Consider the following 57,671-nt stretch of genomic DNA (forward strand, 5'->3'; position numbering starts at 1 on the left):
TGCCGCTGGTGGTGAACACGGCCTCGCAATCATTTTCCGGCACGGAGGTGAGCGTCAGCATCTTGAAGCCGTCGACCGGCATGGGCGGAATCCGCATCCAGCTGGAGAGCGTCTGCGGAGTCACGCGTTTGGACATGCAGTAGGCGCGGTAGGGGAGATTATGCTCGAACTGGAAGGAGAAGATGCGTCTGGCCAGCCTGTCGAACGCATCATCCGGCGCTTTGTCGCAACCGTATCGTGATATGAAGTCAAGCACCTCCCGCTTGATGTCCGCCTTCTGCTCGTCGAGTGTTGCAGATTTCTGCGATTGCTGTGTCTCCATGTGGTGTCCCTTTCGTATGTCCTTATATGCAATTCCGATGCCGTGGCTGTGCCGATTATTCCGTTTGATTCGTGCGTTCCGCCGTCCTTGCACGTCGTGCGATCATATCCGGCAGATCGATGATGAGCGCCTTGAGAATCACCACGCTGAAGGCTCCGACCAGGATCGAGTTCGAGAAGAACACATGCGCTCCGCCCTCGAGTCCGCTGAGCGCGTTCGGCAGGGCGATGCCGAGCAGCAGGGAAAGCCCTATCACCACTTGGTTGCGATCGTTGCCTTCCACTTTGCGCAGCGTGTTGAAGCCGGTGCTGATAAGGCTGGCCGCGGCCGGTAGGAAGATGCCGCCGATCACAGGGGACGGGATAAGAGAAAGTACCGCGCCGGCCTTCGGAATGAATCCCAGGACCACGAACACCACGCCTGCGATGATCACCGGCACACGGGTGCGTGTCCTGCCTTCGTCGGTGACCTTGAGCAACGCGACGTTTTGCGGATATGCGGTGGTGGTGAAGCCGCCAATCAGCGAGGAGATAGCCGATCCCGCAGCCTCGCCGGCAAGCCCATAGCGCACCTGACGATTCTCAAGCTTCGTTCCCTGAATCTCCGTGGCGGCCTGATATACGCCGAGCGCCTCCATGATGGCCACCAGGTATGCGATGAGGAAAGGCACGAAAACCGCCGCGTTGAAATCGAAACCGCCATATGGCATGAATTTCGGCAGGCCGAACCACGGCTTGGACGACACTTCGGAGAAATCCGCCATGCCGAACGCCAGCGACATCGCCGTTCCCACAACCAGTGCGATCAGATACGACAACGCTTTCGCCATGCCCTTGCCGAATTGGGAGAGCGCCACTACAAGAACGCAGGTGACTATGGAGACGGCCAAGGTCTTCGGGTCGGCGAAACCTTTGTCGCCAGGCGCTCCGCCAAGGAATTCACTCAGCGTGAAGCTCGACAGCGACACGCCAACGAGGAAGATGACCACGCCCGATACGATCGGAGCGAACAGAAACCGTAGCTTCTCTATCACGCGTGTCAGGCACAGCACGAGGAAGATCAGCGAGCTGATGAAGATGGACGTGCCCGCCGCGGCAAGAGAGCCTGCCGTGCCCGCTGCAATCATCAGCGCGTCGAATGCTGCCGAAGGACCCTGCACGATGGGAAGGCGCACCAGCTTGGTGGCCTGGATGAGCGTGACCAAACCGGACACGATGAAAATGGCGTTCACCATATTCGACGACAACGCCAGAGGAAGACCGATCGCTCCGGCCACGAACACCGGGTCGAGCCATACGTTCGACACAAGCACGTGCTGCAGACCAAGCAAGGCGTTTTTAGGCGTGAGCCTGCCGGAGGCACCTCCATCTCCGGCTGCCACGGATACGGCCCCATCCTGCGACCGATTCGTGGATTGTGATTGCTTCGCTGTCGGCGATGGCATTGTGCTGGCCATTGGGCATCCTCCGATTTCCGTGTTGCCACTTTCCGTATGCTGCGATGATTCGTCGAGACACAGAAGACGCACTTGCACGGAGAATGGCCATGCATGTGACCGGTACCATCCCTACGCAGGCATTATCCTGATCAGGTTGAAGGGTTCGGGTCTTGCCCGTCTCAGCCGCATTCGGCGCCCCTGTACTCGAAAACCCAATGGTAGCGTCACCTTCCAACAAGACAAGACGACGGAAAGCCTCCCGCATGGTGCCGATGATGGGGAAGCAGTCCGTCGTCCGTTGCCTGGATGGTTTTATCTTCCTAGAACATGCCCTAGTTGTTTCGCTTTCCGCGTCTTCTGATCGGTGCCAGTTCGAACACCTCGTCCGATGCCTTGGCCACTTCTGGACTGTGCGTCACGATGATGACGCAGCGGTTTCCATCATGTGCGAGCTTCCGGAAGATGCCCATGATGTCGTCCTGGGTGGCGAGGTCGAGATTGCCGGTCGGTTCGTCCGCCACGATGATGGCCGGATCGTAGCTGAGCGCCCGGGCTATCGCAACGCGCTGCTGCTCGCCGCCGGACAGGTGCAGAATGCGTTCGTTGGCGTACTCCTTGGGCAGATGCACTTGTCCAAGGAGCCCGTCGACGATGTCCTTCTTTGGTCTGTCGAAGGATTTGCCGGACGCTTCCATCGACAGGATGATGTTCTCCGCGACGGTGAGGTTGGGCAGCAGATTGAAACTCTGGAATATCACGCCGATATCGTGGCTGCGGAAACGATAACGGTCCCGTTTGGCCAAATCCTCCCCGTCGATCAGCACCTTGCCCTCCGTGGGGACGGCAAGTCCCGAGATGAGTGAAAGCAGCGTGGTCTTGCCCGCTCCCGACGGTCCGGTGATGGCATGCACCTTGCCGGCATGAAAATCATGGCTCATGTTCCTCAGCACGCGTTTGCCGCCTTTGGTATAGGCATAGCTGACGTCGTCAAGGCGGAGCGTCGGCGCGTCCGCCTGGCGTGATTGCCGCTCCGAGTCCTTTTCCGTTCCGCCGTCGATTACGACATTCGTGTTTTTCGTGATCATGGGAAATCCTTTCAAAGAAGTGATGTGCGGTCATGCGGTCAGGAACGGTCGGCGAGAATCTGCAACGGTTCGTAGCGCAGCACGAACACCACCGCGACCAGCGTCGCGACCAGCGTCAGTCCCAGTCCGACGAGCAGCAGCTGACCGACCACCTTGAGGTCGACGGTCGCGTTGACGGAGGAGACATAGTCCACGGCGCGGCCCATCATGCCCGGTCCTCCCTGCGCCCGACGCTGGGACGTTCCGTCATCCCCTTTGTTTTCGCCAGCCGTCGTGGAACCGTCTCCGGAATCGGAACCGTTCTTGGAATCATTGGAATCGCCGGGCTTCGCCATATCCCTGCCGAACTGTTCGCGCTGGCTGCTCTGCTGCGACTGCTGCTGCTCGACTTGGCTGGCAAGCAGCTGGTTGGACACCGGCACGGACACGGCCGCGCCCACCCCCGCTCCTACGGCAAGGCCGATCATGGTGACGATGAGCAGCTCCAATGTGAACTGCGCGGCCACCTTCACCTTGTTCACGCCGATGGCAGTGAGCACTCCAATCTCGTATTTGCGCTCGCGTACGTTGAGCAGGGTTATGACCACCAGCACGACCGCGCCGACGGACAGCACCACAATCAACAGCGTCAGAGCGAACTTCGAGAGATTGTTCAATGGCACCAGACTTGATTCGTAGTTTTCCACATCCGCGGAGGAAACGGTGTAGTCGCTGCTCAAGCCCGCTTTTTTGACGTCTTTGGCGAACGTCTCGTAATCGGATTTGCTGGAGCATACGTAGGTGTAGCTGAGTTGGGCGGCGGAATCGGAATCGGCGTCGGCGTCAAGTCCCAATGATTTCAGCGTGGACACGGATGTGTAGATGGCGTTGGCCGGATCGGAGGCTGTGGAGCGCATCGGTCCCCCCATTTGTTGGGACGAGTCGGTGGAGTTTTTGTAGATGCCGACGATGGTGAGCTTGTAGGTGGTGTCCGAATCGTTGGCGTCGGAGACAGTGATGGTGTCGCCGACGGAAAGATCGTTGAAATCGGCGAGCGATTTGGAGATGATGACGTCGTCATCGCTGCTCGATCCATATCCGAACACCTTGCCATCAACCATGGTGAAACTGCCGTTGGACGCGTTGGACACGGCCTCATCGGACGAGAAACCAACCAATGAGAAGTCGCCGGATACCATGGTTCCTCCATCTCGATCGGACATGCCGCCACTGTCGCTCATCTTGCCGTCGGGTGGAGCATCGGATTGACCGTTCTGCTTGCCAGAGGCGTCGGTGCTGTCGGAGACGTTGCTAGAGCCCTTGGAATTGTCGGTTCCGCTTGATTCGGATGAATTGTCCGAATCACTGACCGGCTGGAAATCGTCGGTGGCGGAAAGTCCGGTGGTCTCCGTGTAATACGTGGATTTCACAGCCGAGGACGACTTCGCGTATTTCTGGTAGTCGGCAAGCGAAAGCTGCTTGTCGGCCAGCGCGGATCGCATTGCGTCGAAGTCGGGTTTGCCGTCGGCTCCGCTTGATTCGGACGAGTCGGAATCCGTCGTGGTCTGTTGCCTCGATTCGCTGATGAGCTTGCTTCTGTCAAGGCTGATCTGAGCGGTGACGGTGGTGTTCTCCAGGCCACTCGTTCTGGCGGTGGCCGCGGCCTGACGGATGGAGAGACCGATCGTGGCCGCGGCCGCGATGATGGTCACAATGACGATGATGAGAATGTTGCGGCCCTTGTTGCGGATGACACTTTTCCACGCGTTCCTGAAGACGAACATGGTGGTTTTCCTTATGCTTTATCGGTTGATGTTTCGCGCCGTTCGCGATCGGCGTTTAAGCCGATGGTAAAAAACGTATCTTGGCGTACGGCAGAAGGATGCTTTGCTGATGCTGGAATGTGACTGGGCGTTTGCTGAATGCCTCGAAACGTGACATGGCCGCGTCTCAAACCGCTTCGAAGGTGTTAGGCTAATGCGCATGCCAATTAAATCCGAAGTCATTGCAAACCCGAAAGCGGAGCGTATCCGCAGGGTCGCCGAACTCGCCGACCGCAAAGGACGCAAACGTTCCGGACGGTTCATGGTGGAAGGACCGCAGTCGGTGCGCGAATTGCTTGCCTGGCATCCCGACATGGTCGAAGACCTGTATGTGGAGGTCGCCTCCGTCGAGCCGGACGCGGCCTTCATCACCCCGAGTGTGGCGCAGATGGCCGGGAAGGCCATGCAGGCCGGCGCCTATGTGCATAAGGTGACGCATGACGTCATGCGTCGCATGAGTTCCGATGCGCAGGGCGTGCTTGCCGTCGCCGATATGCGCGCCTTCCTTGATTCCGCCGTCATCGATGGAGACTTGGACGAACATGCGATGGTCGCGGCGTTCTGGCAGGTGCGCGATCCGGGCAATGCCGGAACCGTCATCCGGTCCGCCGACGCGGCCGGCTGCGCGGGTGTGGTGCTAGTCGACGATTGCGTGGACATCTTCAATCCGAAGGTGATCCGTTCCACGGCCGGATCGCTGTTCCATCTGCCGGTCGTCACCATGGGCACGGACGAATATTTCGATTGGTGCGCCGAACGTGGCCTTGCCGTTTATGCGGCCGACGTGTACGGCACCGACGCGCGTCCTCCGGAACCGCTTACGGATGTGCTCGCCGTGCCTCAATCGCTTTCTCAGGCCAAAACGGTGCTTTTCGGCAATGAGGCTCGCGGATTGGACAAGGAAGTGTTGGAGCGTGCGGACAGAATCGTGTCGATTCCGATTTACGGCAGAGCGGAATCGCTCAATCTCGGTACCAGCGCGGCGGTGATGCTGCTGAGCTTGGCTATGTCGAGTCGTATTGAAAGAATGTAAAGTCGTAAAAAACGTTGGAATTGCGCGTTTTGTGCGCAAAACAAACGGGTAAATAAGAAAGGTATCTCGTGGCAGAAGGTGCGGTATTCGACGCCCAGGCGGTAACTGATGCGGTTGCCGAGGGCATCGCGAAAATCGAAAACGCCTCCACTATGGAGGAATTGAAAGCCATCAAGACGCAGTACGCCGGCGCGGAATCCGCGATGACGCAGGCCAGCAAGGCCATCGGCGCGTTGCCCAAGGATCAGAAGAAGGACGCCGGCAAGCTCATGGGCAAGCTGCGCGCCGATTTCGGTCGTGCGTTCGGCACCAAGGAGAAGAAGGTCAAGGCCGAGGAGGAGGCCAGGGAGCTCGCCGCCGAAACCGTCGACATGACCCTGCCTGTCAACCGCAAGCCCCTAGGTGCGCGCCATCCGCTGCCGAAGCTGATGGAAGATGTGGAGGACTTCTTCATCTCCATGGGATGGCAGATCTCGGACGGTCCTGAGGTTGAGACCGAATGGTACGACTTCGACGCGCTGAATTTCGGTCCCGACCATCCGGCCCGTCAGATGCAGGACACCTTCTACGTCAAGGGCAACCAGGCCAAGGATGCCGCTGGTTTCGTCGGATCCAACATGGTGCTGCGCACCCAGACCTCATCCGATCAGGTACGTGGTCTTATCACCCGTGGTGTGCCGCTGTACATCGCATGCCCTGGCCGCGTGTTCCGTACTGACGAGCTTGACGCTACCCACACTCCGGTGTTCCACCAGGTGGAGGCTCTCGCCGTTGACAAGCATCTGACCATGGCCGATTTGAAGGGTGTGTTGGACAAGCTCGCCGTGGCCATGTTCGGCCCGGAGGCCAAGACCCGTCTGCGCCCGAGCTACTTCCCGTTCACCGAGCCGAGCGCCGAACTCGACCTGTGGTTCCCCGACAAGAAGGGCGGCGCCGGCTGGCTCGAATGGGGCGGTTGCGGCATGGTCAACCCGAATGTGCTGAAGTCCGCCGGGCTCGACCCGGAGGTCTACACGGGCTTCGCGTTCGGCGTCGGCGTGGAGCGCACGTTGCTGCTACGCCACGACATCAACGACATGCACGACCTGGTGGAAGGCGACGTGCGATTCAGCGAACAGTTTGTGATGGGGGAGTGATTGCCCATGCCAATGGTTGACATTGATTGGCTCAAGGACCATGTCGAGGTTCCGGAAGGCCTTACGTACGAACAGCTTGCCAAGGATCTGGTGAAGGTCGGCCTTGAGGAGGAGGAGATCCATGCCTCCCAGGTCACCGGTCCAATCGTCGTCGGCTACGTGGTCGATGCGACGCCGGAACCGCAGAAGAACGGCAAGATCATCAACTGGTGCCATGTGGACGTCGGAGACCAGTACAACGAGATCGACGAGAACGGCAACAAGGTGCCGCGCGGCATCATCTGCGGCGCGCCGAACATGGCTGCCGGAGAGAAGGTCGTCGTGACGCTTCCAGGCGCCGTGTTGCCGGGCGATTTCAAGATCGAGCCGCGCAAGACCTATGGCCATATCTCCAACGGCATGTGTGCCTCCGAGCGTGAGCTCGGTCTGGGCGACAATCATGACGGCATCATTCTGCTGCGCAACTATGGTTTCACGCCGGAGGAATATGAGAAGCTCCAGCCGGGCGATGACGCCATGCATCTGCTGCACTTGGATCAGCCGTTGCTGGAGATCAATATCACCCCGGATCGCGGCTACGCATTCTCCTACCGTGGCGTGGCGCGTGAATACCATCATTCCACCGGTGCCATCTACACCGATCCCGCAATCGACCTCGGCAAAAAGGTGCCCGTCACTCAGGGTCTGCCGGAAGGTGTCAAGAGCGACATCGAAGTGATCGTCGACGACAAGAACCCGATTCACGGTGTGGTCGGCTGCGATCGCTACTACGCGCGCGCCGTGCGTGGTTTCGACCCGGCAAGCCGCACGCCGAACTGGATGCGTCGCCGCCTAATCCGCGCAGGCATGCGCTCCATCTCACTGGCCGTGGACGTCACCAATTACGTGATGCTTGATCTTGGCCAGCCGATGCACGCCTATGATCTCGACAAGATTGAAGGACCCATCGTCGTGCGTCGTGCCAACGAAGGTGAGAAACTCACCACACTTGACGGCAAGGATCATGATCTGAGCGTCGAAGACCTGCTGATCACCGATTCGCCGAACGGGGAACGCGGTTCTCGCGTTCTTGGCATCGCCGGCGTCATGGGTGGTCTGTATGGAGAAGTCACCGCAGAGACCAAGAACATCCTGCTGGAATCCGCGCATTTCGATCCGGTGTCGATCGCGCGTTCCGCACGCCGCCACAAGATTCCGTCCGAAGCGTCCCGCCGTTTCGAACGCGGCGTGGACAACCAGCTCCAACCGGCAGCTGCCCAGATGGCGGCCGAACTCATGGTCAAGTACGGCAATGGTGAGCCGAGCGAGCATCCGACAGACTACGACACCGTCGGCAATCGTCGCCCGATTCTGTTCAAGGCGTCCGAAGTGGCCCGTGTGGCGGGACTCGACACTGATGTGAATACCATCAGCGACATTCTCACCGACATTGGATGCACCGTGGCCGGTGGCGGCAACGGCGAGTTCTCCGTGACTCCGCCGAGCTGGCGTCCGGATCTCAACGAGCCGTGCGACCTGGTCGAGGAAGTGGCTCGTTTGGTCGGCTACGACGAGATTCCTGTTACCGTGCCGCCGGCGCCGGTCGAAGGCAAGGTGGGATTGACTCCCGAGCAGCTGCGTAAACGTCAGGTCGCCGACGAACTCGCCGAATACGGCATGGTGGAGACCCTGAGCTATCCGTTTGTGGGAGATGAGGATTACAAGAATTTCGCGCTTGATGCCGATGAGACCAAGAAGGTCAGCGTCGAAATCGCGAACCCTCTGGCCGGTGACCGTCCGTTCCTGCGTCGTGACATCATCCCGACACTCGCCCAGACCGTGCAGCGTAACCTGCGTCGTGGAGCGGAGAATGTGTCACTGTACGAAATCGGACACGTCTACCTGTGGGATCCGAACGCTCCGGCGATTCCGGCATTGCCGGGTGCCGTCAAGCCGACCGACGAGCAGTTGGCCGCGCTTGACGCAGGTCTGCCGGACCAGCCGATGCACGTCGCCGGCATTCTGACCGGCAACGCCGTCGACTCCGGATGGTTGGGCGAACGTCGTGCCGTGGACTGGTCTGATGCAGTTGAAGCCGTGCAGCGTATTTCCGACCGCATTGGCGCAAAGCTCACGTTGGACCAGCCGAAGGCTGAGGACGTACCCGCGCAGTGGCATCCGGGCCGTGCGGCACGTGTGATGGCAGGTGACACGTTCGTCGGCATGGTCGGCGAGCTTCACCCGCATGTCAACGAAGCGTTGGGCTTCCCGGCCCATTCCGCCGCGTTCGAACTGAACCTGACCGCGCTGTTCGCCACGTTGAGCGGCAAGCCGGTGCAGGCCAAGCCGATTTCCACCTTCCCGCCGGTCAAGCAGGATCTGGCCTTCACCGTGTCTACGGACGTCACCGCCGCCGAACTCGAGAAAACCATCGTCGAAGCCGCCGGCAACAGCCTGGAAAGCATCGACCTGTTCGACGTGTACACCGGTGATCAGCTGGGTGAGGGATTGAATTCCCTCGCATACGCCGTCACGTTCCGCGCTGAGGACAAGACGCTGACCTCCGAGGACAGCGAAGCCATTCGCAAGCGCATCGTGGATGCGGCCGCGAAGCTGGGCGCGCAACTGCGTGCCTGACACGTCAAGTCCATCGAAGTAACCAAAAAGATAAAGAGGACGACATGAACGAACCGGAGCAGAACCAGCCGATCAACCCCGACGAAGGGCAGGAGGCAGCCGGGGCTGCTCCGGTTTCGTCGTCTTCGTCGTCGGACCAGTCGGCACAGCCGGAATTCGGACAGTACAACCAGCCTGAATATGGCGCGATGTCCAACCAGTATCCGGCGAACTACAATCCATACATGTATGGGGCTCCCGAACAGCCCAAGCCGGAGGACGATGCACAACAAACGGAGCAGCGGCCGCAGACGAATCCGTATATGCAGAACGGGTATCCGGCGAATCCATATGATGCATCGGGACGGCAGCAATCAGGCCAGCCCAATGGCTATCAGTATGGACCAAATCAATACGGGCCAAGCCAGTATGGGCCGAATCCATACCAACAGCCCGGCATATATCCCATCAACCCGAATGATCCCAGCCAGAACCCCCTGTACGGCCATTGGGATAGCTATGCGATCATCTCGTTCGTGTTCGCACTATTCCTGCCGGTACCGGTCATCCCTGCGGTGATGGGCGCCATCGCCATGTGGCGTACCAAAAAACTGCATATGAAAGGCTACGCGCTTGGCGTGGCAGCGCTGATTATCAACGTGCTGTACACCATTGCGGTGATTTGGATGACGGTTCACGGCATTTCCACAGCCGATTTGTATAACCAGATGATGCAGTACATGTTCGGTGGCAGTGGCCAAAGTGGTGATTCCAGCTCGATTTCCGCCTGAAACCAATCTTTTTATGTTCGTCTGAACGGTCCCGTTATGGGCGGTGGCCACTATCCGACACGATTGAACTGCATAATTATGCAATGTAGTGCATAAAGTGTATGCTGAATGTGTTTCAACGAGTCAAGGAAAAGAGACGTGACATGGCCAAATACACGGTAGCCGTGGCCGGCGCGACTGGATACGCGGGTGGTGAGGCGTTGCGCATACTCGCGGCACACCCGAATTTCGAAGTGACCTGCGTCGCCGGACATTCTTCGGTGGGAGACAAGCTTGGCAAGCATATGCCGCACATTCCGCAGTTGGCGGACCTCGTGGTCGAGGACACCACGCCGGAAGTGCTCAACGGCCATGACGTGATCATCTTGGCATTGCCTCATGGCGCTTCCGGAGCATTGGCCTCCCAGCTTGACCCGAATGCCGTGGTGGTGGATCTGGGTGCCGATCACCGCCTTGAGGAGAAGAGCGCGTGGGACGCGTTCTACGGCGGTGACTTCTACCAGCATTGGACCTACGGCATGCCGGAACTCATCACCGGCGTCGCGGCTGACGGCTCCTACAGCCGTCAGCGTGAAGCGCTTCCCGGCACCAAGCGCATTGCGGGACCGGGCTGCAACGTCACTGCGACCACGCTGGCTTTGCAACCGGGCATTGCGCAGGGTCTTGTCGAATCGAAAGACATCGTGGCTGATTTGGTGGTCGGTTATTCCGGCGCCGGCAAGAACCTCAAGCGCACCAATCTGCTTGCGGCTGAGGCGTTCGGCTCCGCACTGCCGTATTCGGTAGGCGGTACGCACCGCCACATTCCGGAGATCCTGCAGAACTTCGCGCACGCGGCCGGCAAGAGTGCTGCGGAGGCAGACGATTACACCCTCGCCTTCACGCCGATTCTCGCGCCGATGGCGCGCGGCATTCTCGCCACCGTTTCCGCCAAACTCACCGACAAAGCGCTTGGCATGACGGATGCCGAGATCCGCCAGGTCTGGCTGGACGCATACGAAGGCCAGGATTTCATGGTGGTGCTGCCTGAAGGCGTGATGCCGGCCACCGCCAACATCATCGGTTCTAACGCGGCCCACATTCAAGTGGTCGTCGACCATCATGCCGGCCGCCTGCTGGCATTCGCGGCCATCGACAACCTCAACCGAGGCACCGCCGGGCAGGCCGTGCAATCGTTGAATGTGGCATTGGGACTTCCTGAGGATGCAGGATTGACGAAGATTGGAGTAGCACCGTGAGCGTAACGTTCGCACAAGGTTTTTCCGCGGCTGGAGTTTCGGCCGGTATTTCCGCGGTCGCAGGCAAGAAGGATCTGGCTCTCGTGGTCAACAATGGACCGCTTGACGCCGCCGCAGGCGTGTTCACTTCGAACCGCTTCTGCGCGGCTCCGGTGCAGTGGTCGCGTTCAGTCGTGGCCGACGGCCATGTGAAGGCCGTGATTCTGAACTCCGGCGGCGCCAACGCATGCACCGGCAAGCCAGGATACGAGCAGTCCAAGGCCACCGCTGAAAAGGTCGCCGGCCTCATCGGCGCCAAAGCCGAAGACGTGGCCGTATGTTCCACTGGTCTCATCGGCGAATTGCTGCCGCTCGACAACGTGCTGTCCGGCGCGGACAAGGCATTTGAAACCCTTGCCGATACCGCCGAAGCCGGAGCCGATGCGTCGCACGCCATCATGACCACCGACACCAAGCCGAAAACCGTCGAGCTGGAAGGTTCCAACGGCTTCCGTATCGGTGGCATGGTCAAGGGTTCCGGCATGATCGCCCCGCAGCTGGCCACCATGCTGTGCGTCATCACCACCGATGCCGTCGTGACCGCCGGACAGCTTCAAGCCGCCTTGAACGCCGGAGTCGAAATGTCGTTCAACCGCATCGACGTGGACGGCTGCATGTCCACCAACGACACCGTGCTGCTGCTGGCTTCCGGCGCGTCCGGCATCGAACCGGAACCGGACGAGTTCAACGAGCTCGTGGCCAAGGCCACCGCCTCGCTCGCTCGCCAGATCATCGGCGACGGCGAAGGCGCAAGCCATGGCATCCGTGTCAAAGTTACCGGCGCGACCACCGAAGAAGCCGCTCTGGCATGCGGCCGCGCGGTCGCAGCGTCCAATCTGCTCAAATGCGCCATCTCCGGCAACGATCCGAACTGGGGCCGCATCGTCAGCTCCCTCGGCACCGTGCCGCCCGACGTCGCACCATACGATTCCGAAAAGGTCACGGTGGACGTTAACGGCGTACGCATCTGCGAAAACGGCGGAGCCGGACGCGACCGCTCCGAAGTGGACATGACCCCACGCGAGGTGCACATCGACATCGACCTGAACGCCGGAGACGCCGAAGCGACTGTCTGGACTGACGATCTGACCCACGAATACGTACACATCAACGCTGACTACGAAAGCTGATCGAATAGGAATGGCCAAAGAACTCAAAGGACCCGGATTCCATTTCGACGTGCACACCGACCTGCGCGCCGACCAGAAAGCGGAAGTGCTTATCGAAGCGCTGCCGTGGCTGGAGGAATTCGCCGGACAGCGCATCGTCATCAAATATGGCGGCAACGCGATGATCGACGATCATCTGAAAGCCTGCTTCGCCGAAGACATGGTGTTCCTGCGCCAGGTGGGACTGCACCCGGTCGTGGTGCACGGTGGCGGTCCGCAGATATCCCAAATGCTTAAGGCCCTGGGTATCAAGTCCGAATTCAAGGGCGGCCTGCGTGTCACCACTCCGGAAGCCATGGATGTGGTCCGCATGGTGCTGACCGGCAAGGTGTCCCGTGAACTCGTTGGCCTGATCAACGCGCACGGTCCATTCGCGGTCGGCCTGTCCGGCGAGGACGGCGCCCTGTTCTCGGCCATGCAGCGCAAACCGGTCATTGACGGCAAGCCCACCGATATCGGCTTGGTCGGCGACGTGGTGAGCGTCGACGCGTCCGCCGTGGAGGATCTAATCAACGCCGGACGTATTCCGGTGGTTTCCTCCGTGGCTCCGAATGAAGACGATGCCACTGAAGTGCTCAACGTGAACGCCGACTCCGCCGCGGCCGCCCTTGCCGCGGCCCTTGGAGCCAGCAAGCTGGTCGTGTTGACCGACGTCGACGGTCTGTATGCCGATTGGCCGGACCGTGACTCCCTGATTGGCCGCATCGGCGTGGAGAATCTGCGCGATATGCTCCCCGACCTAGAAAGCGGCATGCGGCCGAAGATGGAAGCCTGCGTGCGCGCCATCGACGGCGGCGTGCCACGTGCCCACATCATCGACGGGCGCAAGCCGCATTCCATCCTGAACGAGATTTTCACCACCGACGGCATCGGCACCATGGTCGTGCCCGAGGACGGTATCGAAATGAGGAGTTCCTATGGCAACTGAACAATTGGAAACGCTTGGTTCCGAAGATTCCAAGTGGTTGGGGGAGTACTCCCAGGTGCATATGAACGTGTTCGGCACGCCCCTGCGTGTGATGGATCACGGCAAGGGTGCCCACATCTGGGACGTCGACGGCAATGAATACCTCGACTTCCTTGCCGGTATCGCAGTCAACGCGCTCGGCTACGCCCACCCGAAGTGGGTGAAGGCCGTCAGTGAGCAGGCCGCCAAAGCGGCCCATGTAAGCAATTACTTCGCTACCGAGCCGCAGATCAAGCTTGCCGCCAAACTCGTCAAATTGGCCGGGGCTCCGGAAGGATCCCGCGTCTACTTCGGCAATTCCGGAGCGGAAGGCAACGAAGCAGCGCTGAAACTTGCCAAACTCTACGGGCGCACCCTTCCGGGCGCGTCACCCGAGATCGGCGGCAAACCGGCACGTATCATCTCCATGACCCACGGATTCCACGGACGTACCATGGGAGCGTTGTCCGCTACCTGGAAACCCGCCATCCGCGAGCGGTTCGAGCCGCTGGTGCCGAATTTCGAATTCGTCGAGGCCGGGGACATTCAGGCTCTACACGATGCTTTCGCCGAAACCGGCCAAGGCAAGTATGGCAAGGGTCCGGTCGCCGCCGTCATCATGGAGCTCATCCAAGGCGAGGCCGGTGTGATGCCGCTCGGCGCGGACTATGTGAAAGCGGCCCGCAAACTGTGCGATGAGAACAAGGCGCTGCTCATCATCGACGAGGTCCAGACCGGCATCGGTCGCACCGGTTCATGGTTCGCGTTCCAGCGTGAGGATCTTTCCGGCGGCGTAACGCCGGACATCATCACCTTCGCCAAGGGCGTCGGTGGTGGTTTCCCGATGGGTGGCATGATCTCCTTCGGCGCCGAACTGTCCGCGCTGTTCACCCCGGGTTCCCACGGCTCCACTTTCGCAGGCAATCCGCTGGGCGCCTCCGCCGCGTTGGCCACATTGGACGTCATCGAGGAGGAAGGCCTTGTGGCCAACGCCGAGGCGCGTGGCGAACAACTGCGCGACGGCATCGCCTCCTGTGGCAATCCGCTGTTCGCCTCCGTCCGTGGTCGCGGACTGCTCGACGCCGTGGAGCTTGCGCACCCGTGTTCACACGCGGCCATGAACTGGGCTTTGGAGCATGGTCTCATCGTCAACGCCGTCGCGCCGAACGCATTGCGTCTCGCAGCACCGCTGATCGTCACTGAGCAGGACGTTGACCAGGCGGTGTCCATCCTTGCCAGTATTCCGGCCGACCTGCCCAACGACTGACATCGGCCACAACCATTTATCGAAAGGAGCCTTTCCATGGCAACACCCGAACTGCGCCACATGCTGCGCGACGATGATCTGAACCATGAGGAGCAGAAGCAGGTACTTGAACTCGCCATCAAGTTCCATAAGGATCGCTTCTACCATCAGCCGTTCGCCGGACCACAGGGCATCGCGGTGATTTTCGACAAGCCGAGCACCCGCACCCGCTCCAGCTTCTCCATCGGCGTGGCCGAACTCGGCGGCTATCCGCTGGTGATCGACAAGTCCGGATCCCAGCTGGGCCGCGGCGAGCCAGTCGCCGACACCGCCCGCGTGCTCGACCGTATGTCGTACGGCGTGGTGTGGCGCACCTTCGGCCAGGACCGTGTGGAGGAGATGGCTAAGTACAGCACTCATCCCGTGGTCAACGCGCTGACCGACGAGTTCCATCCCTGCCAGATCCTCGCCGACTTCCAGACCATCGCCGAACATCGCGGCGGTGTAGACAACCTGAAGAACCAGACCATAGCCTATCTAGGTGATGCCGCCAACAACATGGCGAACTCGTACCTTCTGGGAGGCGCCGTCGCTGGTATGAACGTGCGCGTGGCCGGTCCATACGGCTACCTGCCCGATCCGCAGATCGTGGCTGATGCTGAGGCCATCGCCGCCGAGAACGGTGGATCCATCCTGGTCACCACCGATCCGAAGGAGGCTGTTGCCGACGCCGACTGTGTGTTCACCGACACGTGGGTCTCCATGGGTGAGGAAGCGGAATACGCCATCCGTTCGAAGCCGTTCTGGGATTACCAGGTGAACGCCGATCTTATGGCTCAGGCCAAGGATGACGCCATCTTCCAGCATTGCCTGCCGGCGTACCGCGGCAAGGAAGTCACCGCCGAGGTCATCGATGGACCGCAGTCCGTGGTCTGGGACGAGGCCGGCAACCGTCTACACGCGCAGAAGGCATTGCTCACTTGGCTTGCCGGCAAGGCTCGTGGCGACGAAAGCCTCCTGGTCTGATGAATGATCGTACCCCCGCACTGCAGCGTCCTGCTTCACGGACCGCTCGGCTGAGTGCCATTGAGCAGGCGCTGCTGACGCGTATTGTCACCTCCCAATCGCAGTTGTCGCAGATTCTCGCCGACCAGGGCATCGAGGTGACGCAGGCCACGCTGAGCCGTGACCTCGATGAGATCCACGCCACGAAAACCCGTCTTGCCGACGGAACTGTGGCCTACGCCGTTGGCAAGACGGGAGTCGAGGATCACCCAGCGGCCAATCCTGACGGCAAGGCGGAGCAGCAGATCGGTCGCGTACTGTCCGGATTGGTCACTTCGGTGGCTGCCGCACGCAATCTGGTGGTGGTGCACACGCCATCGGGCGCCGCGCAATACGTGGCGAGCGTCATAGACAAGCAGCCCGTTGAGGGAGTGCTCGGCACCATAGCCGGCGACGACACCGTCATGGTGATTTGCGCCGATGACGATACCGCGGGGCGCCGCGCGCAATGGCTGCTCGATGTGGCTTCCAAATCGTAGATAACCATATACTGGACACGACGCACCAAAGATGCATAAATATACAGTGTTATGCATATACTGATGAATAACATTGGATGTTAGAAAGGGAAACCATGAGCGATCAGAATCGTCTCGTCCTGGCGTACTCCGGTGGTCTTGACACCTCCGTCGCCATTTCATATCTGAAGGAACGCACCGGCAAGGATGTCGTGGCGGTGTCCCTCGATGTCGGCCAGGGTGGCGAAAGCCTTGAAACCATCAAGCAGCGCGCTCTGGATTGCGGCGCCGTCGAGGCGTATGTCGTCGACGCCCGTGATGAGTTCGCCAACGAATACTGCATGAAGGCTCTGAAGGCCAACGCCATGTACGAAGGCGTGTATCCGCTGGTTTCCGCCATTTCCCGTCCGCTGATTTCCAAGCATCTGGTGCGCGCCGCCCACCAGTTCGGCGCGGACACCATCTCCCACGGCTGCACCGGCAAGGGCAACGATCAGGTGCGTTTCGAGGTTTCCATCGCCTCCATCGATCCGACGTTGAAGGCCATCAGCCCGATCCGTGACCTGTCCTTGACCCGTGATGTGGAAATCGCGTTCGCCAAGGAGCACAAGCTGCCGATCGTGCAGACCGAGAAGAGCCCCTTCTCCATCGACCAGAACGTGTGGGGCCGCGCCATTGAGACCGGCTTCCTTGAGGATCCGTGGAACGGTCCGACCAAGGATTGCTATTCCTACACCGACGATCCGGCGTTCCCGCCGGTCGAGGATGAGGTCGTCATCGAATTCAAGCAGGGTGTGCCGGTCAAGATCGACGGTCACGACGTCACCCCATTGCAGGCCATCGAGGAGATGAACCGTCGTGCCGGTGCCCAGGGCATTGGCCGCATCGACCTGATCGAAGACCGTCTGGTCGGCATCAAGTCCCGCGAACTGTACGAAGCGCCAGGCGCGGTGGCCCTGATCACGGCCCACCAGGAGCTTGAGAACTGCTGTCTGGAACGCGAGCAGCACCGCATCAAGCGCGACATCGACAAGCGTTGGGCCGAGCTGGTTTACGACGCGCAGTGGTTCTCTCCGGCCACCCAGTCCCTGAACGCCTTCATCGAGGACACCCAGAAGTACGTGTCCGGCGAGATCCGCATGATTCTGCACGGCGGCCGCGCTGTCGTGACCGGACGTCGTTCCGACAGCTCGCTGTACGATTACAGCCTGGCCACTTATGATTCCGGTGACAGCTTCGACCAGAAGTCCTCCAATGGCTTCATCGACATCTATGGCCTGCCGAGCCGCGTGGCGGCTGCCCGCGATGTCAAGTTCGGCAACGGCATCGAGGTTCCGGAGAATAGCGTCGAGTGACGATACGTCGGCGATTATGCCGTGAATCGTCCTGATAATGGGGGAGAGCGTACCGGTGGGACCATCCTGACTGGTATGCTCTCCCTCAGTCATGTCCGCAAGGAGATTTGGAAGAACAATGACCGAGAGCACTACCAATGGTGAGCACCTCGCCCTGTGGGGCGGCCGTTTCAAGTCCGGCCCGTCACCGGAGCTTGCCCGCCTGAGCAAATCCACCCAGTTCGATTGGCGTCTCGCCGATGACGACATCGCAGGTTCACGCGCCCACGCCCGCGCGCTCGGCCGCGCCGGTCTGCTCACCGCCGATGAACTGCAGCGTATGGAGGATGCCCTTGACGAGCTGCAGCGCCGTGTTGATTCCGGTGCCTTCACCCCGATCGAGGACGATGAGGACGAGGCTACCGCGCTTGAACGTGGCCTGTTGCAGATTGCGGGAGACGAACTCGGAGGCAAGCTGCGCGCAGGCCGTTCCCGCAACGACCAGATTGCCGCGCTTATCCGCATGTGGCTTCGCCGCCATAGCAGAATCATCGCGAAGATGCTGCTTGGTCTTGCGTCCACGTTGATTGAGCAGGCCGAAAAGGCCGGACGCACCGTCATGCCGGGTCGCACGCATATGCAGCATGCGCAGCCGGTGCTGCTCGCCCACCAGCTCATGGCCCATGTTTGGCCGTTGCTGCGCGATGTGGAGCGTCTTTCTGATTGGGACAAGCGCATCGACGCCAGCCCGTATGGTTCCGGCGCTCTCGCTGGCAACACTCTTGGTCTCGAACCGGTGGCCGTGGCTCGCGAATTGGGCTTCTCCAAGGTGACCGCCAACTCCATCGACGGCACCGCCAGCCGTGACTTGGTCGCGGAATTCTCGTTCATCGCCGCCATGACCGGCGTGGATCTGAGCCGTTTGTCCGAAGAGATCATCATCTGGAACACGCAGGAATTTGCCTTCGTGCGTCTCGATGACGCCTATTCCACCGGCTCGTCCATCATGCCGCAGAAGAAGAATCCGGATATCGCCGAGCTTGCGCGAGGCAAGTCAGGTCGCCTTATCGGCGACCTGACGGGACTGCTTACCACGCTCAAGGGGCTTCCGACCGCGTACGCCCGTGACCTTCAGGAGGACAAGGAGGCGGTCTTCGACCAAGTGGACACGCTTGAGGTGCTGTTGCCGGCGTTCACTGGAATGGTCGGAACCATGGTCTTCGACAAGGAACGTCTCGAGGCCGAAGCTCCGACCGGCTTCGCTCTCGCCACCGACATCGCCGAATGGCTTGTCAAGAACGGCGTGCCGTTCCGTCATGCGCATGAGCTTTCCGGCGCGTGCGTGAAAATCGCCGAGGACCGTGGTCAGGAGCTATGGGATTTGACGGATGAGAACTTCATCTCCGTATTCAAGGACTTCCTGCCTGCGGAAAAGGCCCCGCAGGTACGCGAGGTGCTGTCCACCGAAGGATCCGTCTCAGCACGTAATGGCAAGGGCGGCACTTCGCCGCTGCGTGTGCGCGAGCAGATTGCCGCCGCCAAATCCACCATCGAACAGTTGAGGACCTTCGCCAATTCCATCAGCGACGGCCCGGCATACAAGACGCCGGAATCACTGCTCAAGTAGGAACACACTGACGATCAAGAAGGCAAAGCGGTGCTGCTGACACGCGTGCAGATACGACGACTGGTCCATGTACATGGACGGGAGATCCTGGAACATGAGCATATGCAGATCGAACGGACCTGCTACCAGCATGGCGTGGTCACCACGTTCGCTCATTCCATCCGCGTGGCATGCCTGGCCGTATGGTTGGCCGACAGATTGCACCTATGGCATCGTGTCGACCTGCATTCGCTGATTCGCGCCGCTTTGCTCCACGATTACTTCCTGTATGATTGGCACGATTGGGATGAAGGGTCCCATCGACTGCATGGCTTCACCCATGGCAGCACAGCCATGCGCAACGCCGTCCACGATTTCAAACTCAATCGAATCGAACGCGACAGCATCATGAACCATATGTTCCCGTTGACGCCGTGCCCACCGAAATACATCGAGGGATATCTGGTGACCGCCGCGGATAAGATCAGCGCCACCCAAGAAACGCTTTCCTTCGACCGATTCGACAAGACATTGCGCAAACCGGATCATGGAAGGCGCCGTTGATGACATTCACTCTCGAACGACTTTTTCTATGGTTTCTTCTGTATTCGTTCATCGGCTGGGTATATGAATCGATTCTCGTATCCATTTCAGAGCGCCAGCCGGTCAACCGCGGTTTCCTTAATGGTCCTATTTGCCCGATCTATGGTTGCGGAGCCGTCCTTGCGATCGTGCTGCTGCACGATTTCACGAATCCGATTCTGATTTTTCTGATATCCTCATTCGGCGCAAGCGTCCTTGAATATGTCACCTCTTGGGGAATGGAGAAACTGTTCCACGCGCGATGGTGGGACTACAGCCATTTCCGATTCAACATTCAAGGCAGGATCTGCCTGCTCGGCGCCATCGTATTCGGCTTCGGAGGCGTGGCCATCATCGATCTGGTCCAGCCGCAGGTGGAACGTCTCACCGCCATGATCCCTCCAATCGCCATGCATGTGATGTGTGTGGTCTGCGCCGTGGCCGTCCTCGCCGACACCATCGTCACCGTGCTTGGCGTCATCGACCTGTCGGACAATCTCGCCAAGTTCAGCGAGACCGTGCAGACCTATGCGGAGAAGGCCGGCGACTCCTGGCAGTGGGGCAGGGAAGCGTTCCGCGACAAAATGCATGATTTCTCGACGTCATCGCAGGAAATCGCGGCCAATGTGCAAAGGCTTACCTCGTCCGTGCTGAACAGGCAGCAGCGCCGAATGATCAACGCCTTCCCCCGTATGCGTTCCACAGAGTCCACCAAGTACAGCAAAATCATCGAGACCGTACGCGAAATGCTGCGCCGCAAGTAATCGTCCGAAACGAAACGGGCTCGTTAACGCATTCGCCCGCTGAAAACCATCAGCGGGCGAATGCGTTATATGCGGCACGTGAACCAGACCCGGTCACGATATCTGCGAGGTGTCCGAACCTTTGTAATCAGTGATGCCGGCGCCGATATTCGGATGCTGTGCGGAATACACCTGATCGGCGCAGTAGAGCACCAGCAGCACTGCAGCTACGGCAGCAAGTTTCCTGACATCGAGACGGTTGAGCAGATTGTCCAAAGCCGGCGCCAACAGATAGACGAGCGCCAAGCCTCCGAGACCGAAGGTCAGCAGACCTTCGGCGCAGATACGTCCGTTGAGATTAAGAAAATAGCCGGTGTAATCCCACCAGCGTTGTCCATTATGGGTCTGTTCCAGATACCAGGACGAGAAGTACTCCAAGCCCCCGCACAAAACCATGGCGGCAAGGAACTCGAGCGCTGGCTTCTCGCGGAGTTTTTTGAGCAGCACCAGGATGATCACGCCACCAGTACCGTAGATCGGCAGCCATGGACCATGCAACGTACCGCGGTTGACGAACATACCTTCGGAGATGAACGCGAGGCTTACCTCCCAAATCCAGCCGACGAAGCAGAAAATGAAGAACATCATAACCAGATTGACCAGAGAATAGCTTCGACTGGAACGAACGGTCCTGGATTCCCGGAACCGGTATGCCATCGGCGCCGGAGCGAGCCTACCTGGATAAACATCACCGTTGAGCACGTCCTTGCCGATCTGCAGCTGCAACGAATCCTCTCGATACTCCTCGTACCGGTTCACGGACGTCGCATGCAGGATACGGATGCCAAGCCATTCCGACAGGAAACCGGCCAGCCCCTGGGGCTTCGGCGCCGGAGCGAGCCGGCTTTCGAGATCATTGACGGCTTTCGCCACGTCCGCATAGACGTTGCGGACCGTTTCCGGATCCGCCTTGGCATACAGGCACTCATCGCAAAGCAGATCGGCGCCATCGAGATTGGCCTGTTTCGCCAAAGCCCGCACATACACGTAGTATTCGGCGAAGAACGCCGCATTGTACCCATTGGAATAGAAGATGCCGCTCAGACCGAGAGTGATCGAATCAAGCAGGAACCATCCGATGAATGTCAGGTCGGCCACGAAGCATTCCCACTTGTGCCCCTTCATCATGCGCCTCGACAGGTTGATGGCGTCCAATGCGCCGATATTCGGGTTCTCGGCGACGATGTAGGGAACCATACGATAGGAATAGCTCTTGATGAATCCTCCGATTATGGTGAGCGACCAGAGGAACATGAACGCGGAGGTCACGAACATGATCCATGCCATGCGGAACCATTTGCGGGTGTGGATCGGGTACAGGAACCGGCTTGCCGGAAGCTTTCTGTAGGAGCGGCCCTCCAACAGCATTCGGCACATGACGATTTTGTATGTTTGCCTGATGAACAGCCATACGAATATGTAGACGATCATGGCCAATACGACCGGGACGACCACCGCCGCGCCTCCGTTGTACACGACGGTATTGACCGCATCGAAGATGGATATGATAACCGATCCGGATGAGAAGGAGTTGATGAGCGTGGCGAGCACGCCCCGCTTGCGTCCGAAAACGGCGTTGGTGTCGTTTCTGACGATTTGCTCCTCGTTGTGCTTGGCTTGTTTGCGTGCCGTCACCTCATTGCCGACGACAAGCTCGCCCAATATGTCTGTCAGACCGGAGGACCGTGCCGTTCCCTGCGATGTCTGGACGGTGTCCGTCGGAGCGGCGAGATCCAGCGACCATGTCGATGAGGTGTAGTCCACGCCGAACACCGATGCGAACAGGCAAATCACGACGATCATCCAATAATGTTTTTTGAAAGCCGACTTTGCTTTCACTTTCATGGATTTGCGGTCCATATCCTGTCCCTTCTCCTCAATAACGAGACATTTGTCTTCAACTTTACCGGCATATGACTCGGCTGACATACCTGCACGGGAATGACTGGACGTTGGCTGTCTGTATCTTCTGCGAAACTGTAGGATGCGTAAAACGCGGTAATGTCCACAATTCGATAGGGAGAAACACTGTTATGGCTCACGTCATCGATTTCAAGGAGGCCGGATTCGACTCCGTCCTCGATGAACTGGAATGGCGCGGGTTGATTTCCCAGTCCACCGACAGGGATCGACTCGCCAAAGCGTTGAACGGAGAGCCCATCACTTATTATTGCGGTTTCGATCCGACCGCGGCCTCCCTGCATATCGGCAACCTTGTGCAGCTCATTAACATGCGCCATCTGCAGGCGGCCGGACACCATCCGATCGCGCTGGTCGGTGGAGCCACCGGTCTGATTGGAGACCCCCGCCAGTCAGGCGAGCGCACGCTGAATCCGAAGGACGTTGTGGCCGGTTGGGCCGACCGTCTGAAAAAGCAGATCGGCGGCATCCTCGAGACCGGGGGCAGCAATCCGGTGCGTTTCGTGTCCAACTACGATTGGACCGCGCAGATGAGCGTCATCGACTTCCTGCGTGACGTCGGCAAGAACTTCCGCATGGGCACCATGCTGGCCAAGGACACCGTGGCTCGCCGCCTGAAGTCCGAGGAAGGCATCTCCTTCACCGAATTCAGCTATCAGGTGCTGCAGGGCAATGATTTCCTGCACCTGTTCGATGAATACCATTGCACGCTGGAGATCGGCGGTTCCGACCAGTGGGGCAACCTCACCTCCGGACTTGACTTGATTCATAAGGTTCGTGGCGTGGACGTGAACGTGTTTACCAGCCCGATTATCACCGATGCCCAAGGCAAGAAGTTCGGTAAATCCGAAGGCAACGCCGTGTGGTTGGACGGCACCATGTTGAGTCCGTACAAGTTCTACCAGTTCTGGTTCAATCGTCCCGACAGCGAGATGGAGAATCTGCTCAAGGCGTTCACCTTCCTGCCGAAGGCCGAGATCGAACGTCTTGTCGAGGAGAGTAAGACCAATCCGGGCGCGCGTGAGGCGCAGCGTACCCTCGCATGGGAGGTCACCAGTTTCGTGCACGGTGAGGAGGCCACCCGCCAGGCGATTGCGGCGGCCGGTGCGTTATTCGGCCGGGGTGGCGACTTGGCCGATATCGACGAGTCCACGCTCGAGGCGGCCATCGACGGCATGAAGGTCGATGGCGAATTCGCCAGGGTCACCGCCGGCGACCGTGTGGCTGAAGCAGGTATGAAGGCCGGACTGTTCAAGTCGATCTCCGAAGCCCGCAAGACCATCAAATCCGGTGGCGTGTACCTCAACAATTCGCGTGTCACGGACGAGGAACAGATCTTGCAGGATGGAGATTTCCTGCATGGTCGTTTCGCGCTCATCCGTCGTGGTAAGAAGGCGCTTGGCGTCGTCGAAAACGCCTGAGCTGCGCAAAATAATCGTAAGTAATCAATCGCAAGTATTTCAATACCAATAAGGAATAGCATGGCAGAAGAACAGCGCGGATCACGCGGCAAGTCCTACGGCAACCATAAGTCCTACGGCTCGGGCAGGCCGGGCAACCGGGGCGGCAAGGGGTTCAAGCCGCGCGGCAACGGCGGCAAGTCCTACGGACACAAGTCCGGCGGCTTCCACAACGATGACCGTAAGGGCGGATATCGCAAGGGCAATGGCGGCGGATACCGTCGTGGCGACCGCGATTTCCATCGCGACGGCGAAAGCGAAGGCCAGGAGCGTCGTTTCCACAACGGTCCGCGCAAGTTCAACCGTGATGGCGAGCGTCGTGACGACCGTCGCGGCGGCTATCGCGGCAATCGCGGCGACAATCCGCGCTACCAGCGTGATGGCGAGCGTTCCGGCTTCCGTCATAATGACCGTCGTGACGGCGATCGCAGGGATTTCCATCGTGACGACCGCCATGGTGATGGCGAGCGTCGTAATTTCCGTCATGACGGTGACCGTCGTGACTTCCGCCGTGACGATGGTGAGCGTCGTGGCGGCCGCAACTTCCACAAGGACGGCGATCGCAGAGACTTCCGCCGCGATGACCGCCGCGGGGAGCGTCGTGATGGCGAGCGTCGTGATGGTGAGCGTCGTAATTTCCGTCGTGATGATCGTCGTGACGGCGATCGCAGGGATTTCCGTCGTGACGGCCAGCGTCGCGATTCCCACAAGGACCGCGACCAGCGTACGGAAGGCACGAAGCGTCGCGAATTCACCCGTGAAGAGAAGATGGAGTACCGCGAGGCGAAGCGTGGCGAGTATCTGTCGAAGCCCCGCCGCAATTCCGACGGCACGATGAGCTTCCCCTCGCAGAACCCGTACACCCATCGTCGTCCGGGCGAGCCGAAGATGCCGAAGGGCATCGAATGGAGCATGCTGTCCAGCGATGACCGCGAGCGTCTGCGCGGATTGTCCAAGGAGCACGCGGAGAACATCGGTCTGCATATCCTCGCTGCCTACACGCTTGAGGAACGTGATCCCGAACTGGCGCTCGAACATGCCAAGTGGGTAGCGCATCAGGCTTCCCGCATCGACTTCGCACGCGAGACCCTCGCGTTCGTGGCGTACCGCCAAGGCGACTACAAGCTTGCGTTGCGTGAGTTCCGCACCGCGTTCCGTATGAACGGCTTCCCTGATTATCTGCCGTTCATCGCCGACTGCGAACGTGGCGTCGGCAATCCGAAGAAGGCCATCGAAGTGGCCATGAGCGACGATGCGAAGTATCTGCGCGGGGAATCCAAGGCTGAGATGTTCTTGGTGTACGCGGGCGCGTTGGGCGATCTCGAGATGTGGGACAAGGCCATCGAGATCGTGCACACGCTGGGACGCTCCAAGGGATTGGCCGGAGAGTACCGCATGCGTGCGGTGCAGGCCGAACAGTATTTCCTCGAGCAGGCTGGCCGTTCCGATGAGGCCGTCGCGCTCGACCAGCTGCTCGACAAGCTCGAACTGCAGTATGCCGATGCCGATGAGGACGAGACCTCCGATGATCTGGTCATCGAATACGACATGCAGGAATTGAACGACGAGCTTATGGACAAGCTCGGCATCTCCGAGGACGACGCCCAGTACGCGCCGGAAGACGAGGATGAGGATGATTCCGAGGCTGTGGACGAGAACGGCGAGACCGACGACGAGACCCAACTCGACGCCAAGGAAGCCAAGGAGGGCGCCGAATCCGACGATGAGCCGGCTGAGGACGCCGATAGGGACGCTGACGACGATTCCGAGGATGCCGTCAAGGACGACGCTTCGGAAGATGCCGACGATTCCGGTTCCGACAACGAGTGAGGTGCGCCCACACAATGCTGAAATCCACGAATCGTCCGCTGAGCGAAGCGTATCAGTTGGCGTTGCTTGACCTTGACGGCGTGGTCTACCGTGGCAAGAATCCGGTGGAACACGCGGCCGAAAGCATTCGCAAGGCCGAAAAACTTGGCATGACGGTGGAATACACCACCAACAACTCCTCCCGGCTGCAGGCCGTGGTGGCCGACCAGCTCAAAGGCTTCGGCTTGGATGTCGAACCGTGGCAGGTCATCACCTCATCCGTGGTGGCCGCGCGCATGGTGGCTCGCGAGGTGCCGCAAGGCTCGAAGGTGTTCGTGCTTGGTGCCCGCCATCTGCGTGAGGAAGTGGCCAAGCAAGGGCTTGAGGTGGTTAATTCTGCCGAGGATAAACCGGTGGCCGCGATTCAGGGTTGGTATCCGGACATGTCGTGGAACGAGATGGCCCAGATTGCCTACGCCGTCGAACAAGGGGCCACGTATTTCGTGACTAACCGGGATCTGACCATTCCCCGTGAGCTTGGCATCGCTCCGGGATGTGGCTCCATGATCATGGCCGTCATCAACGCCACCGGCGTGGAACCTGTTTCATCCGCAGGCAAGCCGGAGTCCGCCATGTATGACGAGGCCCGGCTGCTCGCCGCGCATGATGGTGCCGAACCAGTGGCCAAGGAGGCATGCCTTGCCATCGGAGACCGGCTCGACACAGACATCGAGGCCGGCAATCGTGGCGGATATGATTCCCTGGCCGTGCTGACCGGTGTGACTAATGCACGTGAACTGATGTTCGCTCCGGCGCATCTGCGTCCGACCTACATAGCCCGGGATTTGATCGGCCTCAACGAGCCGACGCCTGCGGTCACGCATGAAGCGGGCGCCTGGAGCTGCCGTGACGTGCAGGCGCGCGTCGACGGTGACAGGCTGTACGTCACCGACACCACCAGCGTCGACGGATTGCGTGCGGCGTGCGCCGCCATGTGGGACGTCGCCGATCGTGGCCGTGACGTTTCCGACATGATCGTTCCGGAATTCCGAATCGCCTGACGGCGGCATATTCGTATGCGGGACATGCATGAAGATGTCGTTATCAGGCGTCTCGATGTCGCGTTGGTGGAACGTGGCATCGTGGACAGTCGTTCCAAAGCACAACGTTTGATCGGCAACGGCAAAGTGAAGGTGAACGGTGCCGTCGCAGTCAAGCCATCGGTCAAGGTCTCGGATGATGACACGATTGACGCCGATCTGGGCGATGACTATGTTTCGCGCGGCGCGTACAAGCTGGTCGGCGCATTCGAACGATTCGCCTCCGCAGGGCTTGCCTCCGCGCAAGGACTCGACTGTCTTGACATCGGCGCATCCACCGGCGGTTTCTGCGACGTGCTGCTACGTCGTGGAGCCGCGCATGTGATCGCCTTGGACGTCGGACATGGCCAGCTTGATCCACGCATCGCGCATGATGGCCGCATCATCGAAATGAGTGGTGTCAATATCCGCGACGTTGAGGCGGGCGACCTGCCGTACCGTCCGTCGATGGTCGTGTCCGATGTGTCGTTCATCTCGTTGACGTATGTGATTCCCGTCATCGCACGCATTGCGGCGCCTGGTGCGCAGATCGTGCTACTGGTCAAGCCTCAGTTCGAAGTCGGCAAAGGCAACCTTGGCAAGAACGGCATCGTGGAAAGCGAAGCGCTGCGCGAACAGGCCCTCAGCACCGTCGTGACCTGCGCGAAAGCCAACGGATTGGATGTACGTGGCACGGCGGTCTCACCGATAGAAGGCACGCACGGCAACATCGAATACCTGTTGTACGCAGTGGCATAAGTCGGCTACGACTCTCCAAGACGGATTCCATGCGAAAAGAGGCGGTGTCCATATGCATCCCACATATGGGCACCGCCTCTTTTCGCATGTTCAGCAGCGCTTCGTGAAGCCAATCAACCTCTCAGGAACTTGTCGATCTGATTCTGCTTGCCCATGATGATGAGCTCGTCGTTACGATGCATGATCAGCTCTTTCGACCCGTATTCGAACTCCTTGCCCGGAGATTTGATACCGACCACGGTGATGCCGAACCGTTCATGCACGCGCGCGTCCTCTATGGTGTAGCCGACGACATGCGGGGGAGTGTGGATCTTCACAACGTTGTACGCGCCCTCAAGCTCGATGTAGTCGAGATAGTTGCCGGACACCAGATGCCCCACGCGTTTGCCGGCGTCGGTCTCGGCGTTGATGATGTGCCGCGCGCCGATGCGCTGTAGAATACGCGCATGCTCCTTGGACACCGACTTGGCCCAAATGTCGGAGATGCCCGCGTCAAGCAGATTGCCGGCGGTGATGACGGACGCCTCGACGCTGTCGCCGATGGCGACGACGGCAGTGTCGAAATCGGATGCGTTGATCTGCTCCAGCGACATCACGTCGGTCATGTCGGCCTGCACGGTGGGAATCTGCGAGGACCAACGATTCACCAGCTCACCGTCCTTGTCGACGGCAAGCACATCCTGGCCCATCGCATCCAATGTGGTGGCCACGGAGCTGCCGAAACGGCCAAGTCCGACCACAAGAACGCTTCTGGTGTTGTTCGCCATGATTGTTCGTGTACCTTTCGAAGTTCTTTTTTCGAATATCAAGTATAGGAAACCGGATTATCTGGTCGATTCAGCCGACCACGATCTGCTCGGTGGGGTAGCGCACCGTCTCAACGCTGCGCGGCCTGGAGATGGCGTATGCGATGGTGAGCGGCCCAAGCCTGCCGATGAACATGGTGGCAGCGAGGATGTACAACACCACCGGATTGGATTCGCTGGCCACGCCGACCGAATAGCCGCCCAATCCGAATGCCGAGCAGGTGTCGAACAGCGCGTTGCACAACGAGCAGCCTGTGATGGCCATTAATGCCATGGACACCACGGTGACGAGCATCAGGCAGGCGGCGCTCACGGCCACGGCGGTCATGATGGCCTGCGAGTGGATGCGGCGGTGGAATGCGTTGACATCCCTGCGTCCAGTGAATGCCGCGCGGCAGGTCAGCAGGATCACGGCGAACGTGGTGACACGGATGCCGCCGGCCGTCGAGGTGCTGCCGCCGCCAATGAACATGACAATGGACAGGAATACTTTTGTCGCGTCGCTCACGCCCGGCATCCACGACAGGTCGAAACCTGAGCTGCGGGGCATGACGGCCGCCACCAGCGCGTGCCACAGACGCGGCTCCACTCCCTCTGTGGCGAACAGCAGCTTGTTGTTCCACTCCATGACGAGGAACCAAGTGAACGAGGCGAGCACGATGCAGAACGTCGTGGTCAGCGTGAGCTTGGTATGCAGGCTCCAGCGCTTCGGCGGACGGTGCATGCGCCATGATCGCATGAGGTTCAGCAGTACGGGGAAACCAAGCGTGCCGCAGAACGCGCTGATGAGGATAGGCAGGCCGACCGCCCAGTTGTTGACGTGCAGCCCAGCGCCGTCGGGGGTGAATCCGGCGTTGTTGTACGCCATGACGGCGAAGAAAAGCGATTCCCACAGTGTGTGGCGGACATTGCCGTGGTTGACCTTGTACAGGCCGGGGAACAACGCCACGAACGTGATGCCTTCGATGGTGAACGCGGTGGCGATGACCACGGTGAGCACGCCTTTGATCTCGCCGAGTTTCGTGGTGCCCAATTCATTGGCGGTGAGCAGTTTCTGCGTGGCCTTCAGATGATGGTTCACAGCCAAGGCGATGAGCGAAGCGAAGGTCATGACGCCCAGACCGCCCATCTGCACGGAGAAGATGAGCACGGCCTGGCCAAATGCGGACCAATGCGTCGTCGAATTGACGATCGAGATGCCGCACGTCGAGATCGCGGAGATCGCGGTGAAGAACGCGGTGGTGAACGTCGTCTTTTCGCCCCTTGGCGTGGCGACCGGCGCGAGCAGCAGCGCGGTGGACAGCGCACCCAAGACAAGGAAGTACAGGATGGTCAGTCGTCCGGGATGCGTGGTGAGCCTGTGCATCAGGCTGCGTTTGCGCGGCTTGCGATCCTCCGCCATGGCCTTCTCGAAGGTGTCTCCGGAGAACCACCAGGCGTAGCCATGCGAGGCCTCGCGATTGGAGGAGGACTCGTCAAAGACGAGGTTGGACATGCTGTTCCTCGCTCCCTATCTTTATGGATGGTCTTCGTTTCCTTGAGCTATTGTAGACGGTAGTGTGACGAACGGGGCGTCGGAGAGCTTGCTCGGCCTGTCCGATGGGTTCGCCGGAATCGGCGGATGGGGCCGTGACGATCGCGGATGCTGGTTATACATGGCGGGTTCTGGACACTCGCCGCCGTCATTCGTTCATTTGTTCGATTACAATGGTAGGCGTTGGCGCCCGTCAAGGGCGCGTTGTGTACAGGAGTTCTTGGAAAGGGCTTGCGATGCTCGGTACCCGGCATGCGGTGGTGGTGACGCACACGCGTCTGCGCGAAAGCGGCACGGTGGTCGAGGAGGCCGTCGAACAGTTGAGACGTGCCGATTTCGAAGTGACGATCATCGATAACATCGAGGCGCCCGACTTCGGCAGCAGACCCCCCGTTGTGCCGCCCAGCACGGAGATTGTGGTTGTGCTCGGCGGGGACGGCACCATCCTGCGCGCGGCCGAGCTGGTGCACTGCACCGAAGTCCCTATCCTCGGCGTGAACCTGGGACATGTGGGTTTCCTGGCGGAATTCGAAAGCTTCCAGATGAGCGAAGCCATCCGCAGAATCGCGGAGCATGACTATTCCATTGACGAGCGCATGATCGCCCACGTCGATGTGTGGCTTCCCGGTGAATCGGAGCCCATCGAGGATTGGGCGCTGAACGACATCACATTGGAGCGGGCGGATCGTGGCAAGATGGTAGAGCTGTCCATCCGCGTCGATGACGTGGAGATGAGCTCCTTCGGCTGCGACGGCGTGATTGTGTCCACACCGACCGGATCGACTGCCTATGCGTTCTCCGCGGGAGGTCCGATCATGTGGCCGAACGTGAAGGCTCTGCAATTGGTGCCGTTGGCCGCTCACGCGTTGTTCGCAAGACCGTTGATCATCGGTTCCGGGTCGACGTTCGCCATCGATATTCTTGAGGATTCCACGTCCAAGGGCTGGATTTGCTGCGATGGACGTCGTCAGCGAGCCCTGCCGAAGGGTACGCGTATCGAGGTGCGGGAATCGAAAAGTACCTTACGCTTGGCACGTCTGTCCGGAGTGCCGTTCACGAATCGTCTCGTCACCAAATTCGATCTGCCCGTCGTCGGTTGGCGTGAGCAGGCGCGCAAGACGGATGGCGCGCATCACGGGCATGCATTCCCTGAAAAGGGCGATTGCGAAAGCGGAAAGTGACCGGACATGCTTGAGGAACTTGAGATTCATGACCTTGGTCCGATTCGTTCCGCGTTGATCTCTCCGGCCGGCGGCATGACGGCGATTACCGGCGAGACGGGCGCGGGCAAATCGATGCTGCTCAGTGCGATTCGGCTGATTTCCGGAGGCCCTTCCGATGGGGGGCGCGTCTCCGTCGGCGCGCAGGAAGCGTGGGCGCAAGGCGTGTTCGAAGTCGCTTCGTCGCCGGCGGCGGTGGCCGCCGCCCGGGAGGCCGGTTTCGAACCGGAGGACGGCGAACTGTTCCTGTCCCGCAAGGTGCCCGCCTCCGGCAGGTCTCGCAGCATGCTGTCCGGACGTAGCGTGCCACGCTCGGTGCTTGCCTCCGTCGCCGCGGAATTGGTGACGATCCATGGACAGGCGGATCAACTGCGCATCGCGACCGCCGCCCGGCAGCGCGAATTTCTGGATCGTTATGCGGGCGACGAGGTGGCGTTGGCCGCATACGGCAAGGCATGGAACGCGCTGCGCGCGATGGACGAGAGACTGGAGCGTCTCAGCAACCAGGAATCCTCTATGCGGCAACAGGCGGATTATCTGCGTGAATCAATCGACCGCATCAACCGCGTCGACCCGCAGCCGGGGGAGATGGACGAATTGCGCGCGCGGCGCGACCGTATCGAGAACGCGGCCGAAATCGCCGAGGGGGTGACCCGCGCATTGGGTGCGTTGGACGCCTCGCAGGTGGCGGATGATGTCGAATCGTCAAGCGCCGCCGACCTGATCGACCATGCGGCGCAGGCATTGCGCGCCATCCATGTCGGAGGGGTCTTCTCCGAACTCGCCGACCGATTGGATTCCATCAGCACCGATTTGTCCGATGTGGTGTTCAGCCTGTCCGGCGAAGTGGACAATGAGGCGAGTGTGGAGGATTTGGACGCCATCAACGGGCGTATCCACGAGCTGGACGAATTGACCCGCCGGTGGGGGCCGGAATTGTCTGATGTGATCGCATGGAGGGACAAGGCCGTATTTGATTTGGAGGATCTGGACGCCTCGCCAGAAAAGGTCGAACAGCTTGAGGCGGAACGCGCGGGTCTACTCGACGCCGCGAAAAATGCCGCGCTGGCGGTCGGCAAAAGACGTAGGGCCGCGGCCAAGGAGTTGGCTTCCAAAGTGACGGCGGAACTTGGTTCGCTGGCCATGGGAGGGGCAAAACTGGAGATTCGCGTGACCGAACGTGCCAAATTGGATGCCACAGGCGCGGACGATATCGAATTCCTCTTCACGCCGTTCCCGGGTTCGCCCCAGCTGCCGATGGGCAAAAGCGCATCCGGCGGCGAGCTGAGCCGTCTGATGCTCGCGCTCGAACTGGTGGCCGCCGAAAAGCATGTGGTGGCCGGCGGCACCGTGCCGCCGATGACATTCATCTTCGATGAGGTCGATTCGGGTGTGGGCGGCAAGGCCGCTGTGGAGCTGGGCGCTCGTTTGGCAAAACTCGCCCAGTCCGCACAGGTGCTGGTCGTCACGCATTTGCCGCAGGTCGCATCTTGGGCGGATGAACAGTATGTGGTCGCCAAAAGCATGGCTGATGACGGCTCCGTCGAAACCACAATCAACCAGGTGCGCGGAGAGGCCCGCGTTCATGAGATCGCGCGCATGCTTTCCGGAAGCGAAAGCGAGGCCTCATTGGAACATGCCGAGGAGCTGCTCAGATCGTCGGTGCTTGACTGACCGTCACGCGCACGATCGCAAACCAGTTGAGAAAATATCAAATATCAGGAATACTGCAACCAGTAAAGGAGCCGACATGGCACAGGAAACCGCGGAGAACCAAGGCAAGGGGGCCATTTTCGACCTTGACGGCACATTGCTTGACTCCATGGGCGTATGGGATCAGGTGGATATCGATTTCCTTGCCAAACGTGGCATCGAAGTGCCTGAGGACTACATGCGGAAAGTGGCCGCCATGCAGTTCCGGCAAATCGCCGAGTATACGATCGCACGGTTCTCGCTGCCGGATACCCCCGAGGAGCTGATGGAGGAATGGGATCGTATGGCGCGCGTCATGTACGCAACGGCAGTCGAGGCCAAACCGCATGCGCGGGAATATCTGGCGGCGCTGAAGACGGGCGGCGCGAGGCTCGCGGTGGCCACGTCGTTACCGCCGCAGTTGCGTGAACCAGCCATGAGACATGTGGGTATCCTCGACTTCTTCGATGAGGTGGTCAGCGTCGATGACGCTGGAGACGTCGGCAAGGATCGACCGGATGTGTATCTTCTGGCTGCATCGCGTCTTGGCGTCGAGCCGGTTGACTGCACCGTGTTCGAGGATCTGCTGACCGGCATGCGGTCGGCGAAATCCGTCGGCATGCACGTGTGGGCCATGCACGACGATTCGTCCGACGCCGACTGGCCGGAGATCTGCGAACTGGCGGACGGCGTCATGTTCGACTTCCGCGACGCGCCGGCTCGCTTGTAGAGTCGGGGCTTTCCGCCCGTCCTGGCATTAGGCTCGGGCAACGCGTTTCACTGACTGGCCGTCTGACGCATGGGATCATGATTGCTCCCTGTACGCTTTCTCGAACATGCCAAGCAGATCTAGCAGGCTGATGCCGGAGGCTTTGGCCTCGATGGACGCTTCGCGGAACTTGTCCATGATGCGTTCGCTCGCGCGTTCCCTTATGAGCTCGTTGCCGTGCTCCATAACGAATGCGCCTTTGCCTTGTATGTTCTTCACAAGGCCTTCGTCCGCTAAATCGTTGTACGCCCTAGTTACGGTAAGCACACTGATGTGCAGTTCCCCGGCGAGCTTGCGGAGCGAGGGGAGCGCATCGCCCACCTGCAGCTCTCCTGAAACGATCGCGGATCTGATTTGGTTCTTGATCTGCTCGTAGATCGGCTCTTCGGACGCGGACGAGATGTTCAGCTTCAAGCTGTGCCTCCTTTTGCCGGTGATATGTTCTTCTGATGCACAGTCGCACACTAACTGTTAAGTAGTTATATATAACAGTAATACAGATATGTGAAATGCTGTTATAGTGTTTTGCATAACAGCATAAATCTTTCACGTCAGAAGCACATGCGGTGCCAGAAACCTGGTTTTTTACCGGCGTTGGAAAAACCGTCGTGATCCGTCAAAGGAATGACGGATCGTTCCATTCGATGCGCGTCCGCCGATGAGACGGGTTAGTCGGGAGATGAACGGCTCGTCCGTGTCACGCGTTCTTCGAATGGATGACACGACGGAAGGACAGATAGATCAGCCATGCCATCGGCATCGACAGCATGAACATTGGATAGAACCATGCGATAGGCAGATGACCGTAGAAGACGCCAGCCAGCACGGGACCCAACGTCATACCCAAGTCGATGCCCATATAGTAGGTGCTGTTGGCCAAGCCGCTACGAGCGCACCCCGCGATCACAACAGCTTGTGCCTGCGTCACGGAACTCATCAGACCGTAGCTGGCGGCCATCGTGACGCCCGCCACGAGCAGATACCAGCTGTTCGTCATGAACGTGAGGGAAGACAGCATCGCCAGCATGGACAATGAGCAGACGGTAAGCCAGAACCGGAAGCCCTTCGAGTCGAACAGGTTGCGAAGCGTGAGACGCAACAGCAGCAATGCGACGGCGTAGAAGACGAAGAACAGGTCGGATGAGACATGCAGATGCCGGGCGAAAATGTAGTCGACCAGGAACGATTGGTTCGCGAAATAGGGAATCGCGAACATCATGAACACCGCAGCCAAGGGAATCACCTTCGGTTCGACCAGATTGCGCAGTCGGAGACGGTGACGCAGCATATGCGATGCGGATCGATCGGATTGCGATTCGCGGGATGAATCCGATGCGGGTGAACCGCCCGCCGTTTGCATGGTGACGGTCTTGCGTGCCGGCTTGCCGCCGTTCCTCACCAGCAGCACGGTCACGAACGCGCATGCATTGAGTGTCAGCGACGCGACGAACGTCCATCGATAGCCAACTGCCGTCTGCAGACGGATGCCAAGCGCCGGACCGACCGCGATCGCCAGCGCGTTGACGATGCCATACAATCCCATGCCGGCACCCATATGCCTGATCGGCAGCAGCAGCGACACCCAAGTGGCAAGACAGACGGTGCCGCAAGCGAAGCCGAGTCCGTTGACCATGCGGGCCGCGATCAGCATACCTGTCGATTGCGCGGCGCAGTACATGACGCCCGCCACGATGTATAGCGCTGTGCCGACGGCCACCAGCAGACGCTTGCTGACCAGATCTGACAGATTGCCGGCTATCGGACGGCAAAACAGGGAGACGAAGCTCATCGCTCCCGCGATCACACCCATCAGCGAGCCGGTTGCTCCCATCGACTCCCCATAGCCGGCGATGATGGGGTTGACCACCATGTTGCTGGTCATGAAGAAGAACGTCGCCAGCATGACCAGCGCCACATCACGGGTGATCAGCCGATCCCTGTTCCGCGTGGGCGGATTCTCCGGTTCTGCATCAAGTTCTGTCGTTGCGCTTACGCCGCCCGTATGATCAACCATGATGTCCCATCCTTTCCGAAGCCTTATGGTAGCAATCCCGAATCCACTAGCGTGATCGTCTTTCGGGAAGCGAATCCCATGTCATTCTTCCGAGCACTTGGCCGACATCACCATGGCGGTGAAGATCAGCGCGAATCCGATTACTGTGTTCATGGTGAACCGTTCTCCGGCGAAAATCGCCGAAAAGACGGCGGCGAACAGGCATTCTGTGTACATGATGATCGAAGTCTGTGAGCCGGGCAGATGCGGCAGGCTCATATTCTCCATGATCTGCGCGCCCATGGAGGCACAGACTATCAGAAACAGCACCGACGATACGACTTCCGGCCGCAGTCATGCCACGCTCGGCCCGGAGAAGGAGAGGCATGACATGACGAGATACAGAATTCCGGCCACTAGGAATTCCATGAAGGTCATGGCTATCGGATGGAATCGTTTCGTGAATACGCCAAGCAGCACGATGTTGATGGCGCACAGCAATGCACACAGCAGCGTAAGCCAATCGCCCCGTCCCAGTGCGAAAGCGGAACCCGATGCTGCCCCACCGGTTTTTAAGGAGACGAATCCGACACCGGCGAGGCACACGATGGCGGCCGCGACCTGCATCAACGCCGGTCTTCTCGCACAGACGATCCAGGTCACGAAGGGAACCGCCACGCAATACGAAGCCGTCAGGAACGCGCTGCGTCCGGCATCGATGGTGGCCAGTCCGACGGTCTGTGCCGTCATCTCACCCCCAATAGGTGAGTCCCACCAGCATTCCCGGAACGATGATTCGCCTGTTCAGATTCGGAAGTATCCGCCTATGGAACACGGCCAGCATGCACAGGCATGCCCCGAGCATACGCACGCACATCAGCCAGTGCATGGGCATGGCCTCCAGGGCGGTTTTGGTGAACAGGTAGCTGCCTCCCCACAATGCCGCGCTGCCAAGCAGTGTCATCTGATAGAACAGGGAACTTTTATGCGGTCCTTCTGAGTTTCCCATGGGGATTCCTTTCGACTTGTCGTTGGAAAAAGAAAAAGGCATCCAAACCAATCCTTGAACGGCTTGGGCCGCATACCTACGTGATTGGTTTGGATGCCTTGATTCCCCCATCCGGTGAAGGGGGAGACATGATATTCAGTTATACGATTCGATTATCGGCAGGAGTCCGCAATCTACAGCGCCTTCGCGGCCTGTTCGACGAAATCCTCCATGCCATTGATCTCGACGACGTTATCAAAACGCACGTCGGATGTTTCGAGACCGCGCAGCGCCGCAGGCGCGGTGGTGCCGGTGGCCTCGGAGAGCACGTCCATGCATTCGAAGTCGGTGCCGGTGGCGTCGAGCCCCAGGGACTCGTTCACCACGCGCGGGAACTTGTACGGGCTCGCGGTGGCAAGCAGCACACGCGGGGTCAGCGGATCGCGTGGCATCTGCTGCATGACGTAGTAGCCGCACGCGGTGTGCGGGTCGATCACGTAATGGTTCTTGTTCCAGCAGTCGGCGATCATGTCGCGCACCTGGTTCTCGTCGGCCCAGCCGGTGCCGAAGATCGAACGAATCTTCTTCATCATCGGTTCGGGAACCTCGTAGGCGCCCCACTGGTTCAAATCGTTCATCAGCATGGAGATCAGACGGGTGTCCTTATCGGACATGTAATACAGCATGCGTTCCAGATTCGAGGAGATGAGGATGTCCATCGACGGGCTGATGGTCTGGAAGAATGGACGCTGACGGTTGTACGTGCCGGACGTCAGGAAGTCGAACAGCACGTTGTTCTTGTCGGAGGCGACGATCAGATGCTTGACGGGCAGGCCGAGCAGTTTGGCGTAGTAGCCGGCGAGAATGTCGCCGAAGTTGCCGGTCGGCACCACGAACTCGACCTCGTCGCCGACGTTGATGACCTGCTGTTCGAGCAGCTGCGCGTAGGCGGAGAAGTAGTACACGACCTGCGGCACCAGACGACCCACGTTGATGGAATTCGCGGACGACAGCACCACATGGGAGTCCTTTGCCAGACGATCCGCGAGATCCTTATCGCCGAAGATGCGCTTGACGGCGGACTGGGCGTCGTCAAAATTGCCCTTGACCGCGCACACGTTCACGTTGGAACCGGTCTGCGTGGTCATCTGCAGTTCCTGCACCTGGCTCACCTTGCCTTCCGGATAGAAGACGGTGATGCCGGTACCGGCCGCGTCCGCAAAGCCGGCGAGGGCAGCCTTGCCCGTGTCGCCTGAAGTGGCGGTGACGATCATGATCTTCTCATCCTTGTCACCATCGGCCGGAGTGGTACGCGCCATGAAGCGGGGAAGGATCTGTAGCGCGACATCCTTGAAGGCGGAGGTCGGGCCGTTGAACAGTTCCATCACATAATCGTCGCCAAGCGGCTTGACCGGAGTGATCCTCTCGTCGGACCACTGGTCGCCGTACGCTTCGGCGATGCAGGCCTTGAGCTCCTCCTCGGAGTAGTCCGGCAGCAGTACGGACAACACGTCGTATGCGATCCGCTGATAGGATTTGCCGGCCAGACCCGCGATGTCCACGTGGTTTTCGCCTAGGGAATCGGTCACGAACAGGCCGCCATCGTCGGCGATGCCCTTGCGTATAGCCTGCTTGGAGGTAAGCGAATCGGTGGTACTGCGTGTGCTGTGGAACGTGGTCACTTGATTTCCTTAGCAATAGAACGGACAGATTACGTCAAACGTGATTTCCAGTGTACCGGCACAGGTGGGAAGAAAACGCTCCGCGTCCGTGGAATGGAACGGCGGAATGCCCGCAGTCGCTGCAACGGCGGTTCTCGGATGGCACGGCAGCCAAGGCGTTCGGTCATTGATAATGTCCTGTACCAGCCTCCGCGCCGTATTTCCCGCATGTTTCGAAACGCGGTTGTTCCATGGCGATTCGCGCACGTACACTGCTTTATTAAACCGCGGTACAGCGGATCATTCCGAAGTCAAGGAGGGCTTCATGACTGCATCACCTCTTGCGCAGACCCCGAACGACAAGTTCAACGCGCCAATCGCCGAAGCGGATCCGGAAATCGCTGAAATCCTCGATGCCGAACTGTCCAGGCAGCAGAACGGCCTTGAAATGATTGCCTCCGAAAACTTCGTGCCACGCGCCGTCCTGCAAGCGCAGGGATCCGTGCTGACCAACAAATACGCCGAAGGCTATCCGGGACGCCGCTACTATGGCGGGTGCGAACAGGTCGACAAACTCGAAACCATCGCCCGCGAGCGCGCGAAAAGCCTGTTCGGTGCCGAATATGTCAACGTGCAGCCTCATTCCGGCGCGCAGGCCAACGCTGCTGTTTACCAGGCGCTCGTCAAGCCTGGCGACACGGTTCTCGGACTGGCTCTCGACCATGGCGGCCATCTCACCCATGGCATGAAGATCAACTTTTCGGGACGCTTCTATCATGCGGAAGCCTATGGAGTTAATCCCGAGACTTTCCGTATCGATCCGGAGATTATCCGCCAGCGGGCGCTTGAAACCCATCCGGCGATGATTATCGGTGGGTGGAGCGCCTATCCGCGCATTGAGGACTTCAAGGCGATGAAGGAGATTGCAGACGAGGTCGGCGCCAAATTCTGGGTGGACATGGCTCATTTCGCCGGTCTGGTGGCGGCTGGTCTGCATCCGAGTCCCGTGCCGTATGCCGATGTCGTGTCCTCTACCGCGCACAAAACTCTTGGCGGTCCGCGTTCCGGCTTCATTCTCGCCAAGCAGGAGTATGCCAAGAAGCTCAATTCTGCCGTGTTCCCTGGCCAGCAGGGTGGTCCGCTCATGCATGTCATCGCCGGCAAGGCCGTCGCCTTCAAGGTCGCGGCATCTCCGGAGTTCAAGGATCGTATACAGCGCACGCTTGATGGTGCCAAGATCCTCGCCGAACGTCTCATGGCCGACGATGTCAAGAACAACGGCATCAGTGTCCTGACCGGCGGCACCGATGTGCATCTGGTCATGGTCGATCTGCGCAACAGCGAGATGGATGGTCAGCAGGGTGAGGATTTGCTTGCGCAATGCGGCATCACCATCAACCGCAACACCGTCCCGTTCGATCCGCGCCCTGCGTCCGTGGCGTCCGGTTTGCGTATCGGCACCAGTGCGCTCGCCACCCGCGGTTTCAGTCCGAAGGAATACGAGGAGGTTGCCGACATCATCGGTACCGCGCTCGCTGCGGGCAAGGATGCCGACGTCGAAGCTTTGAAGGCGCGTGTCATCAAGCTCACCGAGGACTTCCCGCTGTATCCGAGTCTCGACCAGATCCACTGATCGTACTCGTCCTTCCATTCGACGCGTTCGCGCCCCGCAAATACGCAAGCGGACGGCTCGAAATGGCCGCCATTGCGCAGCGGGGCGCGATCGCGCGCTATTCTAGGAAACTATGACGAATCCACAACATCAGACCGATGCCATCAACGCCGACGCGTTCGAAGCGGTATGCGTCATGGGTGATGCTGCCCGCAACGCGCAATCGCAGCTCGCGCAAGCTAACACCGAAGCGAAAAACGAACTGCTCAACGCTATCGCCGACGCGCTTGACAACCACGCCGACGTCATCGCCGGAGCCAATGCGCTCGACATGAGCCAGGCCTTCGACGACGGCATGGACGCAGGGAAACTCGATAGGCTCAAATTCAATGTGCCCCGGATCGCCGCAGCCGCGCAAGGCGTGCGGCACGTGGCCTCCCTGCCCGACCCGGTAGGCGAGATCGTGCGCGGATACCACCTTGAAAACGGCTTGAGGCTGCAACAGGTGCGCGTCCCCATCGGCGTGCTCGGCATGATCTACGAGGCTCGCCCCAACGTCACCGTCGACGTGGCATCACTGTGCATCAAATCCGGCAATGCGGTCCTCCTCAGGGGCGGTCACGCCGCCGAACGCACCAACGCGGCGACGCTCTCCATCATCGGCGACGTGCTCGCCGAACACGGATACGACCAGGCCATGATTGACTCCGTCGACCGATACGGACGTGCCGGCGCCACGGCCATGATGGAGGCGCGCGGACACATCGACGTGCTCATCCCACGCGGGGGAGCGGGACTCATCCAAGCCGTCGTGCGCAACTCCAAAGTTCCCGTCATCGAAACGGGAGCCGGTAACGTGCACATCTACGTCGACCGGTCCGGAGACCTCGACAAGGCCATCCCCATCCTCATCAACGCCAAAACCCAGCGCGTCGGCGTATGCAACGCCGCCGAGAAACTCCTCGTGCACCGGGACGTCGCCGAAACCTTCCTGCCGAAGGCCGCCGCGGCGCTGGCCGAAGCCGGCGTCGAAATGCATGCCGACGAACGCGCGTACGGCATCATCGAACAAGCCAGGGTGAAGGACGCGCATCTCACGCATGCCACCGACGAGGATTGGGACACCGAATATCTGGCGCTTGAGATAGGCATCAAAGTGGTCGATTCGCTTGACGAGGCCATCGCGCACATCAACCGTCATTCCACAGGACACACCGAATCCATCATCGCCGAGGACTATTCGGCCATCGAGGAATTCACCTCGCGCATCGATTCGGCGGTGGTGATGGTCAACGCCTCCACGCGATTCACGGACGGCGGAGTCTTCGGTTTCGGAGCTGAGCTCGGCATCTCCACGCAGAAGATGCACGCGCGAGGCCCTATGGGGCTTCGTGAGATGACCACGACCAAATGGATCGGCTATGGAACGGGACAGATGAGAGCATGAGCGACGAAACCAAGCAGGAAACCGTGCGAAACAACAAGAATCCCTGGAACGCGGATCTGAACGATCCGATGCTCGGACTGCGACTGGCTTCCGAACGATTGAGCATCGTCCGCTACGTGTTCCTCGTACAGGTCGAGGACGGCATCGCCTCCGCCGACGAACGTGCATCGCTCGAATACGCCGACGCGGTGCTGATCGGTTGGCCCGAAGCCGACGCCGCGGACGTCGTCACCCCCGATGACGAGCAGCTCGGCATCATCGGCGAGCAGATGCGGGACATGGAACAGTACGTCGCCAAATTCAGCGCGATGGAACGCGACCATGATCTCGAAGGCATGACGGACACGCTGATTCGCGTCACCGAACGCGTGGCCAAGATCCGCAGCACATACCAGCCGGACTTTCCGCTGCCGACATTCGCCGAGATCCGTCGCGTCGTGCAGAACGAGTGGGATGAGGACATGGGCAAGATCGATCCTGACAACGCGTCTCCGACCGCGGACAGCATCGAGCAGGAGACCGTGGACGCGGACAAGGAGCAGCAGGCCGAGCGGCAGCACGAAAACGGGGCTTCCGCATGACCGGTCCGAAACGTATGCGGCCGGAATCCGCGGAGGCCGATCCCGAGCTCGCAGTCAGCTATGTGGTGGAACCGGAACGACGCATGTCGGAGCTGTCCGTGGACCGTCCGCAGTCGGCCGTGACGTCTGGCCGCAGGTCGGCACGAGGGAACTGGCATAACCGTCTGCGCATCGGCATCATGGGCGGCACGTTCGACCCGATCCACAACGGCCACCTAGTCGCAGCCTCCGAAGTGTCATGGGTATACGATCTCGACGAAGTGATTTTCGTGCCGACCGGACGGCCGGTGTTCAAACTGGACAAGAAGGTCACCAATGCGGAGGACCGCTATCTCATGACGGTCATCGCCACCGCATCCAATCCGAAATTCACCGTGTCGCGCGTGGACATCGACCGCCCCGGCATCACCTACACCATCGACACGCTGCGCGACATCCGCGTCCAGTATCCGGACGCCGAACTGTTCTTCATCACCGGAGCCGACGCCGTGGCGGAGATCATGCAGTGGAAGGACGCCGACAAAATGTGGGATCTGGCGCATTTCGTGGCCGTGACGCGGCCGGGCTACTCCTCACCGGACGGTGTGAGGCTACCCGCAGGCAAGGTGGATACATTGGAGATCCCCGCATTGGCGATTTCATCGACCGACGTGCGCAGAAGAGCAGAACACGGAGAACCGGTCTGGTACCTCGTGCCCGACGGCGTGGTGCAGTACATCGGCAAGCACGGCCTGTACCGATAGCCATCGTGGGTGGAACGGACGCGATTTCGCGTATACCCTCGAACACACGTGGGCATCGAGGTCTGCGTAGCCGGTTAGTATGGGTCACATCCACTTCGCTAGAACAGACGTTTGGAGATATGGTGAGCGCAATCCTTGAAGGAAAGCCGGATAAGAACCTTATCCTTGTCACAGGCAGGGCACACCCGAAGCTGGCGGCGGAAGTCGCCGAACAGCTCGGCATCGATGTTCTGGAAACCACAGCATACGACTTCGCGAACGGCGAGATGTACGTGCGCTACACCGAATCCGTGCGCGGTGCGGACGTGTTCGTGCTGCAAAGCCATTCCAACCCGGTCAACCAGGCCATCATGGAGCAGCTCATCATGATCGACGCGCTGAAACGCGCCTCCGCACGCTCCATCACCGCGGTCTGTCCGCTGCTGGGCTACTCGCGCCAGGACAAGAAGCATCGCGGACGCGAGCCCATCTCCTGCCGTCTCGTGTTCGACTTGCTCAAAACCGCAGGCGCCGACCGCATCATGAGCGTCGACCTGCACGCGGCGCAATCCCAAGGCTTCTTCGATGGCCCCGTCGACCATCTCATCGCCATGCCGGTGCTGGTCGACTACATCCGAGACCGTTTCTCCAACCAGCTTGACAACGTCGCCGTCGTGTCCCCGGACGCCGGCCGTATCCGCGTCGCCGAACAGTGGGCGCAACGCCTCGGCGGCGGACCGCTCGCCTTCGTGCACAAGACCCGCGACATCACCCGTCCGAACCAGGCGGTCTCCAACCGCGTGGTCGGCGACGTGGCAGGCAAGGACTGCGTACTCGTCGACGACCTGATCGACACCGCCGGCACCATCGCGGGGGCATGCAATGTGCTCAAGGACGCCGGCGCCAAGTCGGTGACCGTCGTCGCCACGCATGGCGTGCTGTCCGGCCCGGCCGTGGAACGTCTGAAGAACTGTGGCGCTCGCGAAGTCGTGCTCACCGACACCGTGCCGATTCCGGAGGAGAAGCGCTGGGACGGCCTTACCGTCCTGTCCATCGCGCCCCTGCTGGCCAGCGCCATCCGCGCTGTGTTCGAGGACGGTTCCGTGGCCGAATTGTTCGACACATATCCGGAGCATCACGGACAGGGCTTCCTGTTCGCCTGATTCCACTAATTTTCGGCAGCGGAACTCCAATGTTTGGCGATTGGAGTTCCGCTGCCGGGATCCGCGGGTTCCGATTCGTTCGGAGCCCGTTTTTCTTTTGCCGAAAGGTTTTGCGCCTGTTCCTGGCCGATGCCAACGACTCCCTTGTCATTGTCCTTTTCCACATGGAACCGTCCGCATACTGCGCCATCATCTCCATCGGCCTCTTTCCATCGATCTCTTTGGACGCTTGCGGATTGCTGAGCGTTTGTGCGGATTAATCCGCCGTCAAATCCCATGAATTATCCGAATAAAGAAACACCCAAAAAACGAAAACGTTGAATTTCCAACGTTTCAACGCATATATCGCAGCTGGCTCATTAGGGGGCGATTGAAAAATCCGCACGCGCATCCGATAATCCACAAACGATTGGAATTATCCGCACGGCAATTGGATGACGCGGTCAGATATGTCGATCGAAGATGGAGGAGTAGATTGGAGAATATCGTTTTCCGTGTATGAGCGCGTCCTTGCGGCATGGAAGCGCCGCGCGCGAAACAAAGAAGCAAAAGAAACGGGAAGAGAACAATGAGCGGGGAAGATTCCAAAACGGACGATGACGCGAAGCGTGACTATCTGATTCGCACCTTTTCGAGGACGAAGCGCAAGGATTACGAAAACTATGTGGTCAATGCGGTGTGGAATAGGCTGGGAATGCGCGACGTGAAACCCGTGACCCAGCAGCCGGTATTATGCCCGGGGAAAGCATACAAGTTCATCGACCTGTACTTCCCGCAAGTGGGCATCGGCGTCGAATGCGATGAGGCATATCATCAGAATGAGGAACAGCATTCCCGCGACATCCATCGTGAGATCACGATCATCGAGGTGCTTCGTCAAATCCATGAGGGAGATTATGAGCTGAAACGCATCGACGCGACGAAGCCTTTTGCCGAATTCGAACAGAGCATAGACGACGTGGTCTCCTGCATCGCGGATAAGGTCAACGAGCAGAAAGCCAATGGAACATTCAAGCCTTGGATTCAGGCCGTGGATGATTGGCGACAGTATTATGCGGACAAGGACCGCATCTCCGTTTCGGACGACATCGGCTTTCCCCGTATAGTCGACGCCGTGAACACCCTATGCAGCGCCGACTATAAAGGGTGTCAGATGGGTTGGTGCGTGCCCAGTGCCCTACGTCCGGTTTACGGAGATGAATACCGGACATGGTTCCCCAAGCTTGCCGTCAACGGGAAGGCCATAGCGAGCGGCTGGAACAATCGTCTGTCGCCGGATGGCCTGCACATCGAGGAATACAACGAATATAATCCCGATGCCGTGGATCCTGTGACCAGCGGACAGGCCGCCCACGACAAGCGAATCACCTTCGCCAAAAGCACCGACCCCATGACCCGCCAATCCTCCTACAGGTTCGTCGGCGTTTTCCAACGTATAACCAACAATGACGAAGGAACCCGCAAAAGGTATGAACGCATAGCTGACTCATTCCCGATCATCCGTGCCTAGTCGAGGCTGGTGCCGCCGTCCACGTCGAGGGTCTCGCCGTCGATGTAGCCGGATTCCGGATCAGCGAGGAACACGATGGCGCGGGCGATGTCATACGGCTGGCCACCATGCTTGACGAGCGTGGAATCCTCGATGGCCTTCTGCTTCCAATCCGGCATCCCCGACGTCATCGGCGTGTAAGTCAGTCCCGGCATGACCGCGTTCACGTTGATGCCGTCCGTCGCATACTCCCTGGCCGCGCCGCGGGTGAGCGCCGCGACGCCCGCCTTGGTGGCCGCGTAGGCCACACCGCCCAGGTATCCACCGCCGTGCTTCGCGGCGATGGAGGACACGTTGACGATGCGACCGTAATGCTGCGTCCTCATGCGCTTGACGGCCTGCTTGATGGTCAGGAAGCCGGCGGTCAGATTGACCGCGAGAATCCGGTTCCAGCGTTCTAGATCCGTGTTGTCGAGCGTGTCCTTGATGATGATGCCCGCGTCGTTGACGAGGATGTCGATGCCGCCGTAATGTTCGTCAAGCTGCTGGAAGACGCGTTCGACGGTGCTCGGGTTGGAGATGTCCCCGGGCGCTGCGAAGGCCTCACCGCCCGCCTGGGTGATGAGGCCGACCGTGGCTTCCGCGCGTTCCGGCACGATGTCGTTGACCGCGACCCTCACGCCTTTGCTTGCGAGCAGTTGGGCGGCGGCCTGGCCGATGCCCTGTCCGGATCCTGTCACCAAGGCACGCTGGCCCTCCCAACGCTGATCGTGACGCTCCTCATCGAGTCCTGTGATATGCATGGTTTCCCTTCCCCGCGATTCTCCGGCGCCCATCCGCCGGTTCATCATGCAAGTGTAGGTGCGGACAAGGGGATACGCACGCCATCGGCCTCCTTCTGGAATGCAGGATCGGTTTCAGCAAGCCGGCCATAGGGCTATAGGCTTGGCGGAATGAATGGCTTTGGATAGGCCGGACATCGACGCAGTATTCGAGTGCACACGGAAACGGATTCGGACGAATCTCGCGACACTTCAACTTAAATCCGCTTCTTCGCTGTGGTGATAACATGACGACATTGTTTTCAAGAGAGAAGACGAGGGCGTCAAATTGCACGACGTAGAAAAGAGACAATCCGATGAGTGACGCGTTGCTAGTCATCGACATGCAGGAAGCGTACGTAGGGGAGCACCGCTTCCCATACCTCAAATACAGTATGCCCGATCTGCTCACTACGGTAAATGGCGTCATTGACGCTTACGCAGACGAGAAGCGGCTGATTGTATACATAAGAAACGTGATGGAACGCAGCCTCCTCAGCCGTCTGTCACCGTTCAAAGTGTATGAGGACACTCTGGAGTCAAAGCTGGTTGAAGGACTGCACGTGGCATCGAATCACGTGTTCGTGAAACATGCGGGAGACGCGTTCTCCAATCCTCAATTGCATGCTTTCCTGAAGGAAAACAACGTGGATTCGGTCAAAATCGTGGGCGTGGATGGAGGCGGCTGCGTGGCATTGACCGCGCTGGGCGCAATAGAACACGGCTACCATGTGGTAGTCGACGAGCCGGCCATTGGCACGACATTTGAACGCAGCAAAAGGAAGCACTTCAGGAAACTGAAGGAGCTGGGCGCCGAATTCGTCTGATGGCCAACCCCTGCCTGCCGCGATTGCCATATCCGTTTGATTTGCACGGAATATGACCACACCATCAGATTTCCATTAAACGGGTCAAGATGTCAGACGGTTTTACGTCGCGAACCGCGCAGCTCCGGAAGCAACACGATGAACAACACGATGGCGAGTATGGCGGTGAGCAGATCCGCCACTGCCTGCGCCGCGATGACGCCATGGTATCCGGCGATACGGGATCCCGCATACAGTGTGATGGCAAGCATCACTCCCTGCCGGCTGATGGACAGGGCCAGCGCGCCCCACGCCTTGCCTGCGGATTGGAAAGTGCACGTGGTAACGAGGACGATTGCGACGCACACGGTGCTCAGAAGCTGCACACGCAGCATGCCGGTGCCGAGGTCGATGATGCGCTGGTCGTCGCTGAAGAAGCCCATGAGCTGTCGCGCGGAGGCCACAAGTACCACGGTCATGCCGATGGCGAGCAGGCAGAGGAAACCGTAAGCGAATCTGAGCAGTGCTTTCAGACGTGGCATGTTGCCAGAACCGTAGTTGTATCCGATAAGAGGCTGACCGCCGAAAGCGAAGGCCACAAGAATCAACACGGCGATCATAACGATTTTCAGACCGATGCCCATGGCCGCGACCGCGTCATTGCCGTATGGCAAGAGGAACAGGTTGATCATGACGATGCCAAGGCTCTGCATGAGATTGGTGACGGATGCGGGTATGCCGATGGCGAAAATGCCCGAGACCTCGTGACGGGTGATGGCGATTCCTCGGTCGCGCAGCATGAGCCGTGGATTGATGGAGAGGTTTTCGCTGCGTGCGACGAGGAACCAGATATAGTAGGCATCCGTGCAGATGTTCGCTATGACGGTCGCGCTCGCGGATCCGGCGGCGCCCCATCCGAACACGTGGATGAACAATGGGTTGAGACAGATGTTGATGAGGGTTCCGGCGACCGAGCCTATGGCTGACGGGGTGGCATGGCCCTCGGCCCGCAACAGATTGGTCGGCGTCATGGACGCGATGATGAATGGCGAACCGATGATGATGAGCGTGTAGAACTGTGACGCATACTGCCATGTGTTGCCGTCCGCGCCGAGCATGGAGAGAATCGGGTCTCGGAACGCGAGACCGAAGATGATGACGAGTAGACCGGTGAGGACGGCTCCCCAGAAGCAGAATACGCTCAGCCGCTTGCCGTCATCGTAACGTCCCTGTCCGTAGAGCCGTGAGATCACGGAGCTTCCGCCAAGTCCGAAGATGTCGCCGAGTGCGATCATGACCGTGAATACGGGGGTTGCTATCGCGACGCCCGCCACCATGTCGGTGTTGCCGGTATGCGCGATGAAATAGGTGTCCACGGTGTTGTAGGCGAGGGTGACCATCATGCTGAGCACGACGGGGATCGCAAGGGTCATGTATGCGCGCGGTATCGGCGCCTTCTCGAAGAGTTCGTTATCCATAGCAGTCGCCAAGACTACAATGCCGAACCGGACATTTTCGGGAATGTCATGCGGCGCCCTATGCCCACGTCTGCGAATGTTGCATCCGGTGGCCGATTGCTCGTGATCGCGCTATCGGCCACCGGATGCGCTGCGATGCCGGATTCTACCGCAGCGAGATATCGTCGATGCGGCGAAGCTCCTCTTCGCTGAATGTGGTGTTTCGGAGCGCTCCGATATTGTCGAGCAGTTGTTGCGGGCGAGACGCTCCGACCAGCACCGAAGTGACCATGCCGCCGTGCAGCAGCCAGGCCAACGCCATCTCGGCCAGGGTCTGACCACGTTCCGCCGCCAGATCGTTCAACTCGCGGATCTGCTGCAGCTTTTCCTCGGTCAACGCGCTTTTCCGCAGGAACCGTCCGTCATGGGCGATTCTGCTGTCTGCGGGAATGCCGTCTAGATACCTGTCGGTCAGCAGTCCTTGGTCGAGAGGGGAGAAGGTGATCAGTCCCTTGCCGAGACGGTGGGAGGTCTCCTTGAGTCCGTTGCGCTCAACGGTGCGGTCGAAGATGTTGTACCGGTTCTGATTGATGATGAACGGCACATGCAGCTCGTCGAGAATGGCGGTGGCCTTTTCGAGCGTCGGACCGTCATAATTGGACAGGCCCACGTACAGGGCCTTGCCACTGCTGACCGCCGTGGCGAGCGCTCCCATGGACTCTTCGAGCGGGGTGGATGGGTCCATGTGATGGTGGTAGAAGATGTCGACGTAGTCGAGTCCAAGTCGTTCGAGGCTTTGGTCGAGTGAGGCGAGCAGGTATTTGCGGCTGCCGAGATCGCCGTATGGGCCGTTCCACATTTCGTAGCCGGCTTTGGTGCTGATGATGAGTTCGTCGCGGTGGTGCTGGAAATATTCGTGCAGCAGCCTTCCGCAGTTCTTTTCGGCGGATCCTGGTTCGGGGCCGTAGTTGTTGGCTAGGTCGAAGTGGGTGATGCCGTTGTCGAATGCAGTGAACACGATTCGGCGCATGGTGTCGTATGGGGTGATGTCGCCAAAGTTGTGCCAGAATCCGAGGGATATGGCGGGGAGCTTGAGGCCGCTTGTTCCCGCATGGTTGTAGGTCATGTCGTCGTATCGGTTTGGCGATGGCGTGTAGATGGTGGTCGGCTCGAGCATGGTTCCTCCTTGAACTGCGGCGATTGCGTATTCGCCAAGTCAGAATACACATCCGCTTGCCGCGTCGCAACATGCCGCAATACAATGGTCGCGTCATGGCGCGTCCATGTAATGACAGGAGGAATGCCGATGCATGTGGAGCATGGGTTCGGTCCGGTTTGGGACGCCGAATCGCGCGTGTTGGTATTGGGTTCCATGCCGAGTCCGAAATCACGTGAGATGCATTTCTACTATGGGCATCCGCGCAATCGTTTCTGGCCTGTCATGGCGGCCGTGTTCCATGATGACAGCTGCCTGTGCGAAGGCATGGCTCCCAATTGGACGGTGCGTGCGCGCAGGGATTTCGCGTTGCGTCACCATATGGCGCTGTGGGATGTGATCGCATCCTGCGATATCGAAGGTGCGAGCGACGCGAGCATTCGCAATGCCGTTCCCAATGATTTTTCCGGTATGCTTCGTCGATCGCGGATTTCCCATATATTCACCACGGGCGCGAAGGCCGCGCAGCTGTATCGGCGGCTTTGCGTCCCGCTGCTGCGGTCTCATGGATTGGATGACGTGCCGATGACGCGATTGCCGTCCACCAGTCCTGCGAATGCCGGAATGAGCCTGCCGCGTCTTATCGAAGCCTACGATTGCGTCGGGCGCGCCGTTTCGTAGACGTTGCAAGGTATTCCGACGTCTCCGGTATTGTCCGAGCCCTCTTTATACAATCTCGGTTGCGTTGAAATCCGAAGCGTCCTCCACGAATCCGTTCGGAATGGACGCTTCCTGCGAAACCAACAAGACGGAAGGCGAAAGATGGCATTGAGCGCCGCAATCATCCTTGCCGCGGGTGAGGGGACCCGCATGCGTTCCAACAAGCCGAAGGTGTTGCACACCTTGGCGGGCAAGACGTTTCTGAATCGAGTGATGGACTCTGTTTCCGCGCTCGATCCGGACACACTTGCCGTCGTGGTGCATTATCAGGCGGAACGCGTTGCCGAAGCGGCACGCTCCTATAACGAGCGTGTCACCATCGTCAACCAGGATGACATTCCCGGCACCGGCCGCGCGGTGCAATGCGCGATGGCGCAGCTGACGCAGCAGGGCAATCTGGACGGCGCCGTGCTGATCGCGGCCTCGGACATGCCGTTGCTTGACACCGACACGCTCGATCAGCTGCTCGCCTTCCATGAGCGTAGCGGCAATGGAGCGACCGTGCTGACCACCATGCTCGTTGATCCGACCGGATATGGCCGTATCATCCGCGACAGTGACGGCAACGTACTTCGCATCGTGGAACAGAAGGACGCTAACAGCAGCGAATTGGCCGTGCACGAGGTGAACACCTCCGTGTACGTGTTCGACGCGAAGCTGCTTGCCGAAGCTATCGCCAATCTCAAATCCGACAACGCCCAGGGAGAGTTCTATCTGACCGACGCGCTCGAGGCGGCCAAGGCCAAGGGCGCGGTCGGTGCGTTCGCCGCGCCGGATCCGTTGAGCGTGGAAGGCGTCAACGATCGTGTACAACTTGCCAATCTCGCCAAGGGCCACAACAAGCGCGTCTGCGAGCGTTGGATGCGCGAGGGTGTCACCATCCTGGATCCGGACACCACGTGGATCGAGGATGATGTCGAGATCGCGCGCGACGCGGTCATTCTGCCGGGCTGCTTCCTGGAAGGTCATACCGTAATCGGCGAGGCGGCGGAAATCGGCCCGTACACCACGCTGATCAGAGCCACCATCGATGCCGAGGCGCATGTGGAACGTTCCCGCGTGCAGGAGACCCATATCGGCCGCGCTGCGAACATCGGTCCGTGGACGTATCTGCGTCCCGGCAACGAGCTCGGTGAAGGAACCAAGGCTGGCGCGTTCGTGGAAATGAAGAAGGCGCATATCGGCAACGGCACCAAGGTGCCGCATCTGAGCTATGTCGGTGACGCCGACCTAGGCGAGCACACCAACATCGGCGGCGGCACCATCACCGCCAACTATGATGGCGTGCACAAGCACCACACCACCATCGGATCGAACGTGCACGTCGGTGCGGGCAACCTGTTCGTCGCCCCCGTCAAGGTCGGTGACGGCGTCACCACCGGAGCCGGCTCCGTGGTTCGCCACGACGTTCCGGCCGATTCCATGGTCTATTCCGAAAACACACAACACGTAGTAGAGGGCTGGAAGCCCGAATGGGAGCGCTGAACATGCCTGCATTGCAAGATTCCATCGACGCCGTACGCATCGCCGCCGCCGCGGCGGATCGTATGAAGGCCACCGACATCGTGGCGTTCGACGTCACCGAACCGTTGGCCATCACCGACGCGATGCTTATCGCCACCGCCTCGAACGAACGTCAGGTGCTCGCCGTCGCCGAAGAGATCGAAAAGGATCTGTATCTCAAGGCCGGCAAGCGTCAGCCGCGGTCGCGCGAAGGCCTGACCGAAGGCCAATGGGTGCTGCTTGACTACGGTGACTTCGTCATCCACGTCATGCATCAGGAGTCCCGCGACTACTATCGTCTCGAACGGCTGTGGAAGGATTGTCCGAGCATCGACCTGCAGCTCGGCCATGCCGAGACGGCCCAGGATCAGGCGGATTCCGAGGATTCTGCGCAGAACGCGGAAGTCTGACGACATTTTTATACGGACGTGTCTTCCCATGGACGGGGAGGGCACGTCCGTTTCGTTCCGCACGGCAGGGGACGAATGAAGCAACAGTATAGGGGCTACACAGGGGAGAAGCATGCCTAGAAACGTCGAGCTTGCGCACGACGACGCCATGGCGCCGCACGTGCATTCCATCACATTGGTACGTCACGGGCGCACTTCATACAACGAGCAGCACCGGCTGCAGGGACAGATCGACATTCCGCTCGACGAAGTGGGCCTGTGGCAGGTGAAGCAGACCGCGGCCGCGCTGCGCGAACTCTATGTGGAACGTCACCCCGAAGTGCCGCACCAGCTGGTCGTCTGTTCGGACCTCAAGCGCGCGGCCGCCACGGCGCACGCATTCGCCGACCCGCTCGGCCTTGATATTCATCCGGACATCCGTGTGCGGGAACGCAGCTTCGGCGAATGGGAAGGCATCTCCGTCGAGGAGCTTGCCGGACGTTTCCCGGAGGACTATCTGTCATGGGCCCAGTTCCGCGGAGGCGAACTCAAATACGGCGCCGAACCGAAGCAGGAGGTCGGCAGACGTGGCGTCGAAGCACTGAACGATTGGGCCTCGAAAGCCGGCGAGGACACCGACCTGTACGTGTTCTCTCATGGCGCCTGGATCTCCCAGACGCTGCAGACCTTGTTGGATCTGGATCAGGTGCATGATGATTTCGCGGACATCCTTTCGATGCGCAACGCCCATTGGGTGCGACTGGTGCCTCTGGAGCTTCAAGGCACATTGCGCTGGAGACTGGCGGAATACAATCATGGTCCGGCGATCGCCTACACCGAACAATGGGAGCATCCGCGTCTGTAGCGTCTGATCTGACGGAATCTCGATGCGACCGGGGAGGGCGGCGAGCGCCCTCCCGATTTTTTTTCCAAGCTTTTCACAGAATCGCAGGTTTTCCCCAAGCGCAATCGGCTACCGTCATGGATTGTGAGAAATTTTTTCAAGGGAATATCATTCTCGTCGATTTTCGCGGGCGCTCTCGCCGCGGTGACGTCGTTCCTGCTTTCCGCGAAAATCGGTATCGCGGGATCGGTGATCGGTGTCGCGGCCGGCTCCATCGTGTCCGCCGTGGCGACGCAGGTGTATAAGAACGTGCTCAAGGCTTCGGGTGAGAAGCTACAAAGTGCCGTGCCGTTTGTGGGCAACGACAAGAACGACGCGGAAGACACGAAGGACAAGGATGGAAAGGCGAGCGACGCCACCACGGTGATCGCACCCGTCGCATCCGAAGGCGACAAGACCACCACAATGCCCGCAGCCGACGCGGATCAGACGCAGGTGCTGTCAGCGGACGACGATGATGCGACCGGGACGATGTCTGCGGCGTCCGGCCGAGTCATCTCCTCCGCGCAGGCCGATGGACGGGAAACGCACCTGCTTCCAGAGGATTCCGTCGGTGGACGTTCCAATGGACAGATTCAGCATGCCGGTCGCCGAGCAGCGCTCAACGCTTGGTTGCATGGCAAGTATGCTCCAATCGTCATCGCCATCGTCAGCGCCCTGATCGGCGTGGCCGTGAGCGCGGGACTGATTCTGGCGTTCACCGACGGCCATGGAACCGACACCGTGGTTCGTGATGTGGTCAACAACAGCAAGCAGACGCCGTCCTCCGACGATGACGACGACGATTCCACCTACGGCACCGGCGATGGCACTCAGGATGACACGCAGAATCAGTCCGGCACGACCGACACCGACGAGGACACGTCCAAAACCACCACCAAGAACAGTGGAAAAGACACTGGCAAGAAGACGGACTCCTCGACCGGCGGCACCGGCTCATCCACTACCGATTCCGGTTCCTCCACCAAATCCGATACCAACGATTCAAGCAAAACGGACACGTCCACGGATTCCAACCAGTCGTCAAGCGGATCGATCCCGTCCACCGATTCCGGACAGAACACCGGCACGTCGAACGGTTCGAACGGTTCGACGGACACGAGCCAGAACCAATCGCAGACCGGTACCACCTCCAATGGCACGTCATCCGACACGTCCGGCAGCGGAACCGGCTCCACGAACTAGCCTCGCATGGCATGTCCAGGCATCCGCCTCTATGCGACACGCCGAGGATTGCATGATTCTGCTCTGTGTTGTATCTTAAACAAGGTTTGCAGAGCAGACACGGGGCTATGGCGCAGCTGGTAGCGCATCTCCATGGCATGGAGAGGGTCAGGGGTTCGAATCCCCTTAGCTCCACAGACAAAGGCTTCCGAAGATTCGGAAGCCTTTTTTCGTATTTCAATCCGTGGTCGGCGGCTGTCCATCCGCCATTGGCTGAACCGGCTTTGCCGCCATCTCCTGCAAACCGCCATGGCACACTACCCCCATTGTGGATGACTGTGGATAGGAGCTCCCCATCCACCTATCCACAGATTCGTCGGCACCGGTGGCGGACGGCGCCGATTCCTGCCATGTTGGTTCCTACGGACGCTCGAAGACGATTGTCCCGAAGAAAGCGAAGGAAGGAGAACGCAAAATGGCGTCACCATCCCCAATCAGCCGCCAAACGATGCTGCCGGCGGTCCTGTCCACGATACTGGCATGCATCCTGGCCGCGGTGTGCGCGATGATCCTGACCGATGGAGAGATGCTGGCCGTGATCGTCGCCACCGCGGGCGCGTTGCTCGCCGGAGGAATCCTGCTGCTGCGCATGTGCCAGACATCCGATTGCTGACGCATGGCGCAAGGCAAACGCTGACAGCCGGCAGAACGTGCGGATACAATGAAGCCATGATCGACGAAGTACTATTCCTGCGCCATGGACGCACCTCCTACAATCTCGCCCGACGTCTGCAGGGGCAGATCGACATCCCTCTCGACATCGTCGGCCGATGGCAGGCGGATCAAAGCGCATACGAACTCGCCAAAACCTATTATTGGGCGAAGGTCGCGCATCTCGCCGAACATAATGAGCAGCTCGCGCAACCCTCCTATGGGGGCGCTCATCTCGCCAGTCTTGACGAAATCAACAATGCGCCCGCCGCCCGCCGCCGCATGATCGTCGTCTCCTCGGATCTGTTCCGCGCGAGGCAGACCGCGCACGCCTTCGCCGATCTCATGGGACTCGACGTGGAATCCGACCCTCGGCTGCGGGAACGCAGCTTCGGCGAATGGGAGGGCATGACCCGCGAGGAGATCTGCGAACGTTACGCCGACGATTACCGTTCCTGGCGCGCCCACACCGGTGGTGAGACCAAGCATGGCGTGGAAAGCCGCGTCCACACCGGACGCCGCGGCGCCGAAGCTGTGCGGGACATCGTCGCCGCGCATGATGACGACACGCATCCGACCACGCTGTTGCTCGTCGGCCACGGATCATGGATCGTCGCCACCGTTGCGGTGCTGCTCGACATGGATCCGGACGACCTCAACAACATCGGCGCCATGCGCAACGCCTTCTGGACGCGCATGACCCCGCACTTCAATCCCGTCGACCCGACGCTCCGCACTTGGAAACTGGAGGAATTCAACCAAGGTCCGGCCATCGCCGCGACGGCCGACTGGGAGAACGGGCCGGAGTCGTTGCGCGCGCCCGGCATGCAGTCATGGAAGCCGATCGTCCAATAGATGGCAGAAAATCAGCCGAACCGGCCCGCAAGGTGAACGCTTGATGAAATCATCGCCATTCGTGCGGCGAATTCTCGCGGTGGGACTATCCTTGATAAGGTTGTTTGCCCGACCGTGCGGAGCGCTGTACGGCATCCGGGCTTCCGTACAGCGATAGAACGTTGGAAAGCGCGAAAGGCGGGTGAGAGACATGTTGAGAATGTTCAGAACGATTAACGGCCAGGTGGAGCAGATCCAAAAACCTGAGAACGGCTCCTGGCTGTGCCTTTCGGAACCCACCGACGTGGAACTCGCTAACGTGTCCATGGAGGCCGGCGTCGATCTGGCAGACCTGCGTGCCCCGCTGGATGACGAGGAACGCTCACGCGTCGACGTCGAGGACGATTACACGATGATCATCGTGGACATTCCGACCGTGGAGGAGCGGGGAGGCCGCGACTGGTACGAGACCATCCCGTTGTCGATCATCATCACCCAATCGGCCATCATCACCGTCTGCATGCAGGACACTCCCGTGCTGCATCCGTTCATGGAAGGCACCATCCGCGGCTTCAACACATACATGAAGACGCGGTTTATCCTGCAGATCCTGTACCGCAACGCCACCATGTATCTGCGCTATCTGCGCATCATCGACCGGGAAAGCGACAAGCTCGAACTCAAGCTGCGTCATTCCATGCAGAACCGCGAAATCCTCATGCTGCTGGAGCTGAGCAAAACATTGGTCTACTTCACCACGTCACTCAAATCGAACGAGATCGTCATGGAGAAGCTGACCACGTTGCCGCGGCTCAAGCAGTATCCAGAGGATGAGGATCTGCTCGACGACGTCATCACGGAAAACAAGCAGGCCATCGAGATGGCCAACATCTACAGCGGAGTTCTTGCCAACATGACCGACGCGTTCGCGTCGATCGTGTCGAACAATCTGAACAACGTGATGCGCATCTTCACCATCATCTCCATCACATTGTCCATCCCGACCCTGATCTTCTCTATGTACGGCATGAACTTCCAGCATGGCATGCTTGGCATGCCATTGACGGACAAGCCTTGGGGCTTTGCGGTCGTCATCGGCGTCTCCGTGGTCATCTCCGCGATCGTCACCTGGTTCCTCACCCGTTCCCGCATGTTCAAGTGATGCGTATGGGTGGAAGGATTCGTCGTGTGGCCGCGGCGGCAGGCGCGGTGTTGATGGCAATCGGCATGGGGGGCTGTGGCACGTCGGTTTCCGTGGTGACCGAAGGCGCGGCGCAGGGGCCGACGATCGCGATCGGCGTCGCGGCCGACCAGCCGGGGCTTGGTTGGCTGCATGGAGGGGAATATTCCGGTTTCGACATCGACGTCGCCAAATACGTGGCGAAGACCTTGGGATACGCGGAAAAGCAGATCGTGTTCAGGCAGTTGACGCCGGATGCGAGGATCTCGTCACTCGCCGACGGCACCGTCGACATGATCGTGGATTCCTTCTCCGTCGACGGCGCCCACGATGGCGAAGCCGATGTCGCGGGGCCATATCTGACCGTGCATGAAGCTTTGCTGGTGCGCACCGACGATTCGTCCGCGGTCAAAGGAGCTGACGACCTGTCCGGCAAAACCGTATGCGCGGTCACCGGCAGCGCGGCCGCGCACGATATCCGCGGCCGTGCCGAGCATGCGGTCGTACGAGAACGCGGCACGTATCCGCAGTGCGTGACGGCGCTGATGATCGGCGAAGCCGACGCGATCGCAACGGACGATGCGATCGCGACCGGTCTGGCAGCCAACAATACGGGCGACCATATGAAGATCGT

Annotated in this window: 54 protein-coding genes, 1 tRNA gene and 1 riboswitch (2 of these 56 cut by a window edge); of the genes, 38 read left to right on the forward strand and 17 right to left on the reverse strand. The window is 59.7% G+C overall.

The annotated features are described in order from the left end of the window. The 4 genes from OU26_RS00525 to OU26_RS00540 form a co-directional block, all read right to left on the reverse strand. Positions 1-322: the beginning of a LuxE/PaaK family acyltransferase gene (locus OU26_RS00525; protein ID WP_026645962.1), read on the reverse strand. Its footprint begins 821 nt before the window's first position; the window shows 322 of its 1,143 coding nt (coding positions 1-322); the start codon lies at positions 320-322; its stop codon lies beyond the left edge, outside the window. Positions 323-377: 55 nt separating this feature from the next. Continuing rightward, positions 378-1,703, reverse strand: a complete 1,326-nt coding sequence (locus OU26_RS00530) for a solute carrier family 23 protein (protein ID WP_033498795.1) — start codon at positions 1,701-1,703, stop codon at positions 378-380. A 164-nt stretch (positions 1,704-1,867) separates the two neighbouring features. Next, positions 1,868-1,970, reverse strand: a riboswitch (TPP riboswitch). A 122-nt stretch (positions 1,971-2,092) separates the two neighbouring features. Then, positions 2,093-2,845 (reverse strand): ABC transporter ATP-binding protein, encoded by a 753-nt coding sequence (locus tag OU26_RS00535; RefSeq protein WP_081815607.1) that lies wholly within the window; start codon positions 2,843-2,845, stop codon positions 2,093-2,095. 38 nt (positions 2,846-2,883) lie between these two features. Then, positions 2,884-4,608: an ABC transporter permease gene (locus OU26_RS00540; RefSeq protein ID WP_033498768.1), complete on the reverse strand. Its 1,725-nt coding sequence runs from the start codon at positions 4,606-4,608 to the stop codon at positions 2,884-2,886. Positions 4,609-4,807: 199 nt separating this feature from the next. Here OU26_RS00540 and OU26_RS00545 point away from each other — a divergent pair, with 199 nt between their 5' ends. The 14 genes from OU26_RS00545 to OU26_RS00610 all read left to right on the forward strand — a co-directional run bounded on the left by OU26_RS00545 (position 4,808) and on the right by OU26_RS00610 (position 20,649). After that, a complete protein-coding gene (locus OU26_RS00545) occupies positions 4,808-5,680 on the forward strand; it encodes a TrmH family RNA methyltransferase (RefSeq protein ID WP_026645964.1) in 873 nt (290 codons plus the stop codon). 68 nt (positions 5,681-5,748) lie between these two features. Then, complete coding sequence (gene pheS / locus OU26_RS00550) at positions 5,749-6,816, forward strand: phenylalanine--tRNA ligase subunit alpha (protein ID WP_026645965.1); 1,068 nt, start codon at positions 5,749-5,751, stop codon at positions 6,814-6,816. 6 nt (positions 6,817-6,822) lie between these two features. Next, positions 6,823-9,432 (forward strand): phenylalanine--tRNA ligase subunit beta, encoded by a 2,610-nt coding sequence (pheT, locus tag OU26_RS00555; protein WP_026645966.1) that lies wholly within the window; start codon positions 6,823-6,825, stop codon positions 9,430-9,432. Between the two features lie 44 nt (positions 9,433-9,476). Then, complete coding sequence (locus OU26_RS00560; protein ID WP_026645967.1) at positions 9,477-10,202, forward strand: DUF4190 domain-containing protein; 726 nt, start codon at positions 9,477-9,479, stop codon at positions 10,200-10,202. A 143-nt stretch (positions 10,203-10,345) separates the two neighbouring features. After that, positions 10,346-11,440, forward strand: coding sequence for an N-acetyl-gamma-glutamyl-phosphate reductase (gene argC / locus OU26_RS00565; protein ID WP_026645968.1), 1,095 nt, complete (start codon positions 10,346-10,348; stop codon positions 11,438-11,440). After that, complete coding sequence (gene argJ / locus OU26_RS00570) at positions 11,437-12,609, forward strand: bifunctional glutamate N-acetyltransferase/amino-acid acetyltransferase ArgJ (protein WP_026645969.1); 1,173 nt, start codon at positions 11,437-11,439, stop codon at positions 12,607-12,609. Before argC ends, argJ begins: the two co-directional genes overlap by 4 nt. Positions 12,610-12,619: 10 nt before the next feature. After that, positions 12,620-13,576, forward strand: a complete 957-nt coding sequence (gene argB / locus OU26_RS00575) for an acetylglutamate kinase (RefSeq protein ID WP_003810291.1) — start codon at positions 12,620-12,622, stop codon at positions 13,574-13,576. Further along, the gene (locus tag OU26_RS00580) at positions 13,566-14,861 is read left to right on the forward strand and encodes an acetylornithine transaminase (RefSeq protein WP_026645970.1); all 1,296 of its coding nucleotides are present in this window, start codon (positions 13,566-13,568) and stop codon (positions 14,859-14,861) included. The genes argB and OU26_RS00580 overlap by 11 nt, the downstream gene beginning before the upstream one ends. Positions 14,862-14,897: 36 nt before the next feature. Beyond that, on the forward strand, positions 14,898-15,866 hold the full coding sequence (gene argF / locus OU26_RS00585; protein WP_026645971.1) for an ornithine carbamoyltransferase: 969 nt from the start codon (positions 14,898-14,900) through the stop codon (positions 15,864-15,866). Next, positions 15,866-16,384, forward strand: coding sequence for an arginine repressor (locus OU26_RS00590; RefSeq protein ID WP_026645972.1), 519 nt, complete (start codon positions 15,866-15,868; stop codon positions 16,382-16,384). Before argF ends, OU26_RS00590 begins: the two co-directional genes overlap by 1 nt. A 77-nt stretch (positions 16,385-16,461) precedes the next feature. Further along, a complete protein-coding gene (locus tag OU26_RS00595) occupies positions 16,462-17,718 on the forward strand; it encodes an argininosuccinate synthase (protein ID WP_193345878.1) in 1,257 nt (418 codons plus the stop codon). Between the two features lie 118 nt (positions 17,719-17,836). After that, positions 17,837-19,324: an argininosuccinate lyase gene (gene argH / locus OU26_RS00600; RefSeq protein WP_026645974.1), complete on the forward strand. Its 1,488-nt coding sequence runs from the start codon at positions 17,837-17,839 to the stop codon at positions 19,322-19,324. A gap of 33 nt (positions 19,325-19,357) precedes the next feature. Continuing rightward, the gene (locus OU26_RS00605; RefSeq protein WP_026645975.1) at positions 19,358-19,867 is read left to right on the forward strand and encodes an HD domain-containing protein; all 510 of its coding nucleotides are present in this window, start codon (positions 19,358-19,360) and stop codon (positions 19,865-19,867) included. After that, a complete protein-coding gene (locus OU26_RS00610) occupies positions 19,867-20,649 on the forward strand; it encodes a putative ABC transporter permease (protein ID WP_026645976.1) in 783 nt (260 codons plus the stop codon). Before OU26_RS00605 ends, OU26_RS00610 begins: the two co-directional genes overlap by 1 nt. A gap of 93 nt (positions 20,650-20,742) precedes the next feature. Here the strand turns inward: OU26_RS00610 and OU26_RS00615 are convergent, their stop codons facing one another. Further along, complete coding sequence (locus tag OU26_RS00615) at positions 20,743-22,533, reverse strand: DUF975 family protein (RefSeq protein WP_237743773.1); 1,791 nt, start codon at positions 22,531-22,533, stop codon at positions 20,743-20,745. Positions 22,534-22,721: 188 nt separating this feature from the next. On the opposite strand from OU26_RS00615, the gene tyrS reads away from it, so the two are divergent. Genes tyrS through OU26_RS00635 form a run of 4 tightly spaced genes read left to right on the forward strand, consistent with a single transcriptional unit; the run spans position 22,722 to position 27,715 of the window. Beyond that, entirely contained in the window at positions 22,722-24,029 is a 1,308-nt protein-coding gene (gene tyrS / locus OU26_RS00620; RefSeq protein ID WP_033498773.1) for a tyrosine--tRNA ligase, read from the forward strand. Positions 24,030-24,089: 60 nt separating this feature from the next. Continuing rightward, positions 24,090-25,898, forward strand: coding sequence for a tetratricopeptide repeat protein (locus OU26_RS00625; RefSeq protein WP_026645979.1), 1,809 nt, complete (start codon positions 24,090-24,092; stop codon positions 25,896-25,898). 14 nt (positions 25,899-25,912) lie between these two features. After that, positions 25,913-26,938 (forward strand): HAD-IIA family hydrolase, encoded by a 1,026-nt coding sequence (locus OU26_RS00630; RefSeq protein WP_026645980.1) that lies wholly within the window; start codon positions 25,913-25,915, stop codon positions 26,936-26,938. A 15-nt stretch (positions 26,939-26,953) separates the two neighbouring features. Then, positions 26,954-27,715, forward strand: a complete 762-nt coding sequence (locus OU26_RS00635) for a TlyA family RNA methyltransferase (protein ID WP_026645981.1) — start codon at positions 26,954-26,956, stop codon at positions 27,713-27,715. A 113-nt stretch (positions 27,716-27,828) separates the two neighbouring features. Here OU26_RS00635 and OU26_RS00640 read toward each other — a convergent pair whose 3' ends face one another. Then, positions 27,829-28,482, reverse strand: a complete 654-nt coding sequence (locus OU26_RS00640) for a potassium channel family protein (RefSeq protein ID WP_026645982.1) — start codon at positions 28,480-28,482, stop codon at positions 27,829-27,831. Positions 28,483-28,552: 70 nt separating this feature from the next. Beyond that, positions 28,553-30,016: a potassium transporter TrkG gene (locus OU26_RS00645; protein ID WP_026645983.1), complete on the reverse strand. Its 1,464-nt coding sequence runs from the start codon at positions 30,014-30,016 to the stop codon at positions 28,553-28,555. A gap of 275 nt (positions 30,017-30,291) precedes the next feature. On the opposite strand from OU26_RS00645, the gene OU26_RS00650 reads away from it, so the two are divergent. The 3 genes from OU26_RS00650 to OU26_RS00660 all read left to right on the forward strand — a co-directional run bounded on the left by OU26_RS00650 (position 30,292) and on the right by OU26_RS00660 (position 33,697). Then, positions 30,292-31,236: an NAD kinase gene (locus tag OU26_RS00650; RefSeq protein WP_026645984.1), complete on the forward strand. Its 945-nt coding sequence runs from the start codon at positions 30,292-30,294 to the stop codon at positions 31,234-31,236. Positions 31,237-31,242: 6 nt separating this feature from the next. Next, positions 31,243-32,949 (forward strand): DNA repair protein RecN, encoded by a 1,707-nt coding sequence (gene recN / locus OU26_RS00655; protein WP_026645985.1) that lies wholly within the window; start codon positions 31,243-31,245, stop codon positions 32,947-32,949. A gap of 76 nt (positions 32,950-33,025) precedes the next feature. After that, positions 33,026-33,697: an HAD family hydrolase gene (locus OU26_RS00660; protein WP_026645986.1), complete on the forward strand. Its 672-nt coding sequence runs from the start codon at positions 33,026-33,028 to the stop codon at positions 33,695-33,697. 75 nt (positions 33,698-33,772) lie between these two features. On the opposite strand, the gene OU26_RS00665 is transcribed toward OU26_RS00660, so the two are convergent. The 6 genes from OU26_RS00665 to thrC all read right to left on the reverse strand — a co-directional run bounded on the left by OU26_RS00665 (position 33,773) and on the right by thrC (position 38,399). Further along, complete coding sequence (locus tag OU26_RS00665) at positions 33,773-34,150, reverse strand: GntR family transcriptional regulator (RefSeq protein ID WP_026645987.1); 378 nt, start codon at positions 34,148-34,150, stop codon at positions 33,773-33,775. A gap of 283 nt (positions 34,151-34,433) precedes the next feature. After that, complete coding sequence (locus tag OU26_RS00670; RefSeq protein ID WP_081815608.1) at positions 34,434-35,750, reverse strand: MFS transporter; 1,317 nt, start codon at positions 35,748-35,750, stop codon at positions 34,434-34,436. 81 nt (positions 35,751-35,831) lie between these two features. Beyond that, positions 35,832-36,032 (reverse strand): EamA family transporter, encoded by a 201-nt coding sequence (locus OU26_RS10400; RefSeq protein WP_237743774.1) that lies wholly within the window; start codon positions 36,030-36,032, stop codon positions 35,832-35,834. Positions 36,033-36,083: 51 nt separating this feature from the next. Continuing rightward, positions 36,084-36,479 (reverse strand): hypothetical protein, encoded by a 396-nt coding sequence (locus tag OU26_RS10405; RefSeq protein ID WP_051592883.1) that lies wholly within the window; start codon positions 36,477-36,479, stop codon positions 36,084-36,086. Between the two features lies 1 nt (position 36,480). After that, a complete protein-coding gene (locus OU26_RS09585; RefSeq protein WP_051592884.1) occupies positions 36,481-36,738 on the reverse strand; it encodes a hypothetical protein in 258 nt (85 codons plus the stop codon). A 173-nt stretch (positions 36,739-36,911) separates the two neighbouring features. Next, the gene (gene thrC / locus OU26_RS00680) at positions 36,912-38,399 is read right to left on the reverse strand and encodes a threonine synthase (protein WP_026645989.1); all 1,488 of its coding nucleotides are present in this window, start codon (positions 38,397-38,399) and stop codon (positions 36,912-36,914) included. A gap of 304 nt (positions 38,400-38,703) precedes the next feature. On the opposite strand from thrC, the gene glyA reads away from it, so the two are divergent. From glyA to OU26_RS00705, 5 genes are all read left to right on the forward strand, one after another. After that, entirely contained in the window at positions 38,704-40,011 is a 1,308-nt protein-coding gene (glyA, locus tag OU26_RS00685) for a serine hydroxymethyltransferase (protein ID WP_026645990.1), read from the forward strand. Positions 40,012-40,123: 112 nt separating this feature from the next. Next, positions 40,124-41,437, forward strand: coding sequence for a glutamate-5-semialdehyde dehydrogenase (locus OU26_RS00690; protein WP_026645991.1), 1,314 nt, complete (start codon positions 40,124-40,126; stop codon positions 41,435-41,437). Then, positions 41,434-42,018 carry a hypothetical protein gene (locus tag OU26_RS00695; RefSeq protein ID WP_033498776.1) on the forward strand — a complete coding sequence of 195 codons (585 nt, stop codon included), beginning with the start codon at positions 41,434-41,436 and terminating at the stop codon, positions 42,016-42,018. Before OU26_RS00690 ends, OU26_RS00695 begins: the two co-directional genes overlap by 4 nt. A 14-nt stretch (positions 42,019-42,032) precedes the next feature. Then, on the forward strand, positions 42,033-42,761 hold the full coding sequence (gene nadD / locus OU26_RS00700; RefSeq protein WP_162164119.1) for a nicotinate-nucleotide adenylyltransferase: 729 nt from the start codon (positions 42,033-42,035) through the stop codon (positions 42,759-42,761). Between the two features lie 119 nt (positions 42,762-42,880). Beyond that, a complete protein-coding gene (locus OU26_RS00705; RefSeq protein WP_026645993.1) occupies positions 42,881-43,903 on the forward strand; it encodes a ribose-phosphate diphosphokinase in 1,023 nt (340 codons plus the stop codon). A gap of 5 nt (positions 43,904-43,908) precedes the next feature. Here the strand turns inward: OU26_RS00705 and OU26_RS10010 are convergent, their stop codons facing one another. Continuing rightward, positions 43,909-44,181, reverse strand: coding sequence for a hypothetical protein (locus tag OU26_RS10010; protein WP_152571276.1), 273 nt, complete (start codon positions 44,179-44,181; stop codon positions 43,909-43,911). A 290-nt stretch (positions 44,182-44,471) separates the two neighbouring features. Between OU26_RS10010 and OU26_RS00715 the strand changes: the two genes are divergently transcribed. Then, the gene (locus OU26_RS00715) at positions 44,472-45,413 is read left to right on the forward strand and encodes an AbaSI family restriction endonuclease (RefSeq protein ID WP_026645994.1); all 942 of its coding nucleotides are present in this window, start codon (positions 44,472-44,474) and stop codon (positions 45,411-45,413) included. On the opposite strand, the gene OU26_RS00720 is transcribed toward OU26_RS00715, so the two are convergent. Next, a complete protein-coding gene (locus OU26_RS00720) occupies positions 45,410-46,195 on the reverse strand; it encodes an SDR family NAD(P)-dependent oxidoreductase (protein ID WP_051592885.1) in 786 nt (261 codons plus the stop codon). The genes OU26_RS00715 and OU26_RS00720 overlap by 4 nt on opposite strands. 335 nt (positions 46,196-46,530) lie before the next feature. Between OU26_RS00720 and OU26_RS00725 the strand changes: the two genes are divergently transcribed. Beyond that, entirely contained in the window at positions 46,531-47,040 is a 510-nt protein-coding gene (locus OU26_RS00725) for a cysteine hydrolase family protein (protein WP_026645996.1), read from the forward strand. Positions 47,041-47,132: 92 nt separating this feature from the next. Here the strand turns inward: OU26_RS00725 and OU26_RS00730 are convergent, their stop codons facing one another. Continuing rightward, on the reverse strand, positions 47,133-48,497 hold the full coding sequence (locus tag OU26_RS00730; protein ID WP_026645997.1) for an MATE family efflux transporter: 1,365 nt from the start codon (positions 48,495-48,497) through the stop codon (positions 47,133-47,135). A 145-nt stretch (positions 48,498-48,642) separates the two neighbouring features. After that, positions 48,643-49,653: an aldo/keto reductase gene (locus OU26_RS00735; protein ID WP_026645998.1), complete on the reverse strand. Its 1,011-nt coding sequence runs from the start codon at positions 49,651-49,653 to the stop codon at positions 48,643-48,645. Between the two features lie 123 nt (positions 49,654-49,776). Between OU26_RS00735 and OU26_RS00740 the strand changes: the two genes are divergently transcribed. From OU26_RS00740 to OU26_RS00785, 10 genes are all read left to right on the forward strand, one after another. Beyond that, complete coding sequence (locus tag OU26_RS00740) at positions 49,777-50,313, forward strand: DNA-deoxyinosine glycosylase (protein WP_026645999.1); 537 nt, start codon at positions 49,777-49,779, stop codon at positions 50,311-50,313. 141 nt (positions 50,314-50,454) lie between these two features. Continuing rightward, the gene (gene glmU, locus OU26_RS00745; RefSeq protein ID WP_026646000.1) at positions 50,455-51,837 is read left to right on the forward strand and encodes a bifunctional UDP-N-acetylglucosamine diphosphorylase/glucosamine-1-phosphate N-acetyltransferase GlmU; all 1,383 of its coding nucleotides are present in this window, start codon (positions 50,455-50,457) and stop codon (positions 51,835-51,837) included. Between the two features lie 2 nt (positions 51,838-51,839). Beyond that, positions 51,840-52,265, forward strand: coding sequence for a ribosome silencing factor (gene rsfS / locus OU26_RS00750; protein WP_152571277.1), 426 nt, complete (start codon positions 51,840-51,842; stop codon positions 52,263-52,265). A 112-nt stretch (positions 52,266-52,377) separates the two neighbouring features. After that, complete coding sequence (locus OU26_RS00755) at positions 52,378-53,109, forward strand: histidine phosphatase family protein (RefSeq protein ID WP_026646002.1); 732 nt, start codon at positions 52,378-52,380, stop codon at positions 53,107-53,109. Positions 53,110-53,232: 123 nt separating this feature from the next. Next, entirely contained in the window at positions 53,233-54,333 is a 1,101-nt protein-coding gene (locus OU26_RS00760) for a hypothetical protein (protein WP_026646003.1), read from the forward strand. 101 nt (positions 54,334-54,434) lie between these two features. Beyond that, positions 54,435-54,507: transfer RNA gene (locus OU26_RS00765), tRNA-Ala, on the forward strand. Between the two features lie 280 nt (positions 54,508-54,787). Continuing rightward, the gene (locus tag OU26_RS00770) at positions 54,788-54,985 is read left to right on the forward strand and encodes a hypothetical protein (protein ID WP_152571278.1); all 198 of its coding nucleotides are present in this window, start codon (positions 54,788-54,790) and stop codon (positions 54,983-54,985) included. Between the two features lie 56 nt (positions 54,986-55,041). After that, positions 55,042-55,878 carry a histidine phosphatase family protein gene (locus OU26_RS00775; RefSeq protein ID WP_026646005.1) on the forward strand — a complete coding sequence of 279 codons (837 nt, stop codon included), beginning with the start codon at positions 55,042-55,044 and terminating at the stop codon, positions 55,876-55,878. 190 nt (positions 55,879-56,068) lie between these two features. Further along, the gene (locus tag OU26_RS00780) at positions 56,069-57,019 is read left to right on the forward strand and encodes a magnesium transporter CorA family protein (protein WP_026646006.1); all 951 of its coding nucleotides are present in this window, start codon (positions 56,069-56,071) and stop codon (positions 57,017-57,019) included. 5 nt (positions 57,020-57,024) lie between these two features. Then, positions 57,025-57,671: the 5' portion of a transporter substrate-binding domain-containing protein gene (locus OU26_RS00785; protein WP_026646007.1), read on the forward strand. It continues 232 nt past the right edge of the window; 647 of the gene's 879 nt are visible here — the first part of the coding sequence; it begins with the start codon at positions 57,025-57,027; the stop codon falls past the right edge of the window.

This window comes from Bifidobacterium ruminantium DSM 6489, from assembly GCF_000770925.1.
Taxonomy (GTDB): domain Bacteria; phylum Actinomycetota; class Actinomycetes; order Actinomycetales; family Bifidobacteriaceae; genus Bifidobacterium; species Bifidobacterium ruminantium.

Excerpts from the sequence above, each read along its gene's own strand:
- OU26_RS00535 (WP_081815607.1), bottom strand. The coding sequence starts at position 2,845 with ATGATCACGAAAAACACGAATGTCGTAATCGACGGCGGAACGGAAAAG.
- OU26_RS00540 (WP_033498768.1), bottom strand. The coding sequence starts at position 4,608 with ATGTTCGTCTTCAGGAACGCGTGGAAAAGTGTCATCCGCAACAAGGGC.
- OU26_RS00545 (WP_026645964.1), top strand. The coding sequence starts at position 4,808 with ATGCCAATTAAATCCGAAGTCATTGCAAACCCGAAAGCGGAGCGTATC.
- pheT (WP_026645966.1), top strand. The coding sequence starts at position 6,823 with ATGCCAATGGTTGACATTGATTGGCTCAAGGACCATGTCGAGGTTCCG.
- OU26_RS00560 (WP_026645967.1), top strand. The coding sequence starts at position 9,477 with ATGAACGAACCGGAGCAGAACCAGCCGATCAACCCCGACGAAGGGCAG.
- argC (WP_026645968.1), top strand. The coding sequence starts at position 10,346 with ATGGCCAAATACACGGTAGCCGTGGCCGGCGCGACTGGATACGCGGGT.
- argB (WP_003810291.1), top strand. The coding sequence starts at position 12,620 with ATGGCCAAAGAACTCAAAGGACCCGGATTCCATTTCGACGTGCACACC.
- OU26_RS00580 (WP_026645970.1), top strand. The coding sequence starts at position 13,566 with ATGGCAACTGAACAATTGGAAACGCTTGGTTCCGAAGATTCCAAGTGG.
- argF (WP_026645971.1), top strand. The coding sequence starts at position 14,898 with ATGGCAACACCCGAACTGCGCCACATGCTGCGCGACGATGATCTGAAC.
- OU26_RS00590 (WP_026645972.1), top strand. The coding sequence starts at position 15,866 with ATGAATGATCGTACCCCCGCACTGCAGCGTCCTGCTTCACGGACCGCT.
- OU26_RS00595 (WP_193345878.1), top strand. The coding sequence starts at position 16,462 with ATGTTAGAAAGGGAAACCATGAGCGATCAGAATCGTCTCGTCCTGGCG.
- argH (WP_026645974.1), top strand. The coding sequence starts at position 17,837 with ATGACCGAGAGCACTACCAATGGTGAGCACCTCGCCCTGTGGGGCGGC.
- OU26_RS00610 (WP_026645976.1), top strand. The coding sequence starts at position 19,867 with ATGACATTCACTCTCGAACGACTTTTTCTATGGTTTCTTCTGTATTCG.
- OU26_RS00615 (WP_237743773.1), bottom strand. The coding sequence starts at position 22,533 with ATGAAAGTGAAAGCAAAGTCGGCTTTCAAAAAACATTATTGGATGATC.
- tyrS (WP_033498773.1), top strand. The coding sequence starts at position 22,722 with ATGGCTCACGTCATCGATTTCAAGGAGGCCGGATTCGACTCCGTCCTC.
- OU26_RS00625 (WP_026645979.1), top strand. The coding sequence starts at position 24,090 with ATGGCAGAAGAACAGCGCGGATCACGCGGCAAGTCCTACGGCAACCAT.
- OU26_RS00630 (WP_026645980.1), top strand. The coding sequence starts at position 25,913 with ATGCTGAAATCCACGAATCGTCCGCTGAGCGAAGCGTATCAGTTGGCG.
- OU26_RS00635 (WP_026645981.1), top strand. The coding sequence starts at position 26,954 with ATGCGGGACATGCATGAAGATGTCGTTATCAGGCGTCTCGATGTCGCG.
- OU26_RS00640 (WP_026645982.1), bottom strand. The coding sequence starts at position 28,482 with ATGGCGAACAACACCAGAAGCGTTCTTGTGGTCGGACTTGGCCGTTTC.
- OU26_RS00645 (WP_026645983.1), bottom strand. The coding sequence starts at position 30,016 with ATGTCCAACCTCGTCTTTGACGAGTCCTCCTCCAATCGCGAGGCCTCG.
- OU26_RS00650 (WP_026645984.1), top strand. The coding sequence starts at position 30,292 with ATGCTCGGTACCCGGCATGCGGTGGTGGTGACGCACACGCGTCTGCGC.
- recN (WP_026645985.1), top strand. The coding sequence starts at position 31,243 with ATGCTTGAGGAACTTGAGATTCATGACCTTGGTCCGATTCGTTCCGCG.
- OU26_RS00660 (WP_026645986.1), top strand. The coding sequence starts at position 33,026 with ATGGCACAGGAAACCGCGGAGAACCAAGGCAAGGGGGCCATTTTCGAC.
- OU26_RS00670 (WP_081815608.1), bottom strand. The coding sequence starts at position 35,750 with ATGGTTGATCATACGGGCGGCGTAAGCGCAACGACAGAACTTGATGCA.
- OU26_RS10400 (WP_237743774.1), bottom strand. The coding sequence starts at position 36,032 with ATGGGCGCGCAGATCATGGAGAATATGAGCCTGCCGCATCTGCCCGGC.
- OU26_RS10405 (WP_051592883.1), bottom strand. The coding sequence starts at position 36,479 with ATGACGGCACAGACCGTCGGACTGGCCACCATCGATGCCGGACGCAGC.
- OU26_RS09585 (WP_051592884.1), bottom strand. The coding sequence starts at position 36,738 with ATGGGAAACTCAGAAGGACCGCATAAAAGTTCCCTGTTCTATCAGATG.
- glyA (WP_026645990.1), top strand. The coding sequence starts at position 38,704 with ATGACTGCATCACCTCTTGCGCAGACCCCGAACGACAAGTTCAACGCG.
- OU26_RS00690 (WP_026645991.1), top strand. The coding sequence starts at position 40,124 with ATGACGAATCCACAACATCAGACCGATGCCATCAACGCCGACGCGTTC.
- OU26_RS00695 (WP_033498776.1), top strand. The coding sequence starts at position 41,434 with ATGAGCGACGAAACCAAGCAGGAAACCGTGCGAAACAACAAGAATCCC.
- nadD (WP_162164119.1), top strand. The coding sequence starts at position 42,033 with ATGCGGCCGGAATCCGCGGAGGCCGATCCCGAGCTCGCAGTCAGCTAT.
- OU26_RS00705 (WP_026645993.1), top strand. The coding sequence starts at position 42,881 with ATGGTGAGCGCAATCCTTGAAGGAAAGCCGGATAAGAACCTTATCCTT.
- OU26_RS10010 (WP_152571276.1), bottom strand. The coding sequence starts at position 44,181 with ATGGGATTTGACGGCGGATTAATCCGCACAAACGCTCAGCAATCCGCA.
- OU26_RS00715 (WP_026645994.1), top strand. The coding sequence starts at position 44,472 with ATGAGCGGGGAAGATTCCAAAACGGACGATGACGCGAAGCGTGACTAT.
- OU26_RS00720 (WP_051592885.1), bottom strand. The coding sequence starts at position 46,195 with ATGCATATCACAGGACTCGATGAGGAGCGTCACGATCAGCGTTGGGAG.
- OU26_RS00725 (WP_026645996.1), top strand. The coding sequence starts at position 46,531 with ATGAGTGACGCGTTGCTAGTCATCGACATGCAGGAAGCGTACGTAGGG.
- OU26_RS00730 (WP_026645997.1), bottom strand. The coding sequence starts at position 48,497 with ATGGATAACGAACTCTTCGAGAAGGCGCCGATACCGCGCGCATACATG.
- OU26_RS00735 (WP_026645998.1), bottom strand. The coding sequence starts at position 49,653 with ATGCTCGAGCCGACCACCATCTACACGCCATCGCCAAACCGATACGAC.
- OU26_RS00740 (WP_026645999.1), top strand. The coding sequence starts at position 49,777 with ATGCCGATGCATGTGGAGCATGGGTTCGGTCCGGTTTGGGACGCCGAA.
- glmU (WP_026646000.1), top strand. The coding sequence starts at position 50,455 with ATGGCATTGAGCGCCGCAATCATCCTTGCCGCGGGTGAGGGGACCCGC.
- rsfS (WP_152571277.1), top strand. The coding sequence starts at position 51,840 with ATGCCTGCATTGCAAGATTCCATCGACGCCGTACGCATCGCCGCCGCC.
- OU26_RS00755 (WP_026646002.1), top strand. The coding sequence starts at position 52,378 with ATGCCTAGAAACGTCGAGCTTGCGCACGACGACGCCATGGCGCCGCAC.
- OU26_RS00770 (WP_152571278.1), top strand. The coding sequence starts at position 54,788 with ATGGCGTCACCATCCCCAATCAGCCGCCAAACGATGCTGCCGGCGGTC.
- OU26_RS00775 (WP_026646005.1), top strand. The coding sequence starts at position 55,042 with ATGATCGACGAAGTACTATTCCTGCGCCATGGACGCACCTCCTACAAT.
- OU26_RS00780 (WP_026646006.1), top strand. The coding sequence starts at position 56,069 with ATGTTGAGAATGTTCAGAACGATTAACGGCCAGGTGGAGCAGATCCAA.